The organism is Streptococcus sp. HF-1907 (genome assembly GCF_015594605.1).
In the GTDB taxonomy this organism is placed as follows: domain Bacteria; phylum Bacillota; class Bacilli; order Lactobacillales; family Streptococcaceae; genus Streptococcus.
In genome coordinates this window covers 113,407-159,296 of the sequence record NZ_JADNQT010000003.1, presented here as the reverse complement: position 1 = coordinate 159,296, position 45,890 = coordinate 113,407, and the positions used below count along the sequence as shown (strand labels likewise).

The following is a 45,890-nucleotide window of genomic DNA, read 5'->3' as shown; positions in this document are numbered from 1 at the left end:
AGTTTTCCCTTACCACTATGTCAACCAGTCCGTAACTATAGAACACGTATTTTTGATGGCTTGGCAGACATTGGTTACAATGCCTCCAAGAATCTATGGTTCTATGGGTTCAAAGTTCATATGCTAGTCACCCTATCAGGCTATATTCTAAACTACGTTGTGACATCAGCATCTGTTCACGATACTAGAGTAGTTGATGACTTATTGGAAAACTGCCATCACCCGTACATTTTGGCTGATTTGGGCTATCTTAGTCGTGAACTTAGAAATAGTTTGGAACAAAAAGGGTATCATCTTTGGACTCCTTTGTAACTTTGGAGGATGCCTTGGAAGGCTTACCTCTCGAAGCTGATGATGTCTTTGATTCTGACTATTCCTCAATGTATATGAGCCGAAATCGTAAAAAAACTTGGCAAGATCAGAGCTTCACTATTCAAGCTAGTGGACGACAAGCTCCCCAACATCCATATGGTCAGCCCATGATTAAATTGGATAAGGATAAGTGGAAATTTCAAGGAGACTTTAATCGCCGTCTATCCGTTCGAGAGTGTGCCAGAATCCAAACTTTTCCTGATTGGTTTGAATTCTCGGATGGTGATAAGAAGCAGGTAACTAAAAATCACCGATTAAATGAGCAATACAAGCAGATTGGGAATGCTGTTCCAGTTTTGCTGGCAGAAAAAATATCTCGACCAATTATTGATTTTCTTTTAATCTATAAACACTTGAAAAAGTAATCGTTCGCTTGACGATTACTTTTTTATGGAGTGATATGCTATAATCAAGGTAACACAAATATAGAAAAGAGATTAAAAATGGCTAAATATGGATTCTTATCAGTACTCGAGGAAGAGTTGGAGAAACACTTAGATTTTGACTTTGCCATGGATTGGGACAAGAAAAACCACGCTGTAGAGGTGACTTTCGTCCTTGAAGCGCAAAATCAAGGGGCGGTTGAGACCATTGATGACAAGGGTGAGGTCAGCGATGAGGACATCGTCTTTGAAGACTATGTCCTCTTCTACAACCAAGACAAGTCGAAGTTCGACGCAGAGGACTACTTGGTGACCATCCCCTTTGATGCCAAAAAGGGCTTGTCTCGCGAGTTCTTGGAATACTTTGCTAAGGCCTTGAACGAGGTTGCGACGAAAGGTTTGGACGACCTCATGGACTTCCTGACAGATGAAACTGCTATTGACTTTGCTTTGGAGTGGGATAAGGAGGCTTTTGAAAATGGCAAAGCTGAACTTGTAGAGACGGAGTTTTATGGGTATCCGAGATATTAAAAATAAAAGCGAACGAAGTGAACTCAAACCTGATAAGTATTTTTTACTTGTGAAGCAAATACGGCTTTAGAACTAAACTCAATATAAAAGGAAAGGCGACCTTTACTTTATTAACCAAGGCAAGATGTGGTAAAATAAGATAGGCTTTCTAGGTTTTTATGCCTCGGGAGGGATTAGAGCTAGGAGATTCTCATGACAGCAGGGCAGGTGCAAAAGAGCATGGATAAGCAGGAGATGGCTGACATTCTCAACCGTCGCTTTCCTTTTTCGGGCTGTAAAGTTGCCCTTTTGCTAGGCAACCAAATCCTCATCAGCTTGCGCGATGACTTTCCCACCATTCCTCATCCTAATATGTGGGACTTACCCGGCGGTGGACGAGAGGGGGAAGAGACGCCTTTTGAATGCCTAAAGCGTGAAGTCATGGAAGAACTATCTCTTGAGCTAAAGCCAGAAGCAATCAGCTGGGCAAAAATCTACCCCAGCATGCTACATCCAGAAGAATTGTCCGTTTTCACAGTCGCTAGCATCAGCCAAGAACAGTTTGACCAGATTGTCTTTGGCGACGAAGGGCAGGATTATAAGTTGACGCCTGTTGGAGACTTTTTGGTAGATGAAAAAGTTATTCCGCAGTTGCGGGGACGGGTGAAGGATTATATGGAAGAAATCAGTGGCAAAGGGTAAGAACATCAATCTATTTCTCATGGACGGAGAGGTTACGGGAAAGATAAAATGTACCCTGTCCAACTGGACTGGTGTCATCTATAAAATTCCTAGACATCAGTTGAGTCAGGTCAGAGACCGACAGGAGTTGAAACAGACTGGCATTTACTTTCTTATTGGAAAGGATGATGCTTGTCAGCAAGATACGGTTTATATTGGTCAAGCGACTAGCCGAAAAAATGGTGAGGGCGTGCTCTTGCGTGTTCAAGAACATACTAGAGATAGCCATGCTGACTATTTCAATGATGTTTTGATTCTGACAACGCAAAATAATTCCTTTGGACCAACAGAAATTTCTTATTTAGAAAATACCTTTACCAATTTGGCACGTGAAGCAGGGCGTTATTTGGTCAGAAATGGCAATGAACCCAATTCTGGCAATGTAACAGAGGAGAAACAATCAGAGTTGGATGAAGTTGTTGAACACACTGCGACGATTATTGGTAGTTTAGGTTACAAATTATTTGTTCCTTTGGTGAAAGAAACCATTCCGACACCTGAAGAGACAAGTGATGACCAATTTTACCTAAACCGAAAAAGTCGCAAGTCCAATCAAGTTATTGAAGCTAGTTGTCAACGAACTTCAGAAGGATTTGTAGTGCTGAAAGGTAGCATGATTGACATCATAGACTCTGATAGTCTGCCGACTTCTTTGGTAGAATTGCGACAAAAACTTCAAAGCTCTGCTATTATTAAAAAAGGCATTTTACAAGAAAATCAACTGTTTAGTAGTCCCTCCTATGCCTCAGCCTTTGTCTTAGGCATGAGCTCAAATGGACGGACAGATTGGAAGAATAAACAAGGACAATCCCTAAAAGATTTGGAGAATAACACAGATAATTGAAGGTTTGAGCATTATCTCAAGCCTTTTTGTTAAGCAAAAAACCACCTGATTCAGATGGTTAGAGTAATTGCTCCAATTGACGTTTGGCGTAAAGAATCCAACGAACCTCCATGGTATTACCGATAAGAACATAGAAAATCGTATAATGTTTAACGTGGATGGTATAGTAGGGATTGGGTCTATTTTTGGTCGTTTTGTAGTCGGGGAATCCCGCGGGACTTTTTAGACGGTGTAAGATCGCCCTTTCGACATCATTGACAAGCTGGTGGCTACCCTTGGATTATTCAGATTGATCCTGATATAGTCAACAATCTGGTTGAGGTCATTTTCAAAGAGAGGAAGGATGGCTAAGTTGTCGTTTTTGTTTTTAGTCATTATCAATTCTTTCTCTGACTCTATCAAAGACTTCTGGGCTTGAAAAACGTTGACCTGTTTGACTGGCTTGCAAATCAGCTTCATCAAGTTTTGATTCGATAGGATTGATGAGTTGGTCATACTGATCCAGACTCATAAGAACCATGGTGCCATAGCCGTTCTTGGTTAGAAAGACTGGTGCATTTTCTTCAACAACAGTTTCTTCAATTTCCGAAAATTTATTACGGAGATCAGAAATAGGACGAATTGTAATCATAAAGTTCCTCCTAAGTTATCAATATATTATCAAAATAATGATAATTCATCAAACAATAATAGTTTCAATTAAAGTAGTATCAGACGTTTGAAAAACCAAATATGATATAATAAACTCAATGAAAACCATAAACGAGGTAAACAAATGGACAAATGGCAAGAACTAACTATCACGGTTAATCGTGAGGCGGAGGAAGCGGCTTCTAATATTTTGATTGAGTCGGGGAGCGCTGGTGTGGCGATTGATGATAGCGCAGACTACATCGGTCAGGAGGACCGTTTCGGGGAGCTTTACCCTGATATTGAGCAGTCTGACATGGTGACCATCACCGCTTACTACCCAGAATCTACGGACATTGCTGCCGTCAAAGCTCAGGTTAATGAGCGCTTGGCAGAATTGACAGGATTTGGTGTTGAGACGGGGAAAATAGCTGTCGCTAGTCAAGAATTAGTGGAAGAAGACTGGGCGGAGAACTGGAAGAAATACTACGAACCAGCTCGCATCACCCATGATTTGACCATCGTGCCAAGCTGGACAGAAGATTATGTGGCGTCAAGCAGTGAAAAACTCATCAAACTCGACCCAGGCATGGCCTTCGGAACAGGCACACACCCAACCACAAAAATGAGCCTCTTCGCCCTTGAACAAATCTTGCGAGGAGGTGAAACCGTCATTGACGTAGGGACAGGTTCTGGCGTACTTTCTATTGCAAGCTCCCTTCTCGGTGCCAAAGACATTTACGCCTACGACCTCGACGACGTGGCGGTGCGCGTGGCACAGGAAAACATTGACCTCAACGACGGCACAGAAAACATTCACGTCGCAGTGGGTGACCTCCTCAAAGGCGTGGATATTGAAGCTGAGGTTATCGTGGCAAACATCCTAGCCGACATCCTCATCCACCTGACCGACGACGCTTACCGCTTGGTCAAGGACGAGGGCTACCTCATCATGTCTGGTATCATCGCTGAAAAGTGCCAAATGGTTATTGATGCGGCTGAAAAAGCTGGTTTCTTCCTTGAAACTCACATGAAGCAGGGCGAGTGGAACTGCGTCATCTTCAAGAAAACTGACGACATTTCAGGCGTTATCGGAGGCTAGGATGCAGCAGTATTTTGTAAATAGCAAAGCGGAAAACCCAGTCACCATTACAGACAAAGACACGGTTAAACACATGTTTAACGTTATGCGTCTGACCGAGGGAGACGAGGTAGTGCTGGTCTTCAACGACCATATCAAGCGTTTGGCAAAAGTATTGGACAGCGCAGCCCACTCCTTTGAAATCATCAAGGAACTCACCGATAATGTAGAACTACCAGTGCATGTGACCATCGCATCAGGTTTCCCAAAAGGAGACAAGCTAGAATTTGTAGCCCAAAAAGTAACCGAGCTAGGCGCAGCAGCCCTCTGGGCATTTCCAGCCGACTGGTCAGTGGTCAAATGGGACGGCAAAAAGCTAGCCAAACGTCAAGACAAGCTGGACAAAATCGTCCTCGGAGCATCCGAGCAATCCAAACGCAACTTGGTTCCAGAGGTGACTTTATTTGAGAAGAAAGCAGACTTTATTAAGGCACTCGCAGACTTCGACAAGATTTTCATCGCCTACGAAGATTCAGCTAAAGAAGGTGAGCAGTCTGTGCTGGCGCGTGAATTAGCGACAGTTGAAGCTGGTCAGAAAGTCCTTTTCATCTTCGGACCAGAAGGAGGCATTTCGCCAGCTGAAATTGAAATTTTTGAAGCAGCAGGAGCCCTCAAAGTTGGCTTAGGACCACGCATCATGCGGACAGAAACCGCACCGCTCTATGCCCTATCCGCAGTCAGCTACGCTTTGGAATTAAATTAAAAACTATCTAAGCAATGAAGAACAGCACCCCAAGTGTTAGATAAGAATCTAATGATTGGGGTATTTTTGGGTTTTAGATACTCGTGGTGCTAGTTAATTTCAAAATATCTTAAATTGTAGGCCAGTACAATCTGCTCTATTCTCAATTGCACTCCTGTTTTTGCTCTAGCTAGTGTTTGCTCCATATCGAAAAGGGTACAAAGTTCTGAAAAACGTGTCTCAATAGTCCTCCTCATAGCTATTAGTTTCCAATGATTATGTTGCTTAGCTCCTATCATATTTTGACGTAAGGGAGTTCAAAGGTGATAACCTTTTTGCTCCAAATGTTCTCTGAGCTTACGACTAAGATAACCTAAATCAGCTAAAATGTATGGTTGTCGGCAATTTTCTAGTAAGTCCTCAACGGCTCTAATATCGTGAACAGATGCTGGTGTCACAACGTAGTTCAGAATATAGCCTGATAGAGTGACCAGCATATGCACTTTGAAGCCATAAAACCACAGGTGTTTTGAAGCATTGTACCCAATGTCTGCCGTTACTTCAAAAATTTTTGCTTGATGATTGCGAACAGATTGACAAAGTGGCAAGGGGAAGCTATCTATGATGACAACTATATCAGGAGATAATTGGTTATTCATAGCTTGACGAATGATTTGAATTAACCAGATTAACTGTTTCGATCGTCGGTTAAAACGACTTCTTTCTAGTCGTTTCCCACAGGGAAATAGTTGGCAGATACGATAGAAATGACGTTGGGATTTTATACCTAATTTAGCCTGTAAGAGAACTAAGACTAGCAGTGACTCATCCGAAACTTTAGACAAGCTAACATTACGACGATACTTGAAGGCATCAGGACAATAATCATGATAGAGTTTTGAACAAATTTTTGATAATTGTTTGATATTCCATTGTAAGTGATGAAATTTAGCAGTATAGTCCTTTTGGGCTTTTTATGGTATTTTGAAATTAACTAGCACCACGAGTAGAAATATATAAAGGAGTTGGAAACAGTTGTTCTAACTTCTTTTGTATGTCAGAAAAAGATGAAAAATTTAACAGTTTTTCAGGGAGACAGAATATTCTGACAATGCTATAATATTATGAAAAAGCTTAACTTTCTCAAAAAAAGTTCTAGAAAGGGTTTACAAACGAAAAAATAGTGCTATAATAAAAGCAAGAGTTGCGCAAACGGTTGCGCGACAAAAGAAAATTTTTAAAGGGGAATCTCATGAAAGAGAATATCAAACAACTCTTTAGCTTTGAATTTTGGCAAAAATTCGGTAAAGCTTTGATGGTCGTTATCGCGGTTATGCCAGCCGCAGGTTTGATGGTAAGTATCGGTAACTCACTACCTTTGCTTAACGCTAACAATGAGCTTTTGGCTCGTATCTCTAATGTCATCGCCCAAATTGGTTGGGGAATCATTGGTAACCTTCACATTCTCTTTGCTTTAGCTATCGGTGGTAGCTGGGCTAAAGAACGTGCTGGTGGTGCTTTTGCTGCAGGTATTTCATTTATCACATTAAACCTTATCACAGGTCACTTTTACGGTATTACATTGGCAATGATTGCTGATGATAAATCTTACGTGAAAAATGTCTTCGGTGGTAGCATGCACGTTTCAGACTACTTCATCAATGTTCTAGGGCAACCTGCTCTTAACATGGGGGTATTCGTTGGTATCATCGCTGGTTTCATCGGTGCAACAGCCTACAACAAATATTATAACTACCGTAAACTTCCAGATGCTTTGTCATTCTTCAACGGTAAACGTTTCGTACCATTCGTCGTTATCGTTCGTACAATAATCGTTGCTCTTATCATGTCAATTTTTTGGCCACTTATCCAATCAGGAATCAACGGCTTTGGTATGTGGATTGCCAACTCACAAGATACAGCTCCAATCTTAGCACCATTCATCTACGGTACTTTGGAACGTTTGCTCTTGCCATTTGGTCTTCACCACATGTTGACTATCCCAATGAACTACACTCAATTGGGTGGTACTTATACTGTTCTTACTGGTGCTACTAAAGGAACTCAAGTACTTGGGCAAGACCCGCTTTGGTTGGCTTGGGTGACTGACTTGATTAACCTAAAAGGTGCTCATCCTTCACAATACCAACACTTGCTTACAAGCGTTACACCTGCTCGTTTCAAAGTTGGTCAAATGATTGGTGCTTCTGGTATCTTGATGGGTCTGACTTACGCTATGTATCGTAATGTTGACGAAGACAAAAAATCAAAATACAAATCAATGTTCGTCTCTGCAGCTATTGCAACATTCTTGACTGGTGTAACTGAACCAATTGAATACATGTTCATGTTTGCTGCCCTCCCACTTTATCTTGTTTACGCCCTTGTTCAAGGTTGCGCATTTGCTATGGCTGACCTTGTTCACCTACGTGTTCACTCATTTGGTAATATTGAGTTCTTAACACGTACTCCAATGGCTATTAAAGCTGGTCTTGGTGGTGATGTCTTTAACTTTGTCTGGGTTACTATTCTTTTTGCAGTCATCATGTACTTCATTGCAAACTTCATGATTAAGAAATTCAATCTGGCAACAGCAGGTCGTAACGGTAACTATGATAACGAAGATGTAGAAGCTGACACACAAGCACCAGCAGGTAGCTATGGTGGTACAGCAGATGCCAACTCACAAGTTGTCCAAGTCATTAATCTCCTTGGCGGACGTGACAATATCGTTGATGTTGACGCATGTATGACTCGTCTCCGTGTAACCGTTAAAGATGGTAACAATGTTGGTGATGAAGCAGCTTGGAAAAAAGCTGGTGCTATGGGTCTGGTTATGAGAGGCAATGGTGTCCAAGCTATCTACGGACCAAAAGCTGACGTTCTTAAATCTGATATCCAAGACCTTCTTGATTCAGGTGCTGTTATCCCAGTTGTCAATGTTGAAACTGGTGGCACAGTCACAGCAGAAGCTGTTACTTACAAAGGTGTGACTGAAGCTGTTGAAACAGTTGCTAATGGTAACGTTATTGAAGTTACAGAAGTGAGCGACCCTGTCTTTGCACAGAAAATGATGGGTGATGGCTTCGCTGTAGAACCTAGCGATGGCAATGTTTACGTTCCAGTATCTGGTACAGTAACAAGTGTCTTCCCTACAAAACATGCTTTCGGTCTTTTGACAGATAGCGGCTTGGAAGTCTTGGTTCACATCGGTCTTGACACTGTTTCACTTGAAGGAAAACCATTTGATGTTAAAATCTCTGATGGTCAAAAAGTTAAAGCTGGGGACCTTGCGGTCGTTGCAGACCTTGATGCTATCAAAGCAGCAGGTAAAGAAACAAGCATCATTGTTGTCTTCACTAATGCAGCTGACATCAAATCAGTTACACTTGAAAAACAAGGTCAACAAGCTGCCAAAACAGTTGTAGCGAAAGTTGAATTGTAAAAAATAAGCAGTCGCAGTCTAAACAATTAAACAGATAAGAAGTTGGGGCGGAGTTGTTAAGAAAGTTGACAACTTGGTCCCACTTCCTTATTTATAGGAGAAATCATGACTAAGGTACTAACACTCAACACACACTCTTGGATGGAAGAAAATGGTCAACAAAAATTTCAGGACTTGTTGGATGCCATTTTAGCTGAAAACTACGATTTGATTTGTTTGCAGGAAGTCAATCAAGAAATCACTTCTGATTTGGCTAACTATATGATTCATTACGCAGGTCTAGAAGATGCGCCAGCCATTCACCAAGACCACTTTGCTTTGAAATTGGTAGAGGCTTTGGATGAGGCTGGTCAGGTTTACTATTGGTCTTGGGCTTATAATCATATTGGCTATGACCGCTACAATGAGGGGGTTGCTATCCTGTCTAAAAATCCGATTGAAGCCAGCTCAGTTTTAGTATCGGATGTTGATAATGAGTATGATTATCATACACGCAGAGCCTTGGTTGTCAGAACACTCTTGGGAGACCAAGAAGTTTTGGCGGTCAGTACACATCTTTCTTGGTGGGATAAGGGCTTTAAGCGCGAGTGGTCTAAATTGGAAAAAGCCTTACTTGCGCAAGACCTTCCGGTACTTATTATGGGAGACTTCAACAATCCTCAAGGTAATGAAGGTTATCAACTGGTCTTGGCAAGTCCTTTGAAACTCCGCGACAGTCATGTTAACGCCAGTCAAGTCATCGGTGACCACACGATTAAGGCTGATATTGACGGTTGGGAAGGCAATGAGCATAATTTCAAGGTTGACTATGCTTTTACTAATCTGCCTGTTGCTATTCAGAGGTCGCGTGTTGTTTTTGATGGTCAGCACTATCCAGTGGTGAGTGACCACTTTGGGCTGGATGTTACTTGGTAAGCCCTAAGTCAGGAGGAAGCTCATGGTAAAATGTTTAACACTAAACGCTCATTCTTGGATTGAATCTCTTCCCTTGAAGCGTTTGTTTGATATTGCAGAGCATATTTTAGAAGAAGATTATGATTTGATTTGTCTTCAGGAAATCAATCAGAAAATGTCAACGCCAGTGGCGGAAAATTTAGTAGACTTCACGAAATTATCAGATTTCCCAGCGGTTCATGAGGATAATTACGCTCTTTATTTGGTCAATTATTTGCGAGCAAAAGGGCGCAGATATTATTGGTCATGGGTTTACAATCACATCGGCTACGATGAGTACAACGAAGGTGTGGCTTTATTGTCCAAGACACCTTTTAAGGCTGAGGATGTCCTAGTTTCAGACAAGCATGACGAATTTGACTTTCATACACGTCATGTCTTGATTGCCCAGACAGAAATCAATCAGGTTCCCATAACAGTGACCAGCCTTCACTTGTCTTGGGAAGGCAAGGGATTTGAAGAGGAATGGCTTCGCTTGGAAGACAAACTAAAATCTTACCCACGACCTTATGTCTTAATGGGAGACTTCAACGCTCCGACAGACAGCAAGGGCTATCAAATGATTTTGTCCAGTCCGCTTGATTTACAGGACTGTCACGTTGAAGCGGGTGATAGTAAAGGAAGTCACACGATTTCAGCTGATATTGACAGCTGGGAAGCCAACGAAGCTGACTTGAAGGTGGACCACATTTTCATCAGTAAGGAACTGACGGTGAAAACATCACATGTTTCTTTTGATGGTGGTGCTGCGCCGATTGTCAGTGACCATTATGGCATTGCAGTTGAAATTGAATAAACAGAAACCTGCGAGGATTGCCCCGCAGGTTTTTGCCTATCTAGGATGTTAGTCAGCTCTCAAGTTAGCGAGAATGATTTGTTTAGCTTGGGATAGGCTGAGATTTGCTGAAAATAGCGTTTCAGGGATGACTGTCAGGTAATCTTTTTCTAACCACCATCGCCTCAAGGCCTCTTCTCCGAATTCAAGAGACTTGGCGCGTGTTTGGTGGCGGGCAACGGTCTCTTCAAAGGAAAGGTAGTAGTAATAAGCCTGGCAATCTTCGCCATAAAGCTCTGCTATTTTTTCAAAAATAGGAGCATACCAGCCAGAATGCAAGATACCTTCCAAAATGACAACGGGATACTGTCGGTAGCCATGCTCCAAGAGCGTTAAGAGCAGCGGAATGGTCGGGCTATCAAAGCCATCGTGGGCATGAAGCATGTCCCTGCGGAGACTATCTTGTGAGAGGAGAAGCGTATTTTCTCCCAATTCGGCTTGCAGTAGCTTTGTTAAGCTGGTTGCCACTAGCCGCATTTCCTCTTATGAGGATGAGTTTTGGTGCCATAAGTTATCCTTTTAAGTCATTAGTAAGTCTATAGGTTCACTTAAAAATCCCAAGATCAAGGACCTTAGGACTGACGTGCTGGGTGCACAGTTGATTCCTAGTAGTGGGAAGGTTTAGTTTTTGGTAAAATCAGCTAGCGCTTCAACGATGACTTTAGCCAGGCGTTCGACATCGCTTGATGTGCCCCGCAACTCAAAGTCACCTAGCATAGGAAAGCCAAAACGCTTAGCGTATTGCTTGGCAGTTAGGCAGTACTGGTTGTTAAAATTGCGGTTTCCTGAACCGATGATACCAAAGCAGTGCTGGACATTGCCGTGTGCAGCGATGAAATCTCCAAGTGGATTGGTCAGTATTTCTTGGTCGCCGTTGTCCACCCCATTTCCCCCTTCCAAATAAGTAGGAAGCAGAGCGACAAAGGGTTCTGTAACTGGGAAAGTTTGGTGGTTGAGTTCCTTGATGTTGATGGTCTTAGGGGTGATGTCATACCAAGTTGTCAAGTGCTCCGAGAGACGTTTGACAAAGCTCTGCGTATTGCCACTAAGACTAATGTAAACCAAGGCAAGTTCTTGAGACATAATTTCTCCCTTATTTTATAGTTTGTACCCGTTGGTCATGAGTGATAACGGAGACTTTGATAGGTGCCGAAGATATCCATATGAATGGCCCTTACAGAGCGATAGAGATCAACTAAGACGCCAAAATGGGGTAGGTCAGGATTTTCTAGAACCAATTGAAACAGCTGTGTTGACTGGCAAGTTTGAACCACATAATCAATATCTGACAACCAAGTGGGAACGATATCTAGCGAATAATCCATCAGCCGAAAGGATGGCTCATCATACCAAACGATAGACCGAACGATTGTTTTTTGTTTTTCAAAACCACCTAAGGTCTCCGCAATTTGTCGAAGGTCTGATAGGATAATATCAGATGGAATCGGGCCTTGCAATAAATGAGGTGTTTGACTGACTAGAGCGACCTCATCTTTAAAAAGGGTTAAATAGTGAACACTAACAAGTAATTGTTGGACAAGAAGTGAGTAGGTAGTGGATGATTTCATGGCGCCCTTTCTAGTGAGGATAAGTGTGATTTTAGAATCGTCTTAGTACGGGAAGATAATGCTTGTTACTATTTTATCACAAAGTAGTAACCAATAGCTAAAACTAATGACACAAAATAAATAAGTTTTTAGTTTGAATGGAAATGTTGAGGTGATTTAGCTATTTAAATAGCTAAAGCTATCTCATTTATTGCCTAGGTGCTCAAAGAGAGAATCATCGGAAAGAGTTTTGTCGCAGTTTTGCAAGAGGCTCTCGCTGCTAGCGACGGCTTGTTGCAAGTTGGCAGGACTGTCTGATGGATGCGATGAGGAAAATAAGGGAGATTGGTGAGGTTAATATCGTCCAGACTGACTTTTTCTACGTTTGTGATAAGGTGTACTAGCCTGATTTTATAATGGTTAGGCGTGGCTTTCTTTTGAAAACAGTTTAATATTTCAACTTCTTTTATTTTTAGCTTAAAAAGTGTTAAAATAGTAGCAATATCAGCACAAGGAAGAGGTATTCATGGTTAAAGAAGTCAATCTAACAGGTCAAGAGGTTGTTGACATAGCAGCTCAGTACATGTCTGAAAAAGACGTGGAATTTGTCAAATTTGCCTTAAACTACGCAACAGCTGCTCACTATTACCAAGCTCGTAAGTCTGGTGAGCCCTATATTATTCACCCTATTCAGGTAGCGGGTATCTTGGCTAATCTGCATCTGGATGCTGTGACCGTGGCTTGTGGCTTCTTGCACGATGTGGTTGAAGATACTGAGATTACCCTAGATGAGATTGAGACGGATTTTGGTAAAGATGTCCGTGATATTGTCGATGGGGTGACCAAGCTCGGTAAGGTCGAGTACAAATCACACGAAGAGCAGCTGGCAGAAAATCACCGTAAAATGCTTATGGCCATGTCTAAAGACATTCGCGTTATCCTTGTCAAATTGGCTGACCGTTTGCATAACATGCGTACGCTTAAGCACTTGCGTAAAGACAAGCAGGAGCGCATTTCACGTGAAACCATGGAAATCTATGCGCCCCTCGCCCACCGTTTGGGGATTAGCCGCATCAAGTGGGAGCTGGAAGACCTTTCTTTCCGCTACTTGAATGAGGTTGAGTTTTACAAGATTTCGCATATGATGACGGAAAAACGTCGTGAGCGCGAAGCCTTGGTGGATGAAATCGTCGCAAAAATCAAGACTTACACCGAAGAGCAGGGGCTCCACGGAGATGTTTACGGTCGTCCTAAGCACATCTACTCCATCTATCGCAAGATGCGTGATAAGAAGAAGCGCTTTGACCAAATCTATGACTTGATTGCCATCCGCTGCATCATGGATACAGCTAGCGACGTTTACGCCATGGTTGGCTACATCCACGAATTGTGGCGTCCAATGCCTGGTCGTTTTAAAGACTATATCGCTGCACCAAAAGCCAACGGCTACCAGTCTATCCACACCACGGTTTACGGTCCAAAAGGTCCTATCGAGATTCAAATCCGCACCAAAGAGATGCACGAAGTGGCCGAATTCGGGGTTGCCGCTCACTGGGCTTACAAAAAAGGGATCAAGACTAAGGTCAATGAAGCAGAGCAGGCAGTCGGCATGGAATGGCTCAAAGAATTAGTTGAGTTACAAGACCAATCAAACGGTGACGCGAAAGAATTTGTGGACTCTGTCCGTGAAGATATCTTGACGGAGCGCATTTACGTTTTCACCCCAACAGGTGCTGTCCAAGAATTGCCAGTTGACTCAGGACCAATTGATTTTGCCTACGCCATCCACACCCAAGTTGGAGAAAAAGCAACAGGTGCCAAGGTCAACGGCCGCATGGTACCATTGACAGCTAAGTTGAAAACGGGTGATGTGGTTGAAATCATCACCAACCCAAATTCATTCGGACCAAGCCGTGACTGGATTAAGATTGTCAAGACAAATAAGGCCCGCAACAAAATCCGTCAGTTCTTCAAGAACCAAGACAAGGAAATGTCCATCAATAAGGGTCGCGACATGCTGGTGGATTATTTCCAAGATCAGGGCTATGTTGCTAACAAATACCTTGACAAGAAACACATTGAAGAAATCCTGCCACGCGTCAGTGTTCGTAGCGAAGAAGCACTCTATGCGGCAGTCGGATTTGGTGATATTAGTCCCGTTTCTGTCTTCAACAAATTAACCGAAAAAGAACGCCGTGAGGAAGAACGTGCCAAAGCCAAGGCTGAAGCTGATGAGTTGGTCAAGGGTGGTGAGGTCAAGACCGAGAAGAAGGATGTCCTCAAGGTCAAAAGCGAAAATGGTGTCATCATTCAAGGCGCATCTGGTCTGCTCATGCGTATCGCCAAGTGCTGTAATCCTGTCCCTGGCGACCCGATTGAAGGCTACATTACCAAGGGTCGTGGTGTTGCCATTCACCGTGCGGACTGCAACAACATCAAGAGCCAGGAAGGTTATGAGCAACGCTTGATTGAAGTTGAGTGGGACGACGCCAATTCGGCTAAGGACTACATGGCGGAGATTGACATTTACGGTCTCAATCGTTCAGGTATCCTCAATGACGTCTTGCAGATGCTTTCTAACGCGACCAAGATGATTTCTGGTGTTAATGCCCAGCCAACCAAGGACATGAAGTTCGTCAATATGCACATCAGCTTTGGCATTTCAAACTTGACAGAGTTGACAAGCATTGTTGACAAGATTAAGATTATCCCAGACGTTTACTCCGTTAAGCGTACCAACGGTTAGGAGCTTGATATGAAGATTATTATCCAGCGCGTGAGTCAAGCTTCGGTTTCCATTGATGGCAATGTGGCTGGCGCTATTGACCAGGGTCTTATGCTACTAGTTGGTGTCGGACCTGATGATATAGCAGAGGACCTAGCTTACGCTGTCCGCAAAATTATCAATATGCGTATCTTTTCAGATGCCGATGGTAAAATGAATCTGTCCATCCAAGACATCAAGGGAAGCATTCTCTCCATCTCCCAGTTCACCCTTTTTGCCGATACCAAGAAAGGTAATCGCCCTGCTTTTACAGGCGCAGCTAAACCTGATCTGGCTAGTCAGTTCTATGATGATTTCAATACCGAACTAGCCAAAACAGTCCCAGTTGAAAGGGGGGTCTTCGGTGCTGACATGCAAGTCAGCCTAGTTAATGATGGTCCAGTCACCATCGTCTTAGATACCAAGAATCGTTAACGAATAGCTAGTAAAGAGTCCTCGGATGTAACTGAGGGCTCTTTCTTGTCAATGAAGATTGACGAGCTGATGAAGGGAGAACTGGTTAGCAGGAACTGATAGAGAGCAAATTTGTAGGTGATATTTACAGTTAACTTTACAGACTTGACAAAATACTTGTCACCATTGTCAATCAAAGCTGTCTGAGGATATTGCGGGATAGCCAAGCTAAAAATCGTTTTTACGGCTTTGGATTTTGATAAGCACACAACTTCAACTTGTTTGACCTTGATAAATTTTCCAAAGTTGTCACTGTCCCTATTTTTCAAATTAGCCTCAGTTAGCAGACAAGTTCTTAAATCAGTGATTGGGATAGGCTGGTAATTTTTTTGATGGCTAGCATAAAAGTTGCGGGAGGTCGTCAGCATTGCTGACAGTTGATTTTCAATGTGCGAGAGGTCGTTAGAACTTCAGACAGCCGTTTTCCAAGTAGAGAGAACTTGTCGTAGTCTCAGACGGTCGTTTTCTGAGTAGCGGGAAGTCGCCCGAGTCTCAGATGAGTCATTTCCAAGTTGCAGGAGCTTGTCCGAGTTTCGGACGGTTGTTTTCCAAGTTGCAGGAGCTTGTCCGAATTTCGGACGTGCTGTTTCTAGACAGTGGTAGTTTATCCGATGAGTCAGTTATAGTAACCTGACTAAGATTCTTCTGAAATAGGAGTTACGCTATTCTGGCGAGGGAGTCATTTCCGCAAGAAAAAAGCCAAGCAGGATTGCTCAGCTTTGATGTGAAATGATAGAGGTCTGTTTTTTCTATCTAACCTTATTTCAAAAATGGTTTCTTGCCTGTTGCTTTAATAATCTCTTCTTTTTCAGGGAGTTTTTCGTAGATGATGAAGCCTCGGATGGCAAAGAAGAGGCAGATGGTTACGACGATGTAGTACCATGGGTTGGCGCTGAGTGAGAAGTAGTCTGGTGCGATGGCTTGCCACATGTTGAGCCATGGGTTGAAGGATACGATAGCGACGCAGATGAAGCAGATGTTGAGCCAGCGACTATTCCCTCAACGGTAGCCGCGTTTTTCCAGCACAGGGTCTGGTGCGATGGTGATGAGGACTTGGGTGAAAATCCAGAATTTCCACATGGTGCTGTCATGAAGTTCAAAGCGCAGCAGATTGAGCCCGACAAAGAAAATGACAAGTTAGAAGATGATGTCGCGAAGCATGACTTTTGTAGGTGTGCCGGGTTTCCAGTTGATGTCCTTTTCGTAGGCCATGGCGCGCTTTAGGCTGTAGATTTCCATGAGGACCCAGATGGTTTCGCCAAGGCTGAGCAGTCCAAAGATGTAGAAGTGGTCGTACTTGAGCCAAGCGTCTAGAAAGACCCAGATGCCCATGAAGTCGGCGGCGCAGTAGAAGGTGTGCATCCAAAGGAGGTAAGGACCCTCGTGCTCAGTTTCATTGAGGATAATGGGGTAAATATAAACCAAAAGTCCAAATACTACTGCCAGCAGAACGGGAATGAGGTTCATGGCAAATCTTGGTGTTCCAGGCGTCAAGTGGTCAATAAAATTCTGCGGTGTCACGTCAACAGAAGTATAGCCTGAGACGAGTTTTTCGATGATGTTCATGAGTTTCTCCTTTAACTAACTCCATCATAATGAATTTTGGTGTGAAAGACAATCACAATAAAGTCAAAAAGTGTGAGATAAGTAACACTATGCTATAATAATGTGGATTAAAAGGAGTGGCTATGGCAAACAGTGACCGACGTGTGTTAAGAACCAAACGTCATATTCGTGAAGCATTTGTGCAATTACTAGAGGAAAAGAGTCTGACTGATATTACGGTTACCCAGCTTGCAGACTTGGCAGATATTGACCGCAAGACTTTTTATGCCCATTATCAAAACGTGACGGATGTTTACCTTGAATTGAGCAAAGAGGTGGCGGAGCAATTACGTGAGGTTTTGATTGATGTTGATAGTTTTGAGGTGGATGATTTCTTGGAATCCCTGAATGACATCATGCTTGCTAACCTGTCCTTCTTCAAAATTATTACCAGCAAGTCGGCTGACAAGTTCTTTTTGACTGACTTTATCTAGCTATTAAGAGAGACGCTCCTGCTTCGATACTCAGAGCTGACCTTTACTAGCGCCAGCTTTTTGTCCCACGGTATCATCGGTGCTTACGTGGATTGGCTGAACGGAGAGAACCAGTCGACCTTGGCTGACCTCAAGGAATCCTTGGGAAAATTGCTGCGCTTTTATAAGGATGCTTTGTAGGGTGGTGTGAGTTGAGTGAATAGAAAAGTGAGGTTTTGAGGTCTCACTTTTTTATGTTATTCTTGGTGGTTTAGCTCTTTTCGGTAACGGCTAGGACTGGTGCCAAACACTTTTTTGAAACTTTTACTGAAAGCCAGGGGGTCGGGAAAGCCAACCGAGCGCGCAATTTCGCTGATGTTGAATTGAGGATTGGCTAGGAGCTCCAAACTTTTATCCATTTTAACATGGAGAATGTATTCTTTGAGGGAGGAGCCAGTCTCTTCTTTGAAAATCTTATAGAGATAAGAGCGGTTGAGGTTTAGTTGGTCGGCAATATCACAGACTTTCAGCTGGCGACCGTAATGGACATGGATAATTTTGAGCGCTCGTTTGACATAGTGTTGAACCATGTCGCTTTCGCTGGTTTCCGCTGGAAATTCTTGAATGAGCAGAGCTAGTAAATGGTAAAGTTCACCTGTTAAATTGAGTTCATCGCTGATGGCTGTGAGATTTTTGGTGTACCCAACCAGACCTAACATTTGCTCCAAAATAGGAGAGTCCAGATTAGAATGCACGAAACATTTTTCCATAAGTTGCGTGCGGTTGAGGATATTATTTGCCTTAGGACCGCTAAAACCCACCCAAATATAGGACCAGGGCTTGTTTGCATCGGCCTGATAAAAGGTCACTTCTTGTTTGGGAAGAAGAAAGAGATCGCCAGCTTTTAAGGAAGTTGTCTCTCCTCTGACAGTAAGGGTTCCGCACCCGTCAGTGATAAAATGTAGGACATAATCATCCCGAACAGAGGGACCGAAAGCATAATTACTGGCGCAATTTTCAGACCCGTAATGGTCAACATTAAGGTCAAATTGATTATAATCAAACTCTTGATAGGTGTTCAGAACGTTCATAGCCATCAGTCCTTTCTTATAGGAAACATTATACCATATTTAAGCAACAAAAAAGCATATCAAAGCGCTTTCTTTTTTAGTAAACTTTAAGTAAAGAAACTTTTAGGAGAAGACTATGAAGCACTTAATCATTGTAGATGAAGCTGAAAAAGTTTTTCATTTGACCAATGGAGATATTTCCTACCTGCTTGCTGTTGAAGAAGGTGGCTTGTTAGCTCATTTGTATTTTGGAAAAGCGGTAAAAGACTATCATGGACAGCGTCGATACCCACGTATTGACCGTGGTTTTTCAGGAAATTTACCTGACAGCTTAGAAAGAGGCTTTTCACCAGATACCCTACTTCGCGAATATGCTGGAGCAGGTGAGGGTGACTATCGTCTGCCTGCTATCCTAGTGGAACAGGCTAATGGCAGTCAAGCTACGCAATTTGTCTATGACCGCTACGAGGTGCTTGCAGGCAAGCCGACTTTAGAAGGGCTTCCAGCTTCATATGTGCTTGACGACAGTGAAGCTGAGACCTTGGTGGTTTATTTGAAAGATGCTGTCGCTGGTTTAGAATTGGCGCTTAGCTACACCATTTATGCTGACCGTCCAGTGATTACACGCTCTGCACGTCTTGACAATCAATCTGATGCTTCAATCAAGATTGAAAAAATGGCTTCAATGACCGTTGATTTTCCAGCGCAAGCCTTGGACCTTATCAGCTTACCAGGTGCCCATGTCAATGAACGTCATATCAACCGCGAAGCACTCAGCTATGGTCAAAAACGCCTAGCAAGTCGACGCGGAACGACCAGTCATCAGATGAATAATACTATGATTTTGGCGCAACAAAAAACGGATGAATTCACTGGTGAAGCTTATGGTTTTGGCTTGGTTTACTCTGGAAATCACGCCCTTGAGATTGAACGCGATCAAATTGAGCAAACTCGCGTGGTTATCGGAATTAACGAAGAACAGTTTTCTTGGGAATTGACAGCGGGAGCACATTTCCAAACACCAGAAGTGGTTATGACCTACTCACATCAAGGCCTAAACGCTCTTAGCCAGGCCTTCCACAGCTTGATTCGTGACCGTGTAGCGCGTGGCAAATACCAACATGCCCTTCGTCCAATCTTGGTTAACAACTGGGAAGCGACTTATTTTGATTTTGACGAGGCTAAGCTCCGTCCGATTGTTGATGAGGCTAAGCAACTTGGTATTGAAATGTTTGTTTTAGATGATGGCTGGTTTGGTCATCGTGACAATGATGACAGTTCGCTGGGTGATTGGTTCGTTGACAAGAATAAGTTTCCAAATGGCTTGAATGGCTTTGCAGACTATGTGCATAGTCAAGGTCTTAAGTTTGGACTTTGGTTTGAACCAGAAATGATTTCTGAGGATTCAGAGCTTTTCCGCAATCATCCAGATTATCGTTTGGCTGTGCCGGGGCGCAAGCCATCACCAAGTCGTCAGCAGTTCGTTCTTGATTTGGGACGAGAAGAAGTTCGTGAGGCTGTGCTTGTTCAGGTGGAAGCCTTACTTGACCAGGGTTATATTGACTACATCAAGTGGGACATGAACCGTCATTTGTCAGATATTTTCTCTGCAAGCTTGCCAGCGGGTCGTCAGGGCGAGGTTTTCCATCGTTACACTTTGGGACTTTATGATATGCTTGAGCGCTTGACTAGCAAATACCCAGATATTTTGTGGGAAGGTTGCTCAGGTGGTGGTGGTCGTTTTGACATCAGCTTCGCTTACTACATGCCTCAATCATGGACCAGTGATAATACAGATGTGGTAGCGAGACTTGGTATTCAGTACGGCACATCGCTAGTTTACCCACCGTCAGTGATGACATCGCATGTTTCAGCGGTGCCAAATCATCAAACTGGTCGCATCACACCTTTCAATACACGTGGTGATGTAGCAATGAGTGGTGTTCTTGGTTACGAGCTAGATTTGACAAAATTAACCGAAGAAGAGAAAGAGTTGGTAAAAGCTCAGGTAGCAGTTTACAAAGATATCCGTGAATTAGTACAGTATGGAAACTTCACGCGACTCAAGAGTCCTTTTGAAGGAAATGAAACAGCTTGGATGTTCACTAATGCCGACAAATCAGAAATTCTTGTCTTCACCTTCCTAGTTCTTAACAGCGCTCAGCAGTCAATCAGTCAAGTGAAATTGACTGGACTCGATTCGGATAAGATTTACGAAAATGTAGAGACTAAAGAAATCTTTGGCGGAGATGAGCTAGAGCACATGGGTTGGTTTGAAGCGCCAGCTGACCACGATTTCCTTTCTCGTCGTTATCATTTTAAAGCAATCAAATAGGAGGAAAGCCAAATGAAATGGTATCAGAAACTTGCGGCTGTTGGCTTCTTGTCAGCGACTGTCTTGACCTTAGCAGCTTGTGGTAAAAGCAATGACACAAGTTCAGATGGTAAAGTAACGATTGAATACTTTAACCAGAAGAAAGAAATGGATGCCCCCTTGAAAGAAATCATTAAAGATTTCGAAAAAGCAAATCCAAAAATTCACGTTAAAATGACTAGCGTTCCAGATGCAGGTACTGTTTTGAAAACGCGTATGCTTGCGGGTGACGCCCCAGATGTCATTAACCTTTATCCACAAAACATGGACTTCCAAGAGTGGGCTAAAGCTGGTTACTTCTATGACATGACTGGTAAGTCTTACTTGAACAACCTTAAAAATCATTACGCTAATAAATACGCCATCAATGGTAAGGTTTACAACGTTCCACTAACAGCCAATGTTTCAGGGATTTATTATAACAAGACAAAATTTGATGAACTTGGTCTTGAACCTCCAAAAACTTGGAATGAATTTGTAGCCCTAGTTGATAAAATCAAGGCCGCAGGTGAAACACCATTTTCAGTAGCAGGAACAGAAGGTTGGACCTTGAATGGTTACCATCAGTTGTCATTGATTACCATCACAGGTAGTGCGGATAAGGCTAACGATTACCTCCGCTTCTCAAAACCCAATAGCATTTCAGCTAGCGACAGTATTCTCAAAGAAGATGCTAAACGTTTGGACTTGCTAGCTGCTAAGGGTAATCAACAAGCTAACTGGGAAGGGGCTTCTTACAACGATGCAGTTGTAGCCTTCACATCAGGTAAAGCCTTGATGACTCCAAATGGTTCTTGGGCGCTAGCAGCTATGCGTCAACAAAATCCTAAATTTGAAATTTCAACCTTTGCTTTCCCAGGTAAAAAAGCTGGTGACAGTGCAACCGTTGGTGCTGGTGACTTAGCCATGTCTATCTCATCTAAGACCAAACATCTTAAAGCATCTGAAAAATTCGTAGCTTACATGACAACAGCTAAAGCTATGCAAAAATACTATGATGTTGATGGTTCACCAGTCGCAGTTAAAGGTGTTAAAGAAGATAAAAATTCACCATTTGTAGCCTTGAACAGACTTGCCTTCACAGATAAACACTATGTCTGGATGGCACAACATTGGACAAGTGAAGATGACTTCTTCTCTGCAACAGCTAACTACTTGATGACACAAGATCGTAAGAATTTAGCAGACGAATTGAACGCATTCTTCAACCCAATGAAAGCAGACGTTGATTAGGAGGACACAGTAATGAGAAAAGTTTTGAATAAATATTGGGGTTGGGTCTTTCTAATTGTACCGCTCATTCTGCAAGCAGTATTCTTCTACTTCCCAATGTTCCAAGGTGCCTTTTACAGTTTGACTAACTGGACAGGTTTGACTTACAATTTTGAATTTGTTGGGCTTAATAACTATAAAATCTTGATGACAGATAGCAAGTTTATGAAAGCTATCGGTTTTACACTCATCTTGACAATTGCCTTGATTGTTGGGGAAATTGTTCTTGGTATCTTGATTGCGCGCGTGCTCAATTCAAAAATCAAGGGACAAACCTTCTTTAGAGCTTGGTTCTTCTTCCCAGCAGTGCTTTCTGGTTTGACAGTTTCATTGATTTTTAAACAAGTCTTCAACTATGGACTTCCAGCTATCGGTAGTGCTCTCCACATTGGTTGGTTAGAGACAAGTCTTTTGGGAACAATGGGCGGAGCGGTTTTCGCAGCAGTCTTCGTTCTCTTGTGGCAAGGGGTGGCTATGCCAATCATCATTTTCTTGGCAGGGCTTCAAAGTATTCCAAGTGACATCACAGAAGCGGCAGCCATTGATGGTGCCAACAGCAAGCAAACCTTCTTCAATATTGAATTGCCTTACTTGCTTCCAAGTATTTCAATGGTCTTCATTATGGCGCTTAAAGCAGGTTTGACAGCCTTCGACCAAATCTTCGCTTTGACTGGTGGTGGTCCAAGTAACTCAACAACCTCAATTGGTCTCTTGGTTTACAACTACGCCTTCAAGAGCAACCAATATGGTTATGCCAATGCCATTGCATTGATTCTATTCATCGTCATTGCTATTGTGTCAATCCTTCAAATTCGATTGTCACGTCGCTTCGAAATTTAGGAGACTAGGCTAATGAAAAAAGAAGAACGCTATAATAATATTTGGAAATACATCCTTTTAACAGTCGGGTCAATCTTGATTTTGATTCCTCTACTAGCGACTGTATTCTCATCTTTCAAATCAACCAAGGATATCATGGGGCATTTCTTTGCCTTCCCAAATCCTGCCACAATGGCTAACTATACACGCCTACTTGCAGATGGTATCGGTCATTATTTCTGGAATTCAGCCGTTATCACGGTTCTATCAGTAATCTTGGTAACCCTCTTCATTCCAGCGGCAGCTTATTCTATTGCCCGCAATATGTCTAAGAAAAAAGCTTACGCTATCATGTATTCACTCTTGATTCTTGGGATTTTCGTTCCATTCCAAGTTATCATGATTCCCATCACTGTCATGATGAGCCGTCTTGGTTTGGCAAATATGTGGGGACTTATTCTCCTCTACCTCACTTACGCTGTGCCACAAACCCTCTTCTTGTATGTGGGCTATATCAAATTGAGCGTACCAGATAGTTTGGACGAAGCAGCCATGATTGATGGTGCAGACCGTTTCACAACTTATCGTAAAATCGTCTTTCCAATGTTAAAACCAATGCATGCTACAACTTTGATTATCAATGCTCTCTGGTTCTGGAATGATTTCATGTTGCCATTGTTGATTTTGAACAAAAATTCAAACATGTGGACTCTTCCCCTCTTCCAATACAACTACACCGGTCAATACTTCAACGATTACGGTCCAAGTTTTGCTTCCTACGTCGTTGGTATCATTACCATCACCATCGTTTACCTCATCTTCCAAAAGAATATCATTGCTGGTATGAGTAACGGTGCGGTTAAATAAGAGTCAAGAGTAGCTGAGACCACACTCTGAGTTTTAAACAAAAGTTGTAAGGCTGGCTGTTCCTAGTCAGTCTTAGTCTTTACAAAATGGAGACCCCTATTATGACTATTACAAATAAAACCATGTTAATCACTTACTCAGACAGTTTGGGTAAGAATTTGAAAGAGTTGGATGACAATATGACCAAGTATTTTGGCGATGCGGTTGGCGGTGTGCACTTGCTGCCTTTCTTCCCATCGACAGGAGACCGCGGTTTTGCACCGGTTGACTATGATGAAGTAGATGCCGCTTTTGGTGACTGGGATGATGTCAAGCGTCTGGGTGACAAATACTACCTTATGTTTGACTTCATGATTAACCACATTTCTCGTCAATCCAAGTATTACAAGGATTTCCAAGAGAAAAAGGATGCGTCTGAATACGCAGGTCTCTTTCTTCGTTGGGAAAAATTCTGGCCTGAAAATCGTCCGACGCAAGCTGACGTAGACCTAATCTACAAGCGCAAGGACAAGGCACCAATGCAGGAAATCGTCTTTGCAGATGGTAGCAAAGAACACCTCTGGAACACTTTCGGAGAAGAACAGATTGACCTTGATGTGACCAAACAAGTGACCATGGACTTCATCAAAAAGACCATCGAAAACTTGGCAGCCAACGGTTGTGACCTCATTCGTCTGGACGCTTTTGCCTACGCTGTGAAAAAATTGGACACCAACGATTTCTTCGTTGAACCTGAAATCTGGGATTTGCTAGATTCTGTTCAAAAAATTGCCAATGAAGCTGGCGCAGACATTTTGCCAGAAATCCATGAGCACTACACTATTCCTTTCAAAATTTCTGATCACGGCTACTTCGTTTACGACTTTGCCCTGCCAATGGTGACCCTCTACTCGCTTTACAGTGGCAAGACCAACCAGTTGGCTAAATGGTTAAAAATGAGTCCAATGAAGCAGTTCACAACGCTGGATACGCACGATGGTATCGGTGTGGTGGATGTCAAGGACATCTTGACAGACGAGGAAATTGACTACACCTCTAACCAACTTTACAAGGTTGGTGCCAATGTCAAACGCAAATATTCCTCTGCTGAGTACAATAATTTGGATATTTATCAAATTAACTCCACTTACTACTCAGCTCTGGGTGACGATGACAAGAAATATTTCCTCGCTCGCCTCATTCAAGCCTTTGCACCAGGTATTCCGCAGGTTTACTATGTTGGCTTCCTAGCTGGTAAAAATGACCTAGAGTTGTTGGAAAATACCAAGGAAGGTCGCAATATCAACCGTCACTATTATACTAGTGAAGAAATTGCCCAAGAAGTTGAGCGTCCTGTTGTCAAAGCACTCTTGAAGCTCTTCACTTACCGCAACCAAAGCGCAGCCTTTGACCTAGATGGCGGAATTGAAGTGGCAACGCCAGATGCCAATACCATCCTTATCACGCGTCATAATGCGGACAAATCTGTGGTGGCAGAAGCGACAATTAACTTGAAAGAGTTGACTTACACTGTGACTGAAAATAATCAAGTCATCAGTTTTGACTAAGAAAATAATCAGTGAGTCCTAGGGTTCGCTGATTTTTCATGTCATCCAAGTCCCCACTATGTTATAATTTGAACAAGGAAGAAGGGAGGCAATATGTCGATTGAAGAAATATTTCCTGGGGCAGTTCTAGGACAGAAGCCTGTGGAAGGTGATTGGGTGAGTATTGAGCGTCATAATCAGGTGATTTATTTGCCTGCTGGTGAGCTGACGGAGCGCGAGCGTTATTTGCTGGGGATGCTTGACGAGGAGAGCAAGGACACTTCTTTGAAAGACCCTTGGCTGGCTTATTTTCTGGGTGAGAAAGAGGTCATGCCTCTTGATTTATCAAAGGTTCAGCTGGTTTACATCGAGCATCAATTTCCTTTCTCAGCAGAGCTGGTGGAATTGATGGAAGGCTTGCTGGCAAATGTTGTAGCTATGCCCAATCTCACTCCGACGCGTAGCCTTATGATTCTGGACCAGACCAAGGTCTTGGATGCTAGAGTTATCATAGAAGACCTGCTTCCGACCATCGAGAGTGATTTTGCCATGAGTCTTACGGTCGCCTTTGGTAATACTTGGTCCAATGTGCGCGGCAGTGACCTTCAGGCTTATTTTGCGGACGAGAATCGGCTTTTTAGCGATTATCTGATGCACCGGGGGGAGACGCAGACTGTGACTTTTGCCTCGCTGGCTTTATGGGCTTTGGTCAATCAGCTAGCGCAGCCATCCATCAAGAAAAAAGTGCTCCAGCAGATTGGGTCGATGGAAGATATGTCCGATGTGATCACAAGGCTGTGGCAGGAGCATGGCAACCTCATGCAGACCGCGCAACACCTTTTTATCCATCGTAATTCGCTTCAGTATAAGCTGGATAAATTCCAAAGTTTGTCGGGTCTTAATCTGAAAAATTTGGATGATTTGGCTTACTGCTATCTATTGATTCAAGAAATTTAGGTAATTTTACCAAAATTTGTGCAAGTTGCCTAAAAAGATTGGACGCCTTGCATCTATTTTGCAACCGTTTTCTTTGTTATACTATCTTTGTTAAGAAAAATAAAAGAGGAAACAATCATGGTAGAATTAAACCTTAATCACATTTACAAAAAATACCCAAATGCTAGTCACTATTCTGTAGAAGATTTTGACCTAGACATTAAAGATAAAGAATTTATCGTATTCGTTGGACCTTCTGGTTGTGGTAAATCTACAACGCTTCGTATGATTGCAGGTCTTGAAGATATCACTGAAGGTGAACTTAAAATTGACGGCGAAGTGGTTAATGACAAATCACCTAAAGACCGCGACATTGCTATGGTTTTCCAAAACTATGCCCTTTACCCACACATGACCGTTTACGATAACATGGCCTTCGGTCTTAAATTGCGTAAATTTTCTAAAGAAGAAATCGACAAACGTGTCCGTGAAGCAGCAGCTAATATCGGTTTGACAGAATTCCTTGACCGTAAACCAGCTGATTTGTCAGGTGGTCAACGTCAACGTGTTGCCATGGGGCGTGCTATTGTCCGTGATGCCAAAGTATTCTTGATGGACGAACCTTTGTCAAACTTGGATGCTAAACTCCGTGTATCAATGCGTGCTGAAATCGCGAAAATTCACCGTCGTATCGGGGCAACAACTATCTACGTTACCCACGACCAAACAGAAGCTATGACTCTTGCTGACCGTATTGTTATCATGTCTGCTACTAAAAACCCAGATGGTGATGGTACTATCGGACGTGTGGAACAAGTTGGTTCACCACAAGAACTTTACAATCAACCGGCTAATAAATTCGTTGCTGGATTTATCGGAAGCCCAGCTATGAACTTCTTCACTGTTAAGGTTGAAAATGGCTGCCTTGTCAGCAAAGATGGCTTGAACATCGCTGTTCCAGAAGGTCAAGTGAAAATGCTTGAAGCCAAAGGTTACAAGGGCAAAGAAGTGATTTTTGGTATCCGTCCAGAAGATATTTCAAGTAACCTTGTCGTTCAAGATACTTATCCAAATGCAACTGTTGAAGCAGAAGTTGCTGTTTCTGAATTGCTTGGTAGTGAAACAATGCTTTACATGAAACTCGGTAACAGCGAGTTTGCATCACGTGTGGATGCGCGTGACTTCCACAATCCAGGTGAAAAAGTAACTCTTACTTTCAACGTTGCTAAAGGACACTTCTTCGACGCTGAGACTGAAAAAGCTATTCGCTAATCAAAAGCTCCTAGAGAACAATCAGAGCTGGGAAGAATCTTCTCAGCTCTAATTGTTGATATAGACTTGGGATAGACCTATCAACTACACTATTTTGAGGGTGGCGTAGATGAGTTTTTGACTCAATTCATCTATCAGCCCTCTTTTGCTAACAAAACACGCAAGCGATTGCGTATAAAACGAAAGGAGACACTATGGAAAAACATTGGTGGCACAAAGCGACAATTTATCAAATTTATCCTCGTTCATTTATGGATTCAAACGGTGATGGCATTGGGGACATCAAGGGGATTACCAGCAAGCTGGATTACCTTCAAAAGCTTGGTATTACGGCTATTTGGCTCTCTCCGGTCTACCAAAGTCCCATGGATGACAATGGTTATGATATTTCGGATTATGAGGCTATCGCTGACATCTTTGGTGACATGGCCGATATGGATGAGCTACTGGCACAAGCCAATACCAGAGACATTAAAATTATCATGGACCTAGTGGTCAATCATACGTCTGATGAACACGCTTGGTTCGTTGAAGCACGCCAACATCCAGATAGTTCAGAGCGCGATTTTTACATCTGGCGCGACCAGCCTAATGGCTTGACTTCGACCTTCAGTGGCTCTGCCTGGCAATATGACGAGGTTTCTGGGCAATATTACCTCCACCTTTTCAGCAAGCGTCAGCCTGACCTTAATTGGGAAAATGAGACCCTTCGCCATAAAATCTATGATATGATGAATTTTTGGATTGATAAGGGAATCGGTGGCTTCCGTATGGATGTGATTGATTTGATTGGGAAGGTTCCTGACCAAGAAATTACTGGTAACGGTCCTAAATTGCACGATTATTTGAAGGAAATGAATCGTGCTAGTTTTGGTAAGTATGATTTGTTGACAGTTGGGGAGACTTGGGGGGCAACACCTGAGATTGCTAAGCAATACTCTAACCCAGACAATGACGAATTGTCTATGGTATTCCAATTTGAGCATATCGGTCTCCAGCATAAACCTGACGCACCAAAATGGGATTTTGAAAAAGAATTGAATGTCCCAGCCCTAAAAGCTATTTTCAACAAATGGCAAACAGAACTTGAGTTGGGTCAGGGTTGGAATTCCCTTTTCTGGAACAATCATGACCTTCCTCGCGTATTGTCCATCTGGGGAAATACAGGAGAATATCGCGAAAAATCTGCTAAAGCGCTAGCCATCCTTCTTCATCTCATGCGCGGAACGCCTTATATCTACCAAGGCGAAGAGATTGGTATGACTAACTATCCTTTCCAGACTTTGGACGAAGTCGATGATATTGAGTCGCGTAATTATGCAGCAGAAGCTCTAGAAAATGGAATGCCGATTGACGACATCATGGATAGCATTCGTATGATTGGTCGTGATAATGCCCGCACGCCGATGCAGTGGACAGCAGGTAGCCAGGCAGGATTTACAACAGGTCACCCATGGCTTCCAGTCAACCCAAATCATGAGCGAATCAATGTTGAGGCAGCATTGGCTGATCCAAATAGTATCTTCTACATTTATCAACAACTGGTCACACTTCGCAAAGAAAATGACTGGTTAGTCGACGCAGACTTTGAACTGCAAGAAACTGTGGATAAAGTATTTGCCTATATCCGCAAGACAGCAGACGATGCTTACCTTGTAGTTGCTAACCTATCTAATCAACAGCAGACATTTGATCTACCAGTCCAAGTGGCAGATGTGGTAATCACTAACACCTCTGCTCCACAAGCCTTAGCAAGCAAGAGCCTAGAGCCTTGGGATGCTTTCTGTGTGAAATTGGCTTAGCCTATAAAAGTTAATATTTCATTTTTGACCAGATTTGTTCTGGTCTTTTTTGCGGAGATAAACTTTACAAAATTTTACTAAAATAGTAAAATTTAACCGTATACAAAAGGAGGATCTTATGGAAATAGAAACTCAAGTTGTTGAAACAATAGAAGGTCAACCGATTACGCAGATTCGCTTGATGAATGATCAAGATGTTGAAGCTACCTTTCTCACCTTAGGAGCAACCTGGCAGTCATTTTTGGTTCCAACAGCAACTTCTGAAAAGAAAAATCTTGTGTTAGGGTTTGAACGACCAAGTGATTATCTCAAAAATTCGCTTTGTGCTGGTCAGTCAATCGGTCGAGTGGCTGGGCGTATTGATGGAGGAAAGGCGAAAGTTGGTGGCAAGGAAATCCAATTACCTCAAAATGAAAAAGGCAATTGCCTGCATAGCGGTTTCAAAGGATTTCATAAGCAAGTTTGGCATTACGAAACCTATCAAGATCCTGATGCTGTTTCTGTGAAAATGACTTACTTAGCAAAAGAAGCTGTAGATGGATTTCCTGGAGATATGACGGTGGAAGTAAACTTTACTTTGGATAATACGAATAAACTTGACATTACTTACCATGCCTATAATATTACCGCAGATACTTTGTTTAATCCGACTAGTCATGTTTACTTTAATTTGAGCAGACATCAACATTTAAAAACGCAGAGCCTTACTTTGCAGAGTGATGCCTATCTTGAAAGTAGGGAAGATGTTGTGCCTACTGGCAAGGTGCTAGCCGTGGAAGGAACAGGCTATGACTTCAGGACTGGGCAAAACCTAGAGCAAGCTCTTGAGAGAACAGGCGGTCTTGATGATGCTTTTATTGTTTCACCTTCTTTAGAAGTGCCACAGGTGACTTTGAAAGATACTGAAAGTGGCGATTGCATTAAGATGTATTCCGATCGAAATGCATTTGTAGTTTACACTATGAACAGTGTTGAGTCAGGTGTTTATCCTTCTAGAGATGCAGGACAACAGGCTAAAGCCTACGAAGCAATTGCATTAGAAGCGCAGACATTGCCTGATGCGATTAATCATGAAGGGTTTGGGGATATAATGATCAAACAAGGGAATAATGTTGCCTACACTATCTCTTGTTTGTATTCTAACTCTATTGATGGTAGTGGGTAGCTATCTGTAAAAATCAAACAAATATAAAATGTGAGTACTAATTAGCTATTTCAGCTAGTCGGTACTCACATTTTTTGTTTAATCAGCAAGATGGAAGTCAGTTAGATGATCAAATTTTTCTTTGACCTTTTTTGAGATTTTTGAATCGGTGATGGTATAGTCAATATTTTCTAAATGATAAAAGTCATAATCTATATGATCGCTTAATGATTCATTTTACTTATCTAGTCGATCGTCTGGAGTCTAATCAGCAAGACAATTCAAGTCTGATACATTTAGAGGAACATGTCAAAAAAGATTATCCAGATGCTTATCGAATTGGTCAAGAAATTTACACAAGTATTGAAGAACATCTAAGTATAGAATTGTCACGCAGTGAACGTGTTTACCTTGTGATTCACATTCAACGCTTATTGAAGTAAGAAATAAGGAGAAAAATATGTATAAATTACCAGAAGATTTTATTTTCGGTGGGGCAACAGCTGCCTACCAAGTTGAAGGTGCTACTAAAGAGGGCGGTAAAGGTCCAGTAGCTTGGGATGATTTCTTAGCAGAACAAGGGCGTTTCAGTCCAGACCCTGCTAGTGATTTTTATCATCAATATCCAAAAGACATTGAACTTTGTGAGAAATTTGGAGTTAATGGGCTTCGCTTATCCATTGCTTGGAGCCGTATCTTCCCAAATGGTACTGGTGAGGTCAACCAAGAAGGAGTTGATTATTACCACAAAGTGTTTGCGGAATGTGAAAAACGTGGGATTACAGCTTTTGTAACGTTACATCATTTTGATACACCAAAAGTATTATTTGACAATGGTGATTTCTTAAATCGTGACACGATTGAAGCTTTTGTTAACTATGCAAAATTCTGTTTTGAAGAATTTACAGAAGTTCGCCATTGGAGTACCTTCAATGAAATTTACCCAGTAGCAACCAACCAATACTTACTTGGTATTTTCCCACCAGGAATCAAATATGACCTGTCAAAAGTCATTCAATGTCTGCACAATATGATGTATGCGCATGCGCGTGTGGTTAATTTGTTCAAAGACGGTGGCTACCAAGGTGAAATCGGTGTGGTACATTCTCTTGAAACAAAATACCCAGCAACAGATAGCGAAGAAGATAAACACGCTGCTTTCTTAGATGATGCTCTTTCTATTCGATTCTTACTGGATGCAACTTATCTAGGTTATTATTCAAACGAAACAATGGAAGCGCTTAAGGAAATCTGCGCGGCTAACAATGCCAGCTACGACTTCCTTGATAGTGACTTTGAGGAAATGAAAAAAGCCAGTCACCGCAACGATTATCTTGGTATCAATCATTACCAATGTCACTTTGTTAAAGCCTACAATGGCGAAAATGCCATTTATCACAACGGTACAGGTGACAAAGGAACATCTGTTTACAAAGTTAAAGGTATTGGCGAACGCGTTTACAAAGAAGGTATTCCAAGAACGGACTGGGATTGGATTATCTATCCAGAAGGCTTGTATGACTTGCTTCTTCGTATCAAAGCGGATTACCCACACTACAATAAAATCTATATCACAGAAAATGGTATGGGCTATAAAGATGAATTTGATGATGGTATCATCATGGATCAACCGCGTATTGATTATTTGAAAGTTTACCTGCAATCTCTTGCTAAGGCAATTGATACTGGTGTTAATGTTAAAGGCTATTTCCTTTGGGCATTGATGGACTTGTTCTCATGGTCAAATGGCTATAACAAACGCTATGGCTTGTTCTATGTCGATTTTGAAACGCAGAAACGTTATCCGAAAGCATCTGCTTATTGGTACAAGCATGTAAGTGATACTAAGATTGTTGAATAGGGGGTAAAAATGAATAAAAAAGAATTACAAATGCTCGGGTTTGAAATTTTGGCTTATTCTGGTGATGCCAGAAGTACACTTTTACAGTTGTTAAAAGAAATGAGGGCAGGAAATTTTGACAATGTTGAAACTGCTTTGAAGGACGCTGATGAAAATTTGAAATTAGCTCACAACGCACAAACGCAGCTATTAGCTCAAGAAGCTGCAGGTGAAGACCTAGAACTTGGCTTTATATTTATTCACGGTCAAGACCATTTGATGACAACACTTCTACTGCGTGACCTAGCTCAAGATTTCATTGAACTGTATAAAAGACGCTAATGAAAGTTAGTGTAATAAATTATCTTTACGGTTATTATTAAATAATATAAGGAGAAGAATCATGAATAAATTGATTCAACAAATTGAAAAAGGGAAACCATTTTTCGAAAAAGTTTCTCGTAATATCTACTTAGGCGCCATTCGTGACGGTTTCTTAGCTGCGATGCCAGCAATCTTATTCTCAAGTATTTTTATCTTGATAGCATCTATTCCGGATGTTCTAGGCATTAAGTTACCAGAAGATTTTTCAAATTGGCTTTGGAAGGTTTACGGTTATTCTATGGGTGTGGTTGCCCTTCTTGTTTCAGCGACAACTGCGCGCTGCTTGGCAGAATCCGTTAACCGTAAGATGCCAAATAATAAGAAAATCAATGCGGTATCGGTCATGCTTGCCTCAATCGTTAGTTTTTTGCTTTTGAGTGCCGATCAAGTTAAAGACGGTTTCGCAAACGGTTACATGGGGACGAAAGGTATTCTGGCAGCTTTTGTAGCAGCCTTTATCACTGTTAATGTTTATAAATTCTGTGTGCTTCGCGACATCACCATTAAGATGCCAAAAGAAGTACTAGGTACGATTTCTCAAACTTTCCGTGATATTTTCCCATTCTCATTTGCTGTGTTTGCAGCTGTTATCATTGATACATTGATTCGTCAATTCTTTGGCACATCATTTGCGCAAGCTGTTATTACCCTTCTTCAACCATTGTTCACAGCAGCTGACGGTTATCTTGGAATTGCTATTATCTGGGGTGCTATGGCGCTCTTCTGGTTTGTTGGCGTGCATGGTCCATCAATCGTAGAACCAGCTATCGCAGCTATTATCTATGCGAATGTTGAAACGAACCTTCAATTATTTAAAGCTGGTGAACATGCTTCAAACGTTTTAACTGTTGGTCTTGGTAACTTCGTTGGTACTATGGGTGGTACTGGTGCTACCTTGGTCGTTCCCTTCCTATTCCTACTTTTTGCAAAATCAAAACAATTGAAAGCTGTTGGTAAAGCATCCTTTATCCCAGTCAGCTTCGCCGTTAACGAACCTTTGCTTTTTGCAACACCAATTATTCTTAACCCTTATTTCTTTGTTCCATTCCTTTTGGCACCAATTGCCAACGTTTGGATTTTCAAATTCTTTGTTGATGTTCTTAAAATGAACAGCTTCATGTATGTTCTTCCTTGGGCAACTCCAGCTCCAATCGGGCTTATTCTTGGTACAGGTGTTAGTCTCTTAGCAGTTGTTCTTGTCTTTGTTTTGATTGTTGTAGATGCGATTATTTACTTCCCATTCATTAAAGCCTATGATGCTTCACTTCTTGAAGAAGAGGCAGCCAACGCAGAAGAAGGAGTTGAAACTAGTGCTTCTGCTACAACTGTAGCAGAAGCAAAACCTACTGTAACAGTAACAACAGATAAAAATATCAATGTTTTAGTTCTTTGTGCAGGAGCGGGTACAAGCGCTATGCTAGCTAATGCCCTTACTGAAGGTGCTCAGGCGACAGGAGCAAACATTACAGCATCAGCAGGAGCTTACGGATCACACTATGAAATCATGAAAGATTTTGACATGATTGTGTTAGCTCCACAAGTCAATTCCTTCTATGACGATATTAAAAAAGACACAGATGCTCTTGGTATTAAATTAGCGGCTACTAAAGGAGCTGAATACATCAAATTAACTCGCGACCCAGAAGGTGCTGTAGCTTTTGTAATGTCATACTTTGCTTAGTATTGTTAAGAAAATATCATTATAAAACTCATGTAGCCTCCATCACGAGTTACCAATGGGCAATGTGAATTTTGAGTGTATGTTAATTCCACTGCTAACAAGTGGTTATCTGTGGATAATGTCAGATTGATTTAAGTTGATTAGAAAATCAAACATTGATGAAATAAAATAAGCCTCCTAGTGATTGGAGGCTCATTTTATTACAAATATCACTTAATAACTTCTCTACAAACTAGACTCCCTCAAAGTCAACTGCGTTGCTAGGCGGGTCATGCTTGGGATGGTTGTTGGGTCATTGAATTGGCGGTCGAGGATGTCTACTGCCGTTTTGCCCATTTCCTCAGTGTGAACGGTGACGCTGGATAGGGCAGGGAAAACTTGCTGTGTTAGCGGTGTATCGTTGAAGGAAACGATGCTAACGCGGTTTGGGACAGCGATGCCGTTTTCCTGCAAGGCTCTCAGTGCTCCGATTGCCAGAGTATCGTTAGCAATGAAAAAGGCATTTGGAAGTTTATCATCTAAGGTTTTGATAGCCTCTTGCATCAATTCATAGCCTGCTTGCGCAGAAAAATTTCCAATAAAAGTATTTTCTGCTTTGTAAAGTCCTTGTTCAATAGTGTAATTTTTAAAGGTACGAAAACGAGAGTCAATAAGGGTTTCTAGGCCATCAGTAGTTTTCTCCTCACCAGCAATCATACCAATATTTGAAAAGCCTTTATCTATAAAATAATCAACGACAGTGATAACAGCATTGTCAAAATCAGCTGTCACACAAGGATAACCAGCATTCAAGGTATCACTATCAACAAAAACAATCTTTTTAGTAAATTTTTCTAACTCTTTAATTTGTTTGCGGCTAAATTTACCAATGGCAATGACACCAGCTAGTTGCTGTGGAATCTGATGAAAATCATTGTTGAAAAAGGTTTGTGTGTCATAGCCGAGCTCGGAAGCGCGTTTTTCAATACCGATACGAATAGCGTAGTAGTAAAGGTCGTTGAGCTCTTCTTGCCTGCTGTACCACTGGACAATAGCAATCTTAGGGGGAGTATGTTGTTGTGGTTTTGTACTTGTTTTTTGATGTTTAGTATAGCCAAGTTGATTAGCGCTAGCAATAATCTTTTCTTTAGTTTCAGGACTGACAGACAGGGTATCGTCCTGATTCAACACTCGAGAGACGGTTGCTGGCGAAACATTTGCCAATTGGGCGATATCTTTTAATGTAGCCATAGGAACCTCCTGAATTTTCTTACTATTTATTGTATCATACAATGCGAAAAAATGTGTAGCAAAAGGCGCTATTTATTTGAGTAAATTTTTAGTAAAAATATATTGACATTTTCCTTTTTTAGGAGTAAATTATAATTATAAAATCATTTATCAAGGAGACCTCTTATGGACACTCAAGAATTAAATCAAGCTTTCACAAAAGTTTTTGGCACTGAAGCCGATGCTACTTTCTTCTCACCAGGTCGTATCAATTTGATTGGTGAGCATACCGACTATAATGGTGGTCATGTTTTTCCAGCAGCTATCACTCTGGGAACTTACGGAGCTGCCCGCAAGCGCGATGATAAGACTTTACGCTTCTACTCTGCAAACTTTGAAGATGCAGGTATCATCGAGGTTGACTTGGACAATCTAGTTTTTGACAAAGCTGATAGTTGGACTAATTATCCTAAGGGCGTCATCAAGTTCTTGCAGGAAGCTGGTCACACTATTGACACTGGTTTTGAACTTTATGTCTATGGCAATATTCCCAATGGTTCTGGTCTGTCATCATCTTCTTCACTGGAATTGCTGGTGGGGATTATGGCAGAAGAACTCTATGACCTCAAATTGGAGCGCTTGGATTTAGTAAAAATTGGTAAACAAACCGAAAATGATTTCATCGGAGTCAACTCAGGTATCATGGATCAATTCGCCATCGGTATGGGTGCTGATAAACGTGCCATCTACCTCGACACCAACACGCTTGAATATGACCTAGTGCCACTTGACCTTGGCGACAATGTTATTGTCATCATGAACACCAACAAACGCCGTGAATTGGCGGATTCTAAATACAATGAACGCCGTGCTGAATGTGAAAAAGCGGTGGAAGAGCTGCAAGCTAAACTTGCTATCAAGACCCTTGGTGAGCTTGACGCACAAACCTTTGACGAATACAGCTACCTCATCAAAGATGACAATCGCCTCAAACGCGCCCGCCATGCTGTTTGGGAAAACCAACGTACCCTCCAAGCTCGTAAAGCGCTAGAAGCAGGAGAGTTGGAACAGTTTGGTCGCTTGGTCAACGCTTCTCACGTCTCACTGGAACACGACTACGAAGTTACTGGTATCGAACTTGACACCCTTGCCCACACCGCTTGGGAACAAGAAGGCGTCCTCGGTGCCCGCATGACAGGTGCAGGATTCGGTGGCTGTGGCATTGCCATCGTTGCCAAAGACAAGGTTGAAGCCTTTAAGGAAAATGTCGGCAAGGTTTACACCGAAACCATCGGCTACGCGCCAGCATTTTACATCGCCGAAGTCGCTCAAGGTTCACGCGTACTTTCAAGGAAATAAGCTATGACAAGTCTAGTAGATGCCTTCGTCGCTAAGGTGATTGAAAACAGCGACTATACTACAGAGGACTACTTTTATTTGCGTAACCGTGTGCTCGCCCTAGTGGGCGAGGATGGGGCAGAGCAAGAAACAAGTCTCACAGAGCTCATCGCTCTAAAAGATGCCCTTGTTGAACTGGCAGTCAGCAATGACAAATCAGGCCCCTTAGCAGAAGAAAAAGACTGCCTGGGTGCTGAGTTGATGAATTTCATTACGCCAATACCAAGTGTGGTCAATAAACATTTCTGGGATACTTATGCACAATCTCCTCAGCAAGCTATCGCAGATTTTTACGACCTTAGCCAGCGCAACGACTACATCAAGGTTGCGGCTATTGCTAAAAACATTGCCTTCACAACACCGTCCGAATACGGGGATATTGAGATTACCATCAACCTCTCAAAACCCGAAAAAGACCCAAAAGCTATCGCAGCAGCCAAGAAAGCCAAGGCTTCATCTTATCCTAAATGCCAGCTCTGCATGGAAAATGAAGGTTACCAAGGCCGGATTAACCACCCAGCCCGCGCTAACCATCGCATTATCCGCATGAACTTAGGCGATGAAAAATGGGGCTTCCAGTATTCCCCTTACGCTTATTTCAACGAGCACTGCATTGTTCTCAATACGGAACACGTGCCCATGGTCATCAGTCAGGACACCTTTGCTCAGTTACTGGACATCGTGGACATCTTTCCTGGCTATTTCGCGGGTTCCAACTCCGACCTGCCCATCGTCGGCGGTTCTATTTTGACTCACAATCACTACCAAGGTGGTCGTCATACCTTCCCTATGGAAAAGGCAGAACTAGAAAACAGTTTTACTTTCAAAGACTTCCCAGATGTAACGGCAGGCATTGTCAAGTGGCCTATGTCAGTCATCAGACTAAGTGCTGAGGACAAGTCTCGTTTGGTTCAATTAGCAGAAGCTATCCGTCAAACATGGCGAAGCTACTCTGATGAAACTGTGGATATCCTTGCCTTTACTGGTGAAGAGCCTCATCACACCGTGACCCCTATTGCCAGAAAACGTGGCGGGAAGTTTGAACTAGACTTGGTGCTCCGTGACAACCATACCACAGCTGAATTTCCAGATGGTGTTTACCATCCCCACGCAGATGTGCAACACATCAAAAAAGAAAATATTGGGCTCATCGAGGTAATGGGCTTGGCTATTTTACCGCCCCGCCTAAAAGACGAACTGGCAGAAGTTGAAAAATATCTACTAGACCAGTATAATAAAGTAGCAGACTATCATAAAGAATGGGCTGACGCTATCAAGGCGCGTGCGGTTATTTCTGAGGAAACAGTGCATGATTTAGTGCAGGAAGAAGTCGGAAAAGTTTTTGTGCGTGTGCTTGAAGATGCAGGCGTCTACAAACGTGATGACAAAGGGCAAGAAGCCTTCAAGCGTTTTGTAGAAACCGTCGGAATAGAGGAATAGGAGAATCAAATGGCAGTTCTTGTTTTAGGTGGTGCTGGTTACATCGGTTCCCACATGGTGGACCGCTTGGTCGCACAGGGTAAGGAAAAAGTCGTCGTTGTGGACAACTTGGTGACAGGTCACCGTGCAGCGGTGCATCCAGATGCAGTCTTTTATGAAGGCGACCTTTCAGATAAAGATTTCATGCGCAAGGTTTTCAAAGAAAATCCAGATGTGGATGCAGTTATTCACTTTGCGGCTTTTTCATTGGTTGCAGAATCAATGGTTGATCCGCTTAAATATTTTGACAACAACACAGCGGGTATGGTCAAGTTGCTTGAAGTCATGAATGAATGTGGTGTTAAAAACATTGTTTTTTCATCAACAGCAGCAACCTATGGTATTCCAGACGAGATTCCAATTTTGGAAACAACGCCTCAAAAACCAATCAATCCATACGGCGAAAGCAAACTCATGATGGAAACTATCATGAAATGGGCTGACCAAGCCTATGGTATCAAGTTTGTAGCCCTCCGTTACTTCAACGTTGCAGGTGCCAAACCAGACGGTTCCATCGGTGAAGACCACGGTCCAGAAACACACTTGCTTCCAATCATCTTACAAGTAGCTCAAGGTGTCCGTGAAAAAATCATGATTTTCGGTGACGACTACAACACACCAGACGGTACCAATGTACGTGATTACGTTCACCCATTTGACTTGGCTGACGCTCATATTTTGGCTGTGGATTACCTCCGCAAGGGCAATGAGTCAAATGCCTTCAACCTCGGTTCATCAACAGGTTTCTCAAATCTTCAAATCCTTGAAGCAGCTCGTCGCGTGACTGGTAAAGACATTCCTGCTGAAAAAGCTGACCGCCGTCCTGGTGACCCAGATACCTTGATTGCGGCCTCAGACAAAGCTCGCAAAGTTCTCGGTTGGAAACCAGAATTCGACGATATTGATAAAATCATCGCCTCAGCTTGGGCATGGCATTCTAGTCATCCAAAAGGCTACGATGACCGCGACTAATCATCCTAGAGTGGGAGCTTTCCCGCTTTTTTTGCTGAAAAATAGCTGGCGCTAGCACTCAAACTCCCAAGACAATTCAAATCCTTGAACTCATCTCGAATTTCAGTTATGATAAAGAAAATTGAAGTGAGAGGTATCAGCATGCAAGAATTTGCGGAAATCATCAAACATTTTGACGAGGTCACTGCGGAGGCAGTATCAGAAAGAATAGCTAATCAGGAAAATCTTATCTTGTTCATTGGTCGTGCGACCTGTCCTTATTGCCGTTTGTTTGCACCTAAATTGGCTCAGGTAGCTAAGAATAATCATTTAAAAATTGCTTTTTTAGACAGCGATAATTTTCAAGACTGGGAAGCTATTGAAGACTTGCGTAGAACTTATCAGGTTAGGACAGTGCCGGGACTCTTGGTAGCTAATCAAGGTAAGGTTAGAGTCGTTTGCAATTCCCAACTGACTCAGTCAGAAATTTTAGAATTTATTGAAGCCTAGCACAGCTGATTCTTGCAGTGAGGCTATAAATTTGATATAGTAAGGTTCGATTGAATATTTTTAGGTAAAAGGAGCTAATTATGGCTGGAATTATTATGATTGTTGTGATGGTGGGGATGATTTTCTTCATGCAACGTCAACAAAAGAAACAAGCAACAGAACGTCAAAATCAGTTGAATGCTGTGAAAAAAGGTGATGAAGTTGTGACTATCGGTGGTCTTTATGCTACTGTTGATGAAGTGGATTTGGATGCTAAGAAAATTGTCCTTGATGCAGACGGCATCTATTTGACATTTGAACTATCAGCAATCAAGTCTGTTGTAGCAAAAGCGTCAGCTGTGGAAACTTCTGAATCTAGCGAAAAAGCTGTGGAAGAAGTTACTGAAACAGAAGCGTTAGCAGTTGAATCAACAACTGAAGAAACAGAATCAGCAATCGAAGAAAACTAAGCTTTTCTTGGAAAATGCTGTGAAAAAGGTGGAGTTAGCTAAGTCTAGCTCTGCTTTTTTGCTTTATAAGTAGGAATAAAGGGGATAAATCGTTTAAAGTATGGTAAAATAGTGTAATGTGGGGTTTAGTCCCTAAAGTTGGTCAGAGTGCCAATGAAATAGACGAACTTGTCGTAAAAGTTAAGGATGACTATGTTTACATTATTTAAGAGAAAAAAAGAGGCTGCGCCTGTTAACATGGACAAGATTCCTGCCCATATCGGAATCATCATGGATGGTAACGGTCGCTGGGCTAAAAAGCGGTTGCAACCGCGTGTTATGGGGCACAAGGCTGGTATGGATGCTCTTCAAGAGGTGACCATCGCTGCCAATAATTTAGGTGTCAAGGTCTTGACCGTTTATGCTTTTTCAACGGAAAATTGGTCTCGTCCTGAGGATGAAGTCAAATTTATCATGAATCTCCCCGTGGAATTCTTTGATAAATACGTGCCAGAATTGCACAAGAACAATGTCCGTGTGGAAGTTATCGGGGAAACCGAGCGTTTGCCTAAAGAAACTTTCGATGCTATGAAGCGTGCCTGTGAGCAAACCAAGTATAATTCAGGCTTGATTTTGAATTTTGCTTTGAATTACGGTGGACGTTCTGAGATTACTCATGCGGTCAAAGAGATTGCTCAGGAAGTCTTGGACGCTAAGTTAAATCCTGGTGATATTACTGAGGATTTGATTGCCAATCATTTGATGACTAATCATTTGCCTTACCTGCACCGTGACCCAGATTTGATTATCCGCACGAGTGGAGAGTTGCGTTTGAGTAATTTTTTGCCTTGGCAGTCTGCTTATAGTGAGTTTTATTTCACGCCAGTTTATTGGCCTGATTTTAAGACAGAAGAGTTGCACAAAGCTATTTTAGAATATAACCGTCGTCATCGCCGTTTTGGTGGTGTCTAGAAAGAGAGACTCATGAAAGAACGTGTTATTTGGGGAGCAGTAGCCCTTGTTATTTTTATTCCCTTCTTGCTCTTGGGTGGTCTCCCCTTCCAATTTTTTGTTGGTGTGCTAGCCATGGTTGGCGTGTCTGAACTGTTGAAAATGGCGCATTTGGAAATCTTTTCGTTTGAAGGTGTCCTCGCTATGATTGGAGCTTTTGCCTTGACAGTTCCTCTTGACAGCTACTTGTCTTTCTTGCCAGTTGATGCTAGCTTTTCAGTGTTTGGTATTATTGCTTTTTTGATTTTGGCAGGAACAGTTTTGAATATCGACCATTATTCTTTTGAAGATGCAGCTTTTCCGATTGCGTCTAGCCTTTATGTGGGTATTGGTTTCCAAAATTTGATCAATGCGCGCGTGTCAGGGCTCGATAAGGTTTTACTTGCCTTGTTCATCGTGTGGGCGACAGATATTGGTGCTTACATGATTGGACGTCAGTTTGGGAAGCGCAAGCTATTGCCAAAAGTATCACCTAACAAGACCATCGAAGGTAGCATTGGTGGGATTATTTCAGCCATTGTAGTAGGCTTCTTCTTCATGCTATTTGATAGCTCAGTTTACGCACCGCATTCCTTTTTTATCATGCTGATTTTGATTGCTTTGTTTAGCGTCTTTGGTCAATTTGGTGACTTGGTTGAGAGTGCTATCAAACGCCATTTTGGTGTCAAAGATTCTGGAAAATTGATTCCAGGTCACGGTGGTATTTTGGACCGCTTTGATAGTATGATTTTCGTCTTTCCAATCATGCATTTCTTTGGCTTGTTCTAAGCCAGTGAGGTAGTTCATGTTAGGAGTTATTACATTTATTATTATTTTTGGCATTATCGTTGCTGTACATGAGTATGGGCACCTCTATTTTGCTAAAAAATCAGGGATTCTAGTCCGTGAATATGCTATCGGTATGGGTCCAAAAATTTTCTCTCACATTGCCAAAGATGGCACGGCTTATACTATCCGTATTTTGCCCCTAGGTGGTTATGTGCGGATGGCTGGCTGGGGCGATGATGAGACTGAAATCAAAGTCGGCACGCCGGCTAGCTTGACGCTAAATGCTGACGGGCAAGTGACGCGAATCAATCTATCAGGTAAACAGTTGGACAACACCAGTCTGCCAATGAATGTCACCTCTTACGATTTGGAAGACAAGCTGGAAATCACTGGTCTAGTGCTAGATGACACCAAGACTTACTCTGTTCACCATGATGCCACGATTGTGGAGGAAGACGGCACAGAAATCCGTATCGCACCGCTTGATGTGCAGTACCAAAATGCAACCGTCTGGGGACGCTTAATCACTAACTTTGCAGGTCCCATGAATAATTTTATTCTGGGAGCAATCGTCTTCGTTATTCTTGTTTTTGCGCAAGGTGGCGTTTCAGACTTGTCTAGCAATCATGTTCGTGTTGCTAGTAACGGTGCTATTGCCAAGGTCGGAGTCAAAGATAATGACCAGATTTTGAAAGTCGGTAGTCAGAAAATTGCTAACTGGGATGATTTAACTGCAGCCGTTGATAAGTCAACAGCCAATTTGAAATCAGGTGACTCGATTTCCGTTCTTGTCAAATCAGGGTCAACAACTAAGACGGTATCAGTTGTGCCTAAGAAATCAAATGGTAGTTATGTTATCGGTGTCATGCCTGCGCTAAAAACGGGCTTGTCAGATAAACTTGTTGGCGGGCTTCAGATGGCTTGGATGAGCGCTTTTGCAGTCCTCAATGCCCTCAAAGGCTTGATTGCTAACTTCAGTCTGGACAAATTGGGCGGCCCTGTTGCTATGTATCAGGTAAGTAGTCAGGCAGCTCAAGCTGGCTTGACATCGGTGCTATATTTGCTTGGAATGCTTTCAATCAACCTTGGTATCATGAACTTGATTCCTATACCTGCCTTGGATGGTGGTAAGATTGTCATGAATATCTTGGAAGCCATCCGTCGCAAACCCCTGAAACAAGAAACAGAAACCTATATCACGCTTGCAGGTGTTGCTGTCATGCTTGTGCTCATGATTGCCGTCACTTGGAATGATATCATGCGTGTGTTCTTCTAATTATATTTTTGGAAAGGAAGGAGCGGTGCTCTGCTATTGGCTAGCAGCATCGTATCTCAAATTATGAAACAATCTAAAATGCTTATCCCAACGCTTCGCGAAATGCCAAGCGATGCTCAAGTTATCAGCCATGCGCTTATGATGCGTGCTGGTTACGTTCGTCAAGTCTCAGCGGGTGTCTATGCCTATCTTCCACTGGCTAACCGTACCATTGAAAAATTCAAGACCATCATGCGTCAAGAGTTTGATAAAATTGGTGCTGTGGAAATGCTGGCGCCAGCCCTTTTGACAGCTGACCTCTGGCGTGAGTCAGGTCGTTACGAAACTTACGGTGATGACCTCTTCAAACTCAAAAACCGCGACCAATCAGATTTCATCTTGGGTCCAACTCACGAAGAAACCTTCACCAGCTTGGTGCGTGATGCGGTCAAATCTTACAAACAATTGCCGCTCAACCTCTACCAAATTCAGTCTAAATACCGCGACGAAAAACGTCCTCGTAACGGACTTCTACGTACCCGCGAATTTATCATGAAAGACGGTTACAGCTTCCATAAAGATTACGAAGATTTGGACGTGACTTACGAAGATTACCGTAAGGCTTATGAAGCTATCTTTACCCGTGCTGGGCTTGATTTCAAGGGTATCATCGGTGATGGCGGAGCTATGGGTGGTAAGGACAGTCAAGAATTTATGGCAGTTACACCAGCTCGTACAGACCTTAACCACTGGTTGGTTCTTGATAAATCAATCGCTTCACTTGATGAGATTCCTGAAGATGTCATCGAAGAAATCAAAGCTGAGCTATCATCTTGGTTGGTATCTGGTGAAGATACCATTGCTTACTCAACAGAATCAAGCTACGCTGCCAACCTTGAAATGGCAACTAACGAATACAAACCATCAACTAAAGTAGCGACTCAAGAAGAAGTGACTAAAGTTGAAACACCAAACTGCAAATCAATCGATGAAGTCTCTGCTTTCTTGAATGTTCCAGAAGAACAAACCATCAAAACCCTTCTATTCATGGCAGACAATGAGCCAGTCGTTGCTTTACTTGTCGGTAACGACCAAGTTAACGATGTCAAATTGAAAAACTACTTGGCTGCTGACTTCCTTGAACCAGCAACCGAAGAAGAAGCTGTTAAAGTCTTTGGAGCAAACTTTGGTTCGCTCGGTCCAGTGAATTTGCCAGAAAACGTGAAAATCATTGCTGACCGCAAGGTTCAAGATGTTGCTAATGTCGTTGTCGGTGCCAACGAAGACGGTTTCCACTTGACTGGTGTCAATCCAGGACGTGATTTCACAGCGGAATACGTTGATATTCGCGAAGTCAAAGAAGGCGAAATCTCACCAGACGGTAAGGGAACACTTAAATTTGCGCGTGGTATCGAAATCGGACACATCTTCAAATTGGGAACACGTTACTCAGATAGCATGGGTGCAACCATTCTTGATGAAAATGGTCGAGCTGTTCCAATTGTTATGGGATGCTATGGTATCGGCGTTAGCCGTATCCTGTCAGCCGTTATCGAACAACACGCTCGCCTCTTTGTGACAAAAACACCAAAAGGTGCTTACCGCTTCTCATGGGGAATCAATTTCCCAGAAGAATTGGCACCATTTGATGTGCACTTGATTACCGTTAATGTCAAAGACGACGAAGCACAAGCCCTAACCGCTCAAATCGAATCTGATTTGATGGCTAAAGGCTACGATGTCTTGACAGACGACCGCAACGAACGTGTCGGCTCTAAATTCTCAGACAGCGACCTCATCGGTCTTCCAATCCGCGTCACAGTTGGTAAAAAAGCTTCAGAAGGTATTGTCGAAGTGAAAATTAAAGCTACTGGCGACTCAATCGAAGTCCATGCTGACACGCTTATTGAAACATTGGAAATTTTAACTAAAAAATAGTGAGCGAAGAGCTTCACATCCCTAGAGAACCGATTTGGTTCTCTTTTTTATGGCAAAAAGCAGAGCGCTGATTTGATTATGGAAAAGTATCTTACTATTTGTAGCCCTACGAAAAGCTCATGCAGACCTACAATTGCTTTTTCAAGTCTGCAAAATAGTTCCGTAGCCCTCCAAATAGCTTGTGCAGCTCTGCAAGTTATAATTGTAGTCCTACAACCGCCTCCTGCAAGCCAGCAAAACGTTTCTGTAGGGCTACAAAATTGATTAGCGGATTATTATTTGTCATTCATAGAAGAATGCAAAACTATTTCTGTGGGATTATGACTAGTCGTTGTCTATTACCAGAAAACTTATCTTCCTACCCTATGCTAAAGTTGATTAAAGACCGTTGATGAATTATTTTCAAGCCAGTTTGATAGTAAATCTGATATAATGGACATATGTACAAGACAAATAGACATAAAATGACGAAAAGATTATCTAAAAAACAACGTCGTCTGCTTTTGCAGGTAATGTCTCTAATGACAGTTGTTGGGATTGGGGCGACAGCCTTGATTACTAAATTTCAATCAACGCGGGCAGACACTCAGACCGAAGTAGTGACAGACAGCACTGC

43 protein-coding genes and 4 pseudogenes (1 of these 47 running past the window's edge) are annotated in these 45,890 nt (G+C 42.4%); 36 read left to right on the top strand and 11 right to left on the bottom strand.

Features of this window, described 5'->3' with window-relative positions:
- From IYQ92_RS03640 to IYQ92_RS03620, 5 genes and pseudogenes are all read left to right on the top strand, one after another.
- Nucleotides 1-309, top strand: a pseudogene (locus IYQ92_RS03640) (IS982 family transposase); the annotation flags it as partial.
- A gap of 17 nt (nt 310-326) precedes the next feature.
- A complete protein-coding gene (locus tag IYQ92_RS03635) occupies nt 327-737 on the top strand; it encodes a DNA cytosine methyltransferase (protein WP_229311285.1) in 411 nt (136 codons plus the stop codon).
- Nucleotides 738-815: 78 nt separating this feature from the next.
- Nucleotides 816-1,286 (top strand): DUF3013 family protein, encoded by a 471-nt coding sequence (locus IYQ92_RS03630; protein WP_195675381.1) that lies wholly within the window; start codon nt 816-818, stop codon nt 1,284-1,286.
- 219 nt (nt 1,287-1,505) lie between these two features.
- On the top strand, nt 1,506-1,967 hold the full coding sequence (locus IYQ92_RS03625) for an NUDIX hydrolase (protein WP_195675390.1): 462 nt from the start codon (nt 1,506-1,508) through the stop codon (nt 1,965-1,967).
- 19 nt (nt 1,968-1,986) lie between these two features.
- Nucleotides 1,987-2,850, top strand: a complete 864-nt coding sequence (locus IYQ92_RS03620; RefSeq protein ID WP_195675389.1) for a GIY-YIG nuclease family protein — start codon at nt 1,987-1,989, stop codon at nt 2,848-2,850.
- 222 nt (nt 2,851-3,072) lie between these two features.
- On the opposite strand, the gene IYQ92_RS10685 is transcribed toward IYQ92_RS03620, so the two are convergent.
- Together IYQ92_RS10685 and IYQ92_RS03610 are read right to left on the bottom strand one after the other, a co-directional pair.
- The gene (locus tag IYQ92_RS10685; protein WP_229311284.1) at nt 3,073-3,225 is read right to left on the bottom strand and encodes a hypothetical protein; all 153 of its coding nucleotides are present in this window, start codon (nt 3,223-3,225) and stop codon (nt 3,073-3,075) included.
- Entirely contained in the window at nt 3,218-3,481 is a 264-nt protein-coding gene (locus IYQ92_RS03610; protein WP_195675380.1) for a type II toxin-antitoxin system Phd/YefM family antitoxin, read from the bottom strand. The genes IYQ92_RS10685 and IYQ92_RS03610 overlap by 8 nt, the downstream gene beginning before the upstream one ends.
- Nucleotides 3,482-3,625: 144 nt before the next feature.
- On the opposite strand from IYQ92_RS03610, the gene prmA reads away from it, so the two are divergent.
- Nucleotides 3,626-4,582 carry a 50S ribosomal protein L11 methyltransferase gene (gene prmA / locus IYQ92_RS03605; protein WP_195675379.1) on the top strand — a complete coding sequence of 319 codons (957 nt, stop codon included), beginning with the start codon at nt 3,626-3,628 and terminating at the stop codon, nt 4,580-4,582.
- Nucleotide 4,583: 1 nt separating this feature from the next.
- Complete coding sequence (locus IYQ92_RS03600; protein WP_195675378.1) at nt 4,584-5,324, top strand: 16S rRNA (uracil(1498)-N(3))-methyltransferase; 741 nt, start codon at nt 4,584-4,586, stop codon at nt 5,322-5,324.
- 89 nt (nt 5,325-5,413) lie between these two features.
- On the opposite strand, the pseudogene IYQ92_RS03595 reads toward IYQ92_RS03600, so the two are convergent.
- A pseudogene (locus IYQ92_RS03595) lies at nt 5,414-6,229 on the bottom strand (IS982 family transposase).
- Nucleotides 6,230-6,555: 326 nt separating this feature from the next.
- Here IYQ92_RS03595 and IYQ92_RS03590 point away from each other — a divergent pair.
- The 3 genes from IYQ92_RS03590 (at nt 6,556) to IYQ92_RS03580 (ending at nt 10,498) form a co-directional block, all read left to right on the top strand.
- Nucleotides 6,556-8,748: a PTS transporter subunit IIBC gene (locus tag IYQ92_RS03590; protein WP_195675377.1), complete on the top strand. Its 2,193-nt coding sequence runs from the start codon at nt 6,556-6,558 to the stop codon at nt 8,746-8,748.
- A 105-nt stretch (nt 8,749-8,853) separates the two neighbouring features.
- Nucleotides 8,854-9,663, top strand: coding sequence for an endonuclease/exonuclease/phosphatase family protein (locus IYQ92_RS03585; RefSeq protein WP_195675376.1), 810 nt, complete (start codon nt 8,854-8,856; stop codon nt 9,661-9,663).
- A 22-nt stretch (nt 9,664-9,685) separates the two neighbouring features.
- Entirely contained in the window at nt 9,686-10,498 is an 813-nt protein-coding gene (locus IYQ92_RS03580; RefSeq protein WP_195675375.1) for an endonuclease/exonuclease/phosphatase family protein, read from the top strand.
- Between the two features lie 48 nt (nt 10,499-10,546).
- Here the strand turns inward: IYQ92_RS03580 and IYQ92_RS03575 are convergent.
- From IYQ92_RS03575 to IYQ92_RS03565, 3 genes and pseudogenes are all read right to left on the bottom strand, one after another.
- Nucleotides 10,547-11,045 (bottom strand): annotated as a pseudogene (locus tag IYQ92_RS03575) (zeta toxin).
- 113 nt (nt 11,046-11,158) lie between these two features.
- On the bottom strand, nt 11,159-11,620 hold the full coding sequence (gene nrdI, locus IYQ92_RS03570; RefSeq protein ID WP_195675374.1) for a class Ib ribonucleoside-diphosphate reductase assembly flavoprotein NrdI: 462 nt from the start codon (nt 11,618-11,620) through the stop codon (nt 11,159-11,161).
- A gap of 35 nt (nt 11,621-11,655) precedes the next feature.
- Entirely contained in the window at nt 11,656-12,105 is a 450-nt protein-coding gene (locus tag IYQ92_RS03565) for a hypothetical protein (protein ID WP_195675373.1), read from the bottom strand.
- A 505-nt stretch (nt 12,106-12,610) separates the two neighbouring features.
- Here IYQ92_RS03565 and IYQ92_RS03560 point away from each other — a divergent pair.
- Both IYQ92_RS03560 and dtd read left to right on the top strand, forming a co-directional pair.
- Nucleotides 12,611-14,830 carry a RelA/SpoT family protein gene (locus tag IYQ92_RS03560; protein WP_195675372.1) on the top strand — a complete coding sequence of 740 codons (2,220 nt, stop codon included), beginning with the start codon at nt 12,611-12,613 and terminating at the stop codon, nt 14,828-14,830.
- 9 nt (nt 14,831-14,839) lie between these two features.
- On the top strand, nt 14,840-15,283 hold the full coding sequence (gene dtd / locus IYQ92_RS03555; RefSeq protein WP_195675371.1) for a D-aminoacyl-tRNA deacylase: 444 nt from the start codon (nt 14,840-14,842) through the stop codon (nt 15,281-15,283).
- On the opposite strand, the gene IYQ92_RS03550 is transcribed toward dtd, so the two are convergent.
- From IYQ92_RS03550 to IYQ92_RS10210, 3 genes are all read right to left on the bottom strand, one after another.
- The gene (locus IYQ92_RS03550) at nt 15,280-15,690 is read right to left on the bottom strand and encodes a hypothetical protein (protein ID WP_195675370.1); all 411 of its coding nucleotides are present in this window, start codon (nt 15,688-15,690) and stop codon (nt 15,280-15,282) included. The two genes, dtd and IYQ92_RS03550, sit on opposite strands and share 4 nt — an antisense overlap.
- Nucleotides 15,691-16,081: 391 nt before the next feature.
- A complete protein-coding gene (locus IYQ92_RS10215; protein ID WP_229311283.1) occupies nt 16,082-16,252 on the bottom strand; it encodes a hypothetical protein in 171 nt (56 codons plus the stop codon).
- A 207-nt stretch (nt 16,253-16,459) separates the two neighbouring features.
- Nucleotides 16,460-16,888 (bottom strand): hypothetical protein, encoded by a 429-nt coding sequence (locus IYQ92_RS10210; RefSeq protein ID WP_229311282.1) that lies wholly within the window; start codon nt 16,886-16,888, stop codon nt 16,460-16,462.
- A gap of 122 nt (nt 16,889-17,010) precedes the next feature.
- On the opposite strand from IYQ92_RS10210, the gene IYQ92_RS03540 reads away from it, so the two are divergent.
- Entirely contained in the window at nt 17,011-17,361 is a 351-nt protein-coding gene (locus tag IYQ92_RS03540; protein ID WP_195675369.1) for a TetR/AcrR family transcriptional regulator, read from the top strand.
- A gap of 236 nt (nt 17,362-17,597) precedes the next feature.
- On the opposite strand, the gene IYQ92_RS03535 is transcribed toward IYQ92_RS03540, so the two are convergent.
- Nucleotides 17,598-18,431: an AraC family transcriptional regulator gene (locus IYQ92_RS03535; protein ID WP_195675388.1), complete on the bottom strand. Its 834-nt coding sequence runs from the start codon at nt 18,429-18,431 to the stop codon at nt 17,598-17,600.
- Between the two features lie 115 nt (nt 18,432-18,546).
- Between IYQ92_RS03535 and IYQ92_RS03530 the strand changes: the two genes are divergently transcribed.
- The 13 genes and pseudogenes from IYQ92_RS03530 to IYQ92_RS03470 all read left to right on the top strand — a co-directional run bounded on the left by IYQ92_RS03530 (nt 18,547) and on the right by IYQ92_RS03470 (nt 34,327).
- Nucleotides 18,547-20,745 (top strand): alpha-galactosidase, encoded by a 2,199-nt coding sequence (locus tag IYQ92_RS03530; RefSeq protein ID WP_195675368.1) that lies wholly within the window; start codon nt 18,547-18,549, stop codon nt 20,743-20,745.
- Between the two features lie 12 nt (nt 20,746-20,757).
- The gene (locus IYQ92_RS03525; protein WP_195675367.1) at nt 20,758-22,017 is read left to right on the top strand and encodes an extracellular solute-binding protein; all 1,260 of its coding nucleotides are present in this window, start codon (nt 20,758-20,760) and stop codon (nt 22,015-22,017) included.
- Nucleotides 22,018-22,029: 12 nt separating this feature from the next.
- Nucleotides 22,030-22,896 carry a carbohydrate ABC transporter permease gene (locus tag IYQ92_RS03520; protein ID WP_195675366.1) on the top strand — a complete coding sequence of 289 codons (867 nt, stop codon included), beginning with the start codon at nt 22,030-22,032 and terminating at the stop codon, nt 22,894-22,896.
- Between the two features lie 12 nt (nt 22,897-22,908).
- Complete coding sequence (locus IYQ92_RS03515) at nt 22,909-23,742, top strand: carbohydrate ABC transporter permease (RefSeq protein ID WP_195675365.1); 834 nt, start codon at nt 22,909-22,911, stop codon at nt 23,740-23,742.
- A gap of 101 nt (nt 23,743-23,843) precedes the next feature.
- Nucleotides 23,844-25,289, top strand: a complete 1,446-nt coding sequence (gene gtfA, locus IYQ92_RS03510) for a sucrose phosphorylase (protein WP_195675364.1) — start codon at nt 23,844-23,846, stop codon at nt 25,287-25,289.
- A 93-nt stretch (nt 25,290-25,382) separates the two neighbouring features.
- On the top strand, nt 25,383-26,225 hold the full coding sequence (locus tag IYQ92_RS03505; protein ID WP_195675363.1) for a helix-turn-helix domain-containing protein: 843 nt from the start codon (nt 25,383-25,385) through the stop codon (nt 26,223-26,225).
- A 117-nt stretch (nt 26,226-26,342) separates the two neighbouring features.
- Nucleotides 26,343-27,476 carry an ABC transporter ATP-binding protein gene (locus tag IYQ92_RS03500; protein WP_195675362.1) on the top strand — a complete coding sequence of 378 codons (1,134 nt, stop codon included), beginning with the start codon at nt 26,343-26,345 and terminating at the stop codon, nt 27,474-27,476.
- A gap of 194 nt (nt 27,477-27,670) precedes the next feature.
- Entirely contained in the window at nt 27,671-29,278 is a 1,608-nt protein-coding gene (dexB, locus tag IYQ92_RS03495) for a glucan 1,6-alpha-glucosidase DexB (RefSeq protein WP_195675361.1), read from the top strand.
- A 118-nt stretch (nt 29,279-29,396) separates the two neighbouring features.
- Nucleotides 29,397-30,443, top strand: coding sequence for an aldose epimerase family protein (locus IYQ92_RS03490; protein WP_195675360.1), 1,047 nt, complete (start codon nt 29,397-29,399; stop codon nt 30,441-30,443).
- A 182-nt stretch (nt 30,444-30,625) separates the two neighbouring features.
- Nucleotides 30,626-30,865 (top strand): annotated as a pseudogene (locus IYQ92_RS03485) (PRD domain-containing protein); the annotation flags it as partial.
- Between the two features lie 17 nt (nt 30,866-30,882).
- Nucleotides 30,883-32,283 (top strand): 6-phospho-beta-galactosidase, encoded by a 1,401-nt coding sequence (gene lacG, locus IYQ92_RS03480; protein ID WP_195675358.1) that lies wholly within the window; start codon nt 30,883-30,885, stop codon nt 32,281-32,283.
- Between the two features lie 9 nt (nt 32,284-32,292).
- The gene (locus tag IYQ92_RS03475; protein ID WP_195675357.1) at nt 32,293-32,604 is read left to right on the top strand and encodes a PTS lactose/cellobiose transporter subunit IIA; all 312 of its coding nucleotides are present in this window, start codon (nt 32,293-32,295) and stop codon (nt 32,602-32,604) included.
- Between the two features lie 61 nt (nt 32,605-32,665).
- The gene (locus IYQ92_RS03470; protein WP_195675356.1) at nt 32,666-34,327 is read left to right on the top strand and encodes a PTS lactose transporter subunit IIBC; all 1,662 of its coding nucleotides are present in this window, start codon (nt 32,666-32,668) and stop codon (nt 34,325-34,327) included.
- Nucleotides 34,328-34,552: 225 nt separating this feature from the next.
- Here the strand turns inward: IYQ92_RS03470 and IYQ92_RS03465 are convergent, their stop codons facing one another.
- Nucleotides 34,553-35,557 (bottom strand): LacI family DNA-binding transcriptional regulator, encoded by a 1,005-nt coding sequence (locus tag IYQ92_RS03465; protein WP_195675355.1) that lies wholly within the window; start codon nt 35,555-35,557, stop codon nt 34,553-34,555.
- 165 nt (nt 35,558-35,722) lie between these two features.
- Here IYQ92_RS03465 and IYQ92_RS03460 point away from each other — a divergent pair, with 165 nt between their 5' ends.
- The 10 genes from IYQ92_RS03460 to IYQ92_RS03415 form a co-directional block, all read left to right on the top strand.
- Nucleotides 35,723-36,895, top strand: a complete 1,173-nt coding sequence (locus IYQ92_RS03460; protein WP_195675354.1) for a galactokinase — start codon at nt 35,723-35,725, stop codon at nt 36,893-36,895.
- A gap of 3 nt (nt 36,896-36,898) precedes the next feature.
- The gene (gene galT / locus IYQ92_RS03455) at nt 36,899-38,374 is read left to right on the top strand and encodes a UDP-glucose--hexose-1-phosphate uridylyltransferase (RefSeq protein WP_195675353.1); all 1,476 of its coding nucleotides are present in this window, start codon (nt 36,899-36,901) and stop codon (nt 38,372-38,374) included.
- Between the two features lie 9 nt (nt 38,375-38,383).
- A complete protein-coding gene (gene galE / locus IYQ92_RS03450) occupies nt 38,384-39,385 on the top strand; it encodes a UDP-glucose 4-epimerase GalE (RefSeq protein ID WP_195675352.1) in 1,002 nt (333 codons plus the stop codon).
- Between the two features lie 141 nt (nt 39,386-39,526).
- Complete coding sequence (locus tag IYQ92_RS03445; RefSeq protein ID WP_195675387.1) at nt 39,527-39,874, top strand: thioredoxin domain-containing protein; 348 nt, start codon at nt 39,527-39,529, stop codon at nt 39,872-39,874.
- An 80-nt stretch (nt 39,875-39,954) separates the two neighbouring features.
- Nucleotides 39,955-40,323, top strand: a complete 369-nt coding sequence (yajC, locus tag IYQ92_RS03440) for a preprotein translocase subunit YajC (RefSeq protein ID WP_195675351.1) — start codon at nt 39,955-39,957, stop codon at nt 40,321-40,323.
- A gap of 192 nt (nt 40,324-40,515) precedes the next feature.
- Entirely contained in the window at nt 40,516-41,274 is a 759-nt protein-coding gene (locus IYQ92_RS03435) for an isoprenyl transferase (protein ID WP_195675350.1), read from the top strand.
- A 12-nt stretch (nt 41,275-41,286) separates the two neighbouring features.
- A complete protein-coding gene (locus tag IYQ92_RS03430) occupies nt 41,287-42,081 on the top strand; it encodes a phosphatidate cytidylyltransferase (protein ID WP_195675349.1) in 795 nt (264 codons plus the stop codon).
- A gap of 16 nt (nt 42,082-42,097) precedes the next feature.
- Nucleotides 42,098-43,357, top strand: coding sequence for an RIP metalloprotease RseP (rseP, locus tag IYQ92_RS03425; protein WP_195675348.1), 1,260 nt, complete (start codon nt 42,098-42,100; stop codon nt 43,355-43,357).
- Between the two features lie 63 nt (nt 43,358-43,420).
- On the top strand, nt 43,421-45,274 hold the full coding sequence (locus IYQ92_RS03420; protein ID WP_195675347.1) for a proline--tRNA ligase: 1,854 nt from the start codon (nt 43,421-43,423) through the stop codon (nt 45,272-45,274).
- A gap of 464 nt (nt 45,275-45,738) precedes the next feature.
- Nucleotides 45,739-45,890 carry the beginning of a glycoside hydrolase family 73 protein gene (locus IYQ92_RS03415; RefSeq protein WP_195675346.1) on the top strand. It continues 568 nt past the right edge of the window, so only the first 152 of its 720 coding nucleotides appear in the window; the start codon lies at nt 45,739-45,741; its stop codon lies beyond the right edge, outside the window.

Excerpts from the sequence above, each read along its gene's own strand:
- IYQ92_RS03525 (WP_195675367.1), top strand. The coding sequence starts at position 20,758 with ATGAAATGGTATCAGAAACTTGCGGCTGTTGGCTTCTTGTCAGCGACT.
- dexB (WP_195675361.1), top strand. The coding sequence starts at position 27,671 with ATGGAAAAACATTGGTGGCACAAAGCGACAATTTATCAAATTTATCCT.
- IYQ92_RS03590 (WP_195675377.1), top strand. The coding sequence starts at position 6,556 with ATGAAAGAGAATATCAAACAACTCTTTAGCTTTGAATTTTGGCAAAAA.
- IYQ92_RS03600 (WP_195675378.1), top strand. The coding sequence starts at position 4,584 with ATGCAGCAGTATTTTGTAAATAGCAAAGCGGAAAACCCAGTCACCATT.
- IYQ92_RS03445 (WP_195675387.1), top strand. The coding sequence starts at position 39,527 with ATGCAAGAATTTGCGGAAATCATCAAACATTTTGACGAGGTCACTGCG.
- IYQ92_RS03500 (WP_195675362.1), top strand. The coding sequence starts at position 26,343 with ATGGTAGAATTAAACCTTAATCACATTTACAAAAAATACCCAAATGCT.
- gtfA (WP_195675364.1), top strand. The coding sequence starts at position 23,844 with ATGACTATTACAAATAAAACCATGTTAATCACTTACTCAGACAGTTTG.
- IYQ92_RS03420 (WP_195675347.1), top strand. The coding sequence starts at position 43,421 with ATGAAACAATCTAAAATGCTTATCCCAACGCTTCGCGAAATGCCAAGC.
- IYQ92_RS03560 (WP_195675372.1), top strand. The coding sequence starts at position 12,611 with ATGGTTAAAGAAGTCAATCTAACAGGTCAAGAGGTTGTTGACATAGCA.
- IYQ92_RS03630 (WP_195675381.1), top strand. The coding sequence starts at position 816 with ATGGCTAAATATGGATTCTTATCAGTACTCGAGGAAGAGTTGGAGAAA.
- IYQ92_RS03520 (WP_195675366.1), top strand. The coding sequence starts at position 22,030 with ATGAGAAAAGTTTTGAATAAATATTGGGGTTGGGTCTTTCTAATTGTA.
- IYQ92_RS03470 (WP_195675356.1), top strand. The coding sequence starts at position 32,666 with ATGAATAAATTGATTCAACAAATTGAAAAAGGGAAACCATTTTTCGAA.
- IYQ92_RS03530 (WP_195675368.1), top strand. The coding sequence starts at position 18,547 with ATGAAGCACTTAATCATTGTAGATGAAGCTGAAAAAGTTTTTCATTTG.
- IYQ92_RS03610 (WP_195675380.1), bottom strand. The coding sequence starts at position 3,481 with ATGATTACAATTCGTCCTATTTCTGATCTCCGTAATAAATTTTCGGAA.
- IYQ92_RS03460 (WP_195675354.1), top strand. The coding sequence starts at position 35,723 with ATGGACACTCAAGAATTAAATCAAGCTTTCACAAAAGTTTTTGGCACT.
- IYQ92_RS03540 (WP_195675369.1), top strand. The coding sequence starts at position 17,011 with ATGGCAAACAGTGACCGACGTGTGTTAAGAACCAAACGTCATATTCGT.
- dtd (WP_195675371.1), top strand. The coding sequence starts at position 14,840 with ATGAAGATTATTATCCAGCGCGTGAGTCAAGCTTCGGTTTCCATTGAT.
- rseP (WP_195675348.1), top strand. The coding sequence starts at position 42,098 with ATGTTAGGAGTTATTACATTTATTATTATTTTTGGCATTATCGTTGCT.
- IYQ92_RS03565 (WP_195675373.1), bottom strand. The coding sequence starts at position 12,105 with ATGAAATCATCCACTACCTACTCACTTCTTGTCCAACAATTACTTGTT.
- IYQ92_RS03435 (WP_195675350.1), top strand. The coding sequence starts at position 40,516 with ATGTTTACATTATTTAAGAGAAAAAAAGAGGCTGCGCCTGTTAACATG.
- IYQ92_RS03620 (WP_195675389.1), top strand. The coding sequence starts at position 1,987 with ATGGACGGAGAGGTTACGGGAAAGATAAAATGTACCCTGTCCAACTGG.
- galT (WP_195675353.1), top strand. The coding sequence starts at position 36,899 with ATGACAAGTCTAGTAGATGCCTTCGTCGCTAAGGTGATTGAAAACAGC.
- IYQ92_RS03430 (WP_195675349.1), top strand. The coding sequence starts at position 41,287 with ATGAAAGAACGTGTTATTTGGGGAGCAGTAGCCCTTGTTATTTTTATT.
- IYQ92_RS03465 (WP_195675355.1), bottom strand. The coding sequence starts at position 35,557 with ATGGCTACATTAAAAGATATCGCCCAATTGGCAAATGTTTCGCCAGCA.
- galE (WP_195675352.1), top strand. The coding sequence starts at position 38,384 with ATGGCAGTTCTTGTTTTAGGTGGTGCTGGTTACATCGGTTCCCACATG.
- IYQ92_RS03475 (WP_195675357.1), top strand. The coding sequence starts at position 32,293 with ATGAATAAAAAAGAATTACAAATGCTCGGGTTTGAAATTTTGGCTTAT.
- IYQ92_RS03515 (WP_195675365.1), top strand. The coding sequence starts at position 22,909 with ATGAAAAAAGAAGAACGCTATAATAATATTTGGAAATACATCCTTTTA.
- IYQ92_RS03505 (WP_195675363.1), top strand. The coding sequence starts at position 25,383 with ATGTCGATTGAAGAAATATTTCCTGGGGCAGTTCTAGGACAGAAGCCT.
- IYQ92_RS03585 (WP_195675376.1), top strand. The coding sequence starts at position 8,854 with ATGACTAAGGTACTAACACTCAACACACACTCTTGGATGGAAGAAAAT.
- IYQ92_RS03580 (WP_195675375.1), top strand. The coding sequence starts at position 9,686 with ATGGTAAAATGTTTAACACTAAACGCTCATTCTTGGATTGAATCTCTT.
- IYQ92_RS03490 (WP_195675360.1), top strand. The coding sequence starts at position 29,397 with ATGGAAATAGAAACTCAAGTTGTTGAAACAATAGAAGGTCAACCGATT.
- IYQ92_RS03535 (WP_195675388.1), bottom strand. The coding sequence starts at position 18,431 with ATGAACGTTCTGAACACCTATCAAGAGTTTGATTATAATCAATTTGAC.
- IYQ92_RS03625 (WP_195675390.1), top strand. The coding sequence starts at position 1,506 with ATGGATAAGCAGGAGATGGCTGACATTCTCAACCGTCGCTTTCCTTTT.
- yajC (WP_195675351.1), top strand. The coding sequence starts at position 39,955 with ATGGCTGGAATTATTATGATTGTTGTGATGGTGGGGATGATTTTCTTC.
- nrdI (WP_195675374.1), bottom strand. The coding sequence starts at position 11,620 with ATGTCTCAAGAACTTGCCTTGGTTTACATTAGTCTTAGTGGCAATACG.
- IYQ92_RS10210 (WP_229311282.1), bottom strand. The coding sequence starts at position 16,888 with ATGAACATCATCGAAAAACTCGTCTCAGGCTATACTTCTGTTGACGTG.
- IYQ92_RS03550 (WP_195675370.1), bottom strand. The coding sequence starts at position 15,690 with ATGCTGACGACCTCCCGCAACTTTTATGCTAGCCATCAAAAAAATTAC.
- lacG (WP_195675358.1), top strand. The coding sequence starts at position 30,883 with ATGTATAAATTACCAGAAGATTTTATTTTCGGTGGGGCAACAGCTGCC.
- prmA (WP_195675379.1), top strand. The coding sequence starts at position 3,626 with ATGGACAAATGGCAAGAACTAACTATCACGGTTAATCGTGAGGCGGAG.
- IYQ92_RS10685 (WP_229311284.1), bottom strand. The coding sequence starts at position 3,225 with ATGACTAAAAACAAAAACGACAACTTAGCCATCCTTCCTCTCTTTGAA.
- IYQ92_RS10215 (WP_229311283.1), bottom strand. The coding sequence starts at position 16,252 with ATGTGGCAAGCCATCGCACCAGACTACTTCTCACTCAGCGCCAACCCA.